Here is a 56,909-nt window from a genome sequence, read left to right on the forward strand (position 1 = left end):
GCCCCCGCCAGTTCTCCCCGCCTTCCAGCGACGGCGTCGACTCGAACACCTCCGCGATCCAGTCGGCAAACACACGCACCTTCTGCGACAGATGCCGGTTGTGCGGATATACGATCGAAATCGGCTTCGGCTTCGGATTGCAGTCCGGCAGCACCTCGACCAGCGAACCGTCGAGCAGGTGCGGCAGCACCATGAACAGCGTCGGCTGGATCATCCCGAACCCTTCGAGCCCGCACGTCACGTAGGCATCCGAATCGTTGACCGTGACGCTCCCGTTCATCCGCACCTCGAACGGCTTGCCGTCGATCATGAACACCCAAGGAATCGCCCGCGCACCGTGGCTCGATCGAAAATTCACCGCGTGGTGTTCGGCGAGATCGGCAATCTCGTGCGGCTCGCCGTGACGCGCGAGGTAATCGGGCGACGCGCAAGTCACGCGCTTGAGCATCCCGATGCGCCGCGCGACCATCGACGAATCCTCCAGCGGCCCGACCCGGATCATGCAGTCGATGCCCTCCTCGACCGGATCGACGTAGCGGTCGGAGAGCCCCAGTTCGAGCGTGATGTCCGGGTAGCGCTGCCGGAAAATCGACAGCGAAGGCAGCACGATGCGCCGCCCGAGCGAACTAGGCATGTGGACGCGCAACACACCGCTCGGCTTGCGGTTGCCGGTCTGGAAACTCGCGTCGGCCTCCGCAATCTCCGAGATGATCTTCATGCAATGCTCGTAGTACGCCGCACCTTCGGGCGTCAACGACAGCCTGCGCGTCGTGCGGTGCATCAGGCGCACGCCGAGCAGCGCCTCGAGGTTCTGGATGATGGTCGTCACCGACGCGCGCGGCATCGCGAGCGTGTCGGCGGCGCGCGTAAAGCTGTTCGCGTCGACCACGCGGGTAAAAACTTCCATTGCCTGGATTCGGTCCATGCTGCTCCCCCTTCGAATCGCCAACGGAACAGAATAGAGCGCGCGACGGGCGCGGCACAAGCCCCACCTATTGTTCTCCGATCCTGAATAGTTTCGGCGTTTCGGACTGGAAAGCGATGGATTTCCGTTCAGTCAAAACGGCAATCGTTCCGGCCCCGATCATGGCCGCATACGGTGCGTTACCGCACGAATCGCTCGCGATACCCCTGCGGCGACACGCCCAGCACGCGCACGAAGCAGCGCCGCAGCGTCTCCTCCGAGCCGAAGCCGCAACGCGCGGCGATCCGCTTGACGGGCCATGCCGTTTCGCCGAGCAGGCGCTGCGCGGCCTCGACGCGGATCTGCTCGACCGCGCGCGCCGGCGTGCGGCCGGTTCCGGCGCGATAGTGGCGCACGAAGCTGCGCTCGCTCATGCGCACGCGCTCGGCCAGCGCGGGCACCGACAGGTCGGCCGCCAGGTGCTCGGCCATCCACGCATGCAGTTCGCCGAATCGATCGTCGGTGCGCTGCATCGACAGCATCGTGCTGAACTGCGCCTGCCCGCCCGGACGCTTCAGGAACACGACGAGCTCGCGCGCGACGTCGAGCGCGGTCGCCCGCCCGAGATCCTCCTCGACCAGCGCGAGCGCGAGATCGATGCCGGCCGTCACGCCGGCCGAAGTCCACAATGCGCCTTCGCGGATGAAGATCGGATCGGATTCGACGCGCACGTTCGGATAGCGCGCCGCGAATTCGTCGCAGCGCGCCCAGTGCGTGACCGCACGCCGCCCGTCGAGCAGGCCGGCCTCGGCAAGCAGGAACGCGCCGGTGCAGACCGATGCCACGCGCCGTGTGCGTGCCGCCTGCTGCCGCACCCAGCGCACCAGCCGCGCATCCTTCGACGCCGCATGCACGCCCTTGCCGCCGGCGACGATCAGCGTGTCGGGATGGCGCGCAGCCGAGCGCAGCGATTCCGCCATCACGACCAGGCCCGACGACGTCTCGACGGGGCCCGCCTCGGCCGCGATGACGCGCGGCGCATAGGGCGCAGGCTGGCCGCGCTCCAGCGCGAGTTCGTTGACGGACGCAAACACCTGCAGCGGCCCCGACACGTCGAGCAACTGGGCACGAGGGAACGCGAGGACCAGGATCGAACGCGGGGCAGCGGGCATGGCGATTGGCTGAAAACGTGGGTGATATGGCAATTTCGCCAAACACTACGCGCCTAGAATCGAACTGTCCATCCCGTGCCGGCCACGGTACGTTCCCTTCCCAGCGGAGTCCTCGCATGTCCCTGCATATCGGCTTTCTCGTGTTTCCGGGCGTCCAGCAACTCGATCTCACCGGCCCGCACGACGTGCTCGCGTCGCTGCCCGACGCAACCGTCCATCTGGCCTGGAAGTCGCGCGACATCGTCGCGTCGAGCAGCGGGCTCGCGCTCGCGCCGACCTGCACGTTCGACGACTGCCCGCCGCTCGACGTGATCTGCATTCCGGGCGGGATCGGGATCAACGCGCTGCTGCTCGATGCCGAAACGATCGCGTTCGTGCAGCAGCGCGCGGCCGCGGCGCGCTACGTGACGTCGGTGTGCACGGGTGCGCTGCTGCTGGGCGTGGCCGGCCTGCTGCGCGGGCGGCGGGCGACGACGCACTGGGCATTCCACTCGCTGCTCGAACCGCTCGGCGCGGTGCCGGTGCGCGAGCGCGTGGTGCGCGACGGCAACCTGATCACGGGCGGCGGCGTCACGGCCGGCATCGACTTCGCATTGACGATCGCCGCGGAACTGGCCGGCGAAGAAGCAGCGCAGGCGATCCAGTTGCAACTCGAATACGCGCCCGCGCCGCCGTTCGACGCCGGTTCGCCCGATACCGCGCCGGCAGCGGTCGTGAAGCGCGTCACCGAACGTTCGGCGGCCGGCTTCGCGACGCGCAAGGCGACGATCGAACAGGCGCTGCGCGCGATGTCGCGCTGACCGCGGACGCCGGGATACCCACTTGAAGATTCGAAGACTGGAAGACGACGCGCATCCGCGCCGGGGAACCCATCGATGAACATCATCCGCAGCGCCACGTTCACCGCGGACCGCGCGTGGGGCGCGCTCGACATCGCGAACCTGAACGGCATCACTGTCCGCCTGCACTGGACCGACCAGCCGTATCGGTGGCACGTGAACGACGGCGAGGAAGTGTTCGCAGTGCTCGACGGTCGCGTCGAGATGCGCTATCGCGAAGCAGGCGTCGAGCGCGCGACGGTGCTTGAAACGGGTGACGTGTTCCACGCATCGGCCGGCACCGAGCACGTCGCGCATCCGCTCGGGGAAGCACGCATCCTCGTGATCGAAACCGAAGGCAGCGCCTGACGGCCGGCGGCCGGGTGTCGATGCCGCGCGGATGGCAGCCGCCTCCGCGCGGCGGGGTTCATCCGGTGATCGTCCCGGTGGCCTGCGACGCGATCAGCTTCGGCTGCGGCGTGCACAGGCACTGGCACAGGTCGTGTTCGAGCGCGACGACCTTGCCCATCACGGTCATCGTCCGCTCGCCGCCGTCGGACACGATCACGCCCGGCGACTTGCAGGCGGCGCAGAACACCGCTGCGCCGAGATACGCGAGTTCGCGTCCGTCGAACGACGAATTGGCGATCCCTTCGAGCACGACGCCGCCGTGGTCGGTCGTGTCGCCCTTCAGAATGAATTTGCGGCTCATGTTGTCGGTTCTTCCCTCGGAGATGCCGCGCAACACGGCAGCATGGCCGCGCACGGGCAATCGGAATCCGCCCGTCGGTCGCGGGCGTTCCGCGAGCATATCACCGCTCGTCGCGGCCGCCTCCGTCAGAACTTGTGCCGCAGACCCACGCGCGCCTGGAACTGCCGGTCGTTCGCCGATGCGCCGGGCCCGTTGATCGCGGCGACCGCCGGGCGTCCGGTCGAGTCGGTACCCGACGCACGCTGGTAGACGGCGGTCAGGTACACGTCGGTGCGCTTCGACAGGAAGTAGTCGAGCCCCGCCGCGACCTGATGGTACGTCGCGCCGTCGCGGCCGTTCACACCGCCGCCGCGCGTGTAGTCGTACGCGACGCCGCCGAACAGGTAGGGCATGAACGTGTAGCGCAGGCTGGCCTCGACGTTGTTGAACACCGCATTGCCGGACACACCGCCGGGATTCGGCCCGGACGACAGGTCGCCGAGCCGGCGGAACGACGTGTTCGTATACATCGCGCCGAGCGTGACCGCGCCGATCGCATAGGTGCCGCCCGCCGCCGCGACCTGCAGCGTGTGCGCAGATGCATAGCCTGAATACACCGGCGACAGCATGTTGTTGCCCGGCACGCCGCCCGTGACCGGTGCCGGGCTGCCCGTCGTGCCGAAGAACGACACGTTCGGGTTGCGCGCGTTCAGGTAGCCGGCCGCGACCACGAGCGGCCCGCGCGTATAGCCGGCCGTCGCCGACCACACCTGGTTGCGCGTCGCCGCGCCCGCGATGCCGCCCACGCCCACCATCGCCGCGAAGCGGAACCCGCCGTAGTCGTTGCTCGTGAACTTGATCGCGTTGTTGGTCGAGTTCGCGTTGTTCACGTTGTCGAGGTCGCCGGGGTGCGCAACCATGTAGCCGCCGAACAGCGCGGCTGCCTCGAGCGGCCCGAGGAAGTCGACGTTGGTGTCGTACTGGCGCCCGAGCGTGACGGTGCCGAACGGCCCGGACAGTCCGACGAACGCCTTCTTGCCGAAGATCAGCCCACCCTGCCCGAGCTTGCCCGTGCTCGGGTCGAAGCCGTTCTCCAGCGTGAAGATGGCCGTCATCCCGCCGCCGAGATCCTCGACGCCGCGCAGCCCCCAGCGGCTCGCCTGCTGCACGCCGCCCAGCATCCGCCACGCTTGCTTGCCGCTCACCGTGCCGTTCGGGCCGGCCGCCGCGAGGTTGCTCGTGTAGGTCAACCCCTCGTCGATAATGCCGTACAGCGTCACGCTGCTCTGTGCGTGCGCCGCACCCGCGATCAGCGCGACGCCCGCGCCTGCCAACAGCCGTTGTTTCATCGGAAGGTCTCCATTGCGCGGGTCGAATGGCAAAACGCAGGCATGCGCGTCCCCCGCAGGCGCGCGGCCTGCTCCGGTGCGAACCGGAACCGGTTGGATGTAAGGCGGGAAAGGCGGTCAGCGCATCGCGTCGGCGACGACGGCTGGCGGCACCCAGCGGCGGCCGGCCGCGACTTCGTATGCGTGGCCGAACTGCAGCACGCCCCAGTCGTCGCGGTAGCGGCCGACAATCTGCATGCCGATCGGCAGGCCGGCTGCGCCGAAGCCGCACGGCACCGACAGGATCGGCGCCTCGGTCGACGACAGGTACCAGCACACGCGCATCCAGTCGATGTACGAGGTGCTGGCGGCACCCGGCACGTGCGCGGGCGAGCGCAGGTCGACATCGAACGGCATCACCTGCGTGGTCGGCAGCACATAGAACGCGTAGCGCTGCATGAACGCGCGCATCCGCTCGAACAGGCGCGTCTTGCGCACGAACATGCGGCCGAGATCGGCGGCCGTCAGCGAGCGATGCAGCCGGTATTCGTCGTGAATCTCGGGCTTCAGCACCGCGCGCTGCGCGTCGTCCAGCCCGTCGACCAGCGTGCCGATCATCCACGCACGTTCGATGCGGAACACGTCCTCGGCTTCCGACAGATCGGGATCGTCGAATTCGACTGCGCAGCCCAACGCCGCGAACACGCGCGCCTGCGCGTCCACCGCACGCGCGATCTCCGGATCGATTGGCACGCCGGGCAGGCCGCGCGACATCGCGATGCGCGTGCCGCGGAAATCGCGTTCGAGCGGCTGCGCGAAGCGTGCGCCCGGTTCAGCGAGTTCGGTCGCGGTCTCGCCGCTCGGCCCGGCGATTGCGGACAGCAGCAGCGCAGTGTCGGCCACGTCACGCGCCATCGGCCCGTCGACACCGAGTGTCGTCCAGCCATTCAGGTCCGGTGCGCGCGGCACGCGTCCCGGCGACGGCCGCAATCCGACGACGTTGTTCCATGCGGCCGGATTGCGCAGCGAGCCGCCCATGTCGCTGCCGCACGCAAGCGGGTTCATCCCGCACGCGAGCGAGGCGGCCGCACCGCCGCTGCTGCCGCCCGCGGAACGTGTCAGGTCCCACGGGTTGCGCGTCGCGCCGAACACGTCGTTGAACGTATGCGACCCGGCGCCGAACTCGGGCGTGTTCGACTTGCCGATCATCAGCGCACCGGCGCTCGCGCAACGGCGCACGACGAGCGCGTCGTGCTGCGGCAAGTGATCGGCGAACAAACGCGAGCCGTACGTGGTGCGCACGCCGCGCGTCGCGGTGAGATCCTTCTGCGAAATCGGCAGCCCGTGCAACGGCCCCTGCCATTCACCGCGCATCCAGCGTGCATCGATGTCGCGCGCACGGGTGCGCAGCAGGTCGGGATCGACGACGGTCACGAGCGCGTTCACGCGCGGGTTGACCGTCGCGATCCGCGCGAGATGCGCGTCGAACAGGTCGCATGCGCCGATCTCCCGCTTCTTCAGCAGGTCGAGCATCGTGCAGGCGGACAAGTCGCACAGGTCGCCGGCCATGACGTCGACGGACTGGGACGAAAACGAAAGCGAAGCGGTGGCAGTCATACGGTTCCGGAAGCAAGCAGAAAGGAAGGACGCGGTATCGGGCGCAGTCGGTCACGCATCGCGATCGCTGCGATCCGACGCGAACGCAAGCGCGACGAGCGACAGCACGCCGCAGACGATCACGTACCACGCGGGCGCCGCCGGATTGCCGGTCGCGCCGATCATCCACGTGACGATGAACTGCGCGAAGCCGCCGAAGATCGACACGCCGCCCGCATACGCGATCGACAGCGCAGTCGCACGCGTGCTCTTCGGAAACAGCTCGGCGAGGATCACGCCGTTCGCGCCGGCGTTGATCGAGTGCAGCGCGGCGAGCAGCATCACGACCGCATACATCGTCGCGATCGATGGCACCGCGCGCATCAGCCAGAAGCCCGGCAGGATCAGCACGGTCAGCGCAATGCGCGACCACAGCGCGACACGTTTGCTGCCGGTGCGGTCCGACAGACGCCCGCCGATCGGCGCGGCGACGAACATCACGGCGCCGGACAGGATCCCGCACCACAGCGCGGTATCCATCGGCAGGTGCAGCACCTTGATCGCATACGTCGACATGTAATACAGCACGATGAAATGCGCGGCCGTGCCGCCGATCACGAGGCCGAGCGCGGTCAGCACGGCCGCGCCGTCGCGCCGCAGCACGGTGCCGAGTACGGCCGACGAACGCCGCGCGGCCGCGGCCGGCGCGTGCTGTTCGATCCCGTTGAAGCGCGCGCGCAGGTAAAGGCCGACCGGCGCGATCAGCACACCGAGCAGGAACGGCACGCGCCAGCCCCACGATTCGAGCGAGGCCGAGTCGAGGAAATGCGACAGCAGGAAGCCCACGAGCGAACCGGCAAGTGCCGCGGCGCCCTGGCTCGCGAATTGCCAGCTCGTGTAGTAGCCGCGCTCGCCGGCCGGCGCGCGCTCCGCGAGCAGCGACGTCGATACGCCCACCTCGCCGCCGGCCGAAAAGCCCTGCAGCAGCCGCGCGACGACCACGAGCACGGGGGCCATCATGCCGATCTGCGCATAGGTCGGCATCACGCCGATCATTCCGGTGCCGATCGCCATCGTGACGAGCGTGAGGTTCATCGCGGGCACGCGGCCGAAGCGGTCGGCAACGAGCCCGATCACGACGCCGCCAACCGGCCGCGCGATGAAACCGACACCGAAGGTCGCGACCGACATCAGCAATTGCTGCTGCGCGGATACCGCCGGAAAGAACAGTTTGCCGAGCAGCACCGCGAAGAAGCTGAACACGGTGAGATCGAAGAATTCAAGACCGTTGCCGATCGTGATCGCGACAATCAACTGACGATTGGACGGGGATGCGGCAATGTTGCCGACATGCCCGCAGACCATGCTGTCCGCTCGGGGCGCCTTCATGAAGGTGTGTCTCCGTACTGGTTGTGCGTGTCGTGTGCGCGGGCCGTTCGACGGCCTGCGCATGCAGTCTAGGCATTCAAAAACTGCAGCCCGGAGCGACATTTTTCGATCGTGATAACGCATGGTTATCGCGTGCTTTGGATGCGGCGGCGCGGTGTAGGATGGGAACGTCGCCACTGCCGCCGCGCCCCGCCACGCCGTGAAACACCACCAGCTCCGGGCGCTCGCCGCCATCGCCGAACACGGCAGCCTGCGCGCGGCCGCACGCGCGATCCACCTGTCGCAGCCCGCACTGACGAAGGCGATCCGCGAACTCGAACTCGATCTCGGCGTGCCGCTCGTCACGCGCAACGCGCGCGGTGCGCAGCTCACGCGTTGCGGGCAGGCCGTCTATGCGCGAGCGCGGCTGATCCTCGCGGAAATGCAGCACGCGCGCGACGACGTGATCCAGTTGTCGGGAGGCAAGGAAGGCGCGCTCGCCTGCGCGCTGACGCCGCTGATGTCGCTCGGTTTCCTGCCCGCCGCGCTCGACGCATTCCGGCAGCGGATGCCGACGATCCGCCTCGACGTACGCGAAGGCTTTCTCGATACCGCGCTGCCGCGCCTGCGCGACGGCTCGCTCGACTTCGTGATCGCGATCGTCGACGCGACGCGGCTATCGCCGGAATTCGCGTTCCGGCCGCTGCTTGAGTCGGAGCTGATCCTGATGACCCGCGCGAGCAATCCGCTGCGTCACTGCACCTCGCTTGCGCAGTTGCAGGACGCGCAATGGGTGCTCAACACGTCGCCGGAAAGCATCGGCCGGCTGCTGCAGGACGTGTTCGTCGCGCACGGCTATCCGGCGCCGCAGCCGATCGTCGAATGCACGTCGTTCAGTGCGGCGTTTTCGCTGTCGGTGCATACCGACACCGTGTCCTGCGTGCCGCAGAGCTTCCTGGAGGTCGACTGGATTCGCGAGCGGATGGTCGCGATCGACATCGAGGAGACGATTCCGGCCGTGTCGGTCGGCGTGCTCACGCGCCGCGATGCGCTGAACACGCTTGCATGCGATTACCTGATCCACTGTTTCGTCGAGGCCGTACGCCGGCATGATCGCGCGACGCTGCTGTGGCGATAGCGGCACGGCTCGCGAGGCGCGGCGCCGCTCAGACGAACAGCGCGAGACACAGCGCGGCGCCGCACAGATACGTGCCGAGCGCGCCGACGAAACGCACGGGATTCGGATTGGCCATCGTCGGCCACGCGAGCAGGCCGATCACGATCAGACAGCGGCACGCAGTCGCCGCGACGATCAGCGCCAGGATCGCGCGCGATGGCGCGTGTGTGCCGAAGTAGAGAAACAGCACCGCGAGAAACGGCGCATATTCGGCCGTGTTGCCGTGCGCGCGCACGATCTTGTGCAACCCGTTCGCCGGATCGGGCGCACACCCGGCGCTGGTGGTGCATCGGAAGCGCGTCACGGACACGACGAGCCCTAGCCCGAACAGCAACAGCCCGAGGATGGCCGTGCAAACGAGCGCGACGGGATGGATCGGCATGGGACTCCCGGCAAAAGCGGAAATGCGCCGCACAGCCGATGATCGTACCCGTGACCGACACGCGCGACCATCACGGAAACCCGCAGCATCGCCGTGCGCCCGACACAATTTTACGGTCGGGTTCCGATCCCAATTGTCGCTCCGCCGCACCGCACGAAACCGGTGCATTACCCCGCCTGTCCGGCCGGCCGGGCCTGCCCGCCGCCACACCCCGCCACACGGACGCCGTCGGCACGAGACGCGCAAACGTTACGCTGCGACGGCATGCACCACCGCAATGCAACGCGGGTTACAGCGCGTCGCAGGCACGCGCGTTGCGTCGACGCATCTCGGTAGTGAACGCCCTTGGCAGCCCGCTGCGGAGGACTACACTAATCCTTAATGGGGTGCGGCCGGAGCCCGCGCCATCAGGGAGACGCCGCCATGAATCGGCCGCTGAATCGTATCCTGCCGCGCGTGACCGGTCCCGCATCGGTCTGGACGTGGGTCAAGTGGTCTTTGCTGGCCGCGCTGCTGATCGCCGTGGCGATCGTCGCGCGACTCGTGCAGAGCGAGATCGAAACGTCCCGGCTGCAGGCGCACTACCTGTCCGAGCTCACCCGCGATGTCGGCTACACGGTCGAGACGGGCCCGAGCGATCACATTCGCTTCCCCGCGAACGGCCCATACGACCAGCGCCTGGGCTACTCGATGATTCCGGCGTTTCAGGAGCGGCTGCTCGCGCGCGGCTTCGTCGTCGGCAAGCAGGCGCGCGATTCGCAGCGGATGCTGTCACTCGGTGATCGCGGGCTGTTCCTCCCGTTCGAGGAGAAAGACCAGGCGGGCCTGATGCTGTTCGACTCGACCGGCGCGCCGCTGTTCTCGACCGTGTTCCCGCAGCGCGTCTACGCCGACTTCGACCTGGTGCCGCGCGTGGTGGTCGATTCGCTGCTGTTCATCGAGGATCGCTACCTGCTCGACGCAAACCAACCGAACCGCAACCCGGCGATCGACTGGGGGCGCTTCAGCCGCGCGGTCGCCGACCAGGCGCTGCACGTCGTCAACCGCCATCAGGCGCGCCCGGGCGGCAGCACGCTCGCGACGCAGATCGAGAAGTTCCGCCACTCGCCCGAGGGCCGCACCGCGACACCGCCCGAGAAGCTGCGGCAGATTGCGTCGGCGTCGGTGCGTGCGTACCTGAACGGCCCGCAGACGATGCTCGCGCGCCGCACCATCGTCGTGCGCTACCTGAACTCGGTGCCGCTCGCCGCGCGGCCGCACATCGGCGAAATCACCGGTATCGGCGACGGTCTCGCCGCGTGGTACGGCCGCGACTTCAACGACGTGAACCGGATCCTGTCCGCGCCGACGACCGGCGACAACGTCGACGAACAGGGCAAGACGTTCCGCGAGGTGCTGTCGCTGATCATCGCGCAGCGCGCGCCGTCGTACTTCCTCAACCGCGGCTACCCGGCGCTGCAGAAGCTGACCGACAGCTACCTGCGGCTGCTGTCTAACGGCGGCGTGATCTCGCCCGCGCTGCGCGACGCCGCGCTGAACGCGCAGATCGAACGCAGCGCGCCGCCGGCTGCCGCGCGCGTGCAGTCGTTCGTGTCGCGCAAGGCCGTGACGTCCGCGCGCGCGTCGTTGCTGTCGGCGCTCGGCATCAGCGACCTGTACCAGCTCGACCAGTTCGACCTGCAGGCGACCAGCACGCTCGACAACGGCGTGCAGCAGGCCGTCGCCGAACGGCTCGCGCAGGCATCGACGCGCGACGGGGCGCAGAAGGCCGGCCTGTACGGTTTCGAGATGCTCGCGCCGAAGGACGACCCGTCGCACCTCACGTACAGCTTCACGCTGTACGAGCACCGCAACGGCGCGAACCTGCTGCGCGTGCAGACCGACAGCGTGAACGAGCCGTTCGACGTGAATCGCGGCGGCCGCATCAACCTCGGCTCGACCGCGAAACTGCGTACGCTGATCACCTACCTGCAGATCGTGTCCGACCTGCATGCGCGCTACGCGAACCTGTCGAACGCGGAGCTGGCGCGCGTGAAGCCCGACCCGATGGACGGGCTGTCGCACTGGGCGCTCGACTACCTGTCGCATACGCGCGACCGCTCGCTGCAGGCGATGCTCGACGCTGCCGTCGAACGCAAGTATTCGGCGAGCCCCGACGTGTTCTACACGGGCGGCGGCGCGCAGGTGTTCTCGAACTTCGAGAAATCGGACAACGGCCGCATCCTGACGCTGCACACGGCGTTCGAGCATTCGGTCAACCTCGTGTTCGTGCGGCTGATGCGCGACATCGTCCACTACGAGACGCTGCAGGCGGCCGGCCCGTCATCGTCATGGCTCGGCGACACCGAGCAGCGGCGGCATTACCTGCAGCAGTTCGTCGACGGCGAAAGCCAGGTCTACGTGAAGCGCTACTACACGCGCTATGCGGGCAAGGCGCCCGACGACGCGCTCGCGCTGATGCTGAAGGACGTGCGCAAATCGCCGCCGAAAATCGCGACGGTGTTGCGCAGCGTCGCGCCGAACGAATCGCTCGCGTGGTTCGACGCGCAGATGCGCATGCAACTGAAGGGCACGCCGGCCGCAACGCTGTCCGACGACGATCTCGCCAGACTCTACGCGAAATACGCGATCGACCGCTTCAACCTCAACGACCGCGGCTATATCGCGAGTGTGCATCCGCTCGCGCTGTGGACGCTCAACTACCTGCGCGCGCATCCTGCGGCGTCGCTCGCCGACGTCCAGCACGACAGCCGCGATGCGCGTTTCTACACGTACTCGTGGCTGTACAAGACGCGCTACCACGCGACCCAGGACCGCCGCATCCGCCGCATGGTCGAGCTGCGCGCGTACGCGGAAATCACGAAGTCGTGGCGCGCGCTCGGCTACCCGTTCGCGGAAGTCACGCCGTCGTACGCGGCCGCGATCGGCGCATCGGGCGACCAGCCCGACGCACTCGCGAAACTGATCGGCCTGATCGCGAACGGCGGCCAGAAGGCGCCGACGGAAACGATCACGCGGCTCGACTTCGCGAAGGGCACGCCATACGAAACGCGCTTCGTGCGCGCGGTCGCCCGGCCGCAGCCGATGCTGTCGCCGGAGATCGTCAACGTGGCGCACACGCTGCTGCGCGACGTCGTGCTCAACGGCACCGCGCGCCGCCTCGCGGGCGGCTTCACGCTGCCCGACGGCAAGACGCTCGACGTGTACGGCAAGACGGGTACGGGCGACCAGCGCTTCAACGTCTATGCGCGCGGCGCGCGGCTGATCGAGTCGCGCAAGGTGAACCGCAGCGGCACCTTCGTGTTCGTGCTCGGCGACCGGTTCTTCGGGGTGCTGACCGCAACGGCGCACGAGCCGTATGCGGCGCGCTACGACTTCACGAGCGCGATGGCCGTGCAGTTGCTGAAGTCGATGGCGCCGGCGCTTGCGCCGCTGATCGAGCGCCCGGCCGGCACGCGCACCGCGGGCCCCGCCCCGCAGGCGGAAACACCCGCGCCGGGCGCCGCGATCGCGCAACCGTCCTGACACCCGCGCGTCGGTTCATGCGCCGGCGCGCCGCTCAGTGCGAGCGGCCGTCGTAGTGCGTGACCGGCAGCGCATCGATATCGACATCCTCGAGACAGCGCACGTTGATCGCGGCCATCGCGGTGCCGTTCGGGTGGACGCCCTCGCCGAACGTATGAATCCCGCAGCGCTTGCAGAAGCGGTGCTGGATCACGTGCTTGTTGAACATGTAGGTGGCGAGATGTTCGTCGGGCGTGAGGAGCGTCATGTGGTCGCGCGGCACGAACCACATCAGCGCGCCCTTGCGCTGGCAGATCGAGCAGTTGCACGCCATCACGCCCTGCAGGTCGCCTTCCGCCTCGAACTTCACGTCGCCGCAGTGACAGCTTCCGCGATAAAGCATGGTCGTCTCCCGGTACGGCCCGTGCGCATCGACGGCGCCCCGGCGGAACACCGTTGGCCGGGCCGATCCAAGCGGGTACAGTAGCGCGCACATGCGCCACACGCAATGTCCGTGCGGCGCCCGTCCCGACCCTGTCCAAACCAAGGAAGACCGTCATGCTCGAACTGCGCCCCGGCTGCGAATGCTGCGACAAGGACCTGCCGCCCGATTCGGCCGATGCACGCATCTGTACGTTCGAATGCACGTTCTGCGCGACCTGCGCCGACGACGTGCTGAAGGGCCGCTGCCCGAACTGCGGCGGCGACCTGGTCGCGCGCCCGCGGCGGCCGGCGAGCCTGCTCGCGAAGTACCCGGCGTCCACCGAACGCATCCACAAGCCGGGCGGCTGCGCGAACGCCTGACGGCGCCGCACGGCCCGCCCCTCCCGTCACGACATCTCGATCCGTGCGCGCGTCACCGCGAGCAGCGCGGCCATCGCGCGGCGCGCACCGTCCTCGTCGCGCACGCGGATCGCATCGCTGACGGCCGTATGCTCGGCGAGCGACGCGTTGAACACGTCCGCGCGGCGCGCGTTCAGATGCAGCTGCGCCTCGAGCGTCCGATCGATCAACGTGCCGAGCGGCACCAGCAGTTCGTTGCCGCCGGCCTCGAGCACGCTCAGGTGAAAGCGCAGGTCGGCGCGCACCCATTCGTCGACGTTGCGCGCGGCGGCCATCGCGCGCGCCGCGCCGTCGATCGCGTCGAACGTCTCCGGCGTATGCATGCGCGCGGCGAGCGCGGCCGCATACGGCTCGACCATCTCGCGCATTTCCTGCAGCTTCAGCGCAAACGCGATCGGCGGCGCGACTCGCGCGTACCAGTCGAGCAGGTCGGCGTCGAGCAGGTTCCATACGCCGCGCGGCCGCACGCGCGTGCCGATCTTCGGCCGCGACTCGACGAGCCCTTTCGACGTAAGCGTACGCAGCGCCTCGCGCATCACCGTGCGGCTCACGCCGTACATCACCATCAGGTCGGGTTCCCTCGGCAACAGCGACTCGGGCGGGTAATCGCCGCGCAGGATCGCCGTGGCGAGCTGGAAGGCCGTCTGTCCATGCAGGTCGCGTCGAATGATCGTTCTCCGTTATGCCGGTACCCGGGCGTGCCGGCTGCCCACTATCTGCACAATAGTGCTATTAATACTATTTTTTATCGGGCTGCGCTAGGATAACCGCGAAAACATGCGACCGCGCGCCGCGCCCGACTGCCCGCGCCGGTCAACCCTGGAGACTCGCACCGTGAAAATCACCCGCCTCGAAACCTTCGTCGTCCCGCCGCGCTGGCTGTTCCTCAAGATCGAAACCGACGAAGGGATCGTCGGCTGGGGCGAACCGGTCGTCGAGGGTCGCGCGCACACGGTCGAGGCCGCCGTGCACGAACTCGCCGACTATCTGGTCGGGAAGGATCCGCTGCTGATCGAGGATCACTGGCAGGTGATGTACCGCGCCGGCTTCTACCGCGGCGGCCCGATCACGATGAGCGCGATCGCGGGCGTCGACCAGGCGTTGTGGGACATCAAGGGCAAGCATCACGGCGTACCCGTGCACGCACTGCTCGGCGGCCAGGTGCGCGATCGCATCAAGGTGTATTCGTGGATCGGCGGCGACCGGCCGAGCGACGTCGCGAACAATGCGCGCGCGGTGGTCGAGCGTGGCTTCAAGGCCGTGAAGATGAACGGCTCCGAGGAGCTGCAGATCGTCGACACCTACGACAAGGTCGAACAGGTGATCGCGAACGTCGCGGCGGTGCGCGACGCGGTCGGCCCGCACGTCGGGATCGGCGTCGACTTTCACGGCCGCGTGCACAAGCCGATGGCGAAGGTGCTCGCGAAGGAGCTCGACCCGTACAAGCTGATGTTCATCGAGGAGCCGGTGCTGTCGGAGAACGCCGAGGCGCTGCGCGACATCGTCAACCAGACCAACACGCCGATCGCGCTCGGCGAGCGGCTCTACTCGCGCTGGGATTTCAAGCACATCCTCGCGGGCGGCTACGTCGACATCATCCAGCCCGACGCGTCGCACGCGGGCGGCATCACCGAGTGCCGCAAGATCGCGACGCTCGCGGAGAGCTACGACGTCGCGCTCGCGCTGCACTGCCCGCTTGGGCCCATCGCGCTCGCCGCGTGCCTGCAGCTCGACGCGGTCAGCTACAACGCGTTCATCCAGGAACAGAGCCTCGGCATCCACTACAACCAGGGCAACGACCTGCTCGACTACCTGCGCAACCCCGAGGTGTTCCGCTACGAGGACGGCTTCGTCGCGATCCCGCAGGGCCCGGGGCTCGGCATCGACGTGAACGAGGAGAAAGTGCGCGAGATGGCGAAGACGGGGCACCGCTGGCGCAACCCGGTGTGGCGTCACGAGGACGGCAGCGTCGCCGAGTGGTGAACGCGATGCGCGGCGTGCCGCTTCGGCCCGCGCGGTAGATATCGAATCGAGAACGGCTGCCCGACAGGCAGCCGTTCTTGCGTGCGCAGTGCGGTGTCCGGCATGTGCCGGGGGCGCGACGGCGGCCTTGCGCCGCGCGGGCCCTGCCGTCAGCCGAGTGCCGCGAACCCCGGCACGCTGAACGACAGCACGGCGGCCGCGACGAACACGCCGATCATCGTCAGTGCTTCGAGATGCAGGATGTTGCGGAACGTGTGCGCATCCTCGGTCGATGCGGTGCGGCGCAGGCGCGGCAGCGCCGCGAAGCGGTTCAGGCCGCCGAGCACGAGCACGAGCGCGACGAGCAGCAGCTTCAGCAGCAACACGCGCCCCCACGTGCTGCCGTCGAGCGGTGCGAGCGAACCACCGAGCCCGCGGATCGCATTGAGCGCCCCGGTACCGAGCACGAAGACGACCGCGATGATCGACGTGCGCGAAAGATGCTGGCCGATGCGGATCAGCGCACCACGCGCGACCGACGACCCAAGCGCGGGCAGCACCGCGAGCCCGCCCGCGAGCACGAGGCCACCCCACACGGCCGTTGCGAGCAGGTGCAGCGTCTGCACGCCGACCGCCGCGGACAGCGCACCCGTATCGGCCGCATGGCCGAGCGAAGCCTTGCCGGCCGCGACCACGATCACCGCGAGCCACAGCACCGCGTGTGCGACCGGGCCCTCCGGCTTCGCCAGCGCGACGATCGCGAGCACCACGGCGCCGGCGAACGCGACGCTCCATGCGAAGCCCGTGTGCGTCTGCGTCAGCATCACCGGAATCGCGGCGAACGCGCCGCCGAGCCCCGTCCCGCTCATCGTCGCGGCTTCGTAGACGAGCCAGCCGAGATCCGCGAGCACCAGCGCCAACGCCGCCGCGACCAGCGAATGTTGCGCGCGCAGCCACGCGGGATGCGACGGCGCGACGACCGGACGCGCACCGTCCTTGCCGAGCCATGCCTTGAGCAGCGCCGAACCGACCGCCATCGCGAACGCCGCGTCCATCAGCGCCGCGAGCGCGACCTGACCGATCCACAAGCTGTCGAACTTCATCGCGCACACCCTCCCGAAAGCGGCAGGCCGACGAAGTGGCAGCAACGGGATGGACAGCGTGAGGAAGGCAACGGCACGGTAGAAAACGTCATCGATGAATCCGGAAACGGGAGAAATGACTGGACCTGCGGCGGAGGCGGCGCCGCGCGACCCGCGAGTGTACGGTCTTCGATGGTGAAAACGCACGCCGGTTCACACTGACGCGTCGCAATGCGCGTCAAATTGTCGCAAGTCGCAAACGGACAGGAACCGATGTCCTTTTGCCAAATAGCCGTCATTACCCATCGATGATAGAATGCCGCGTCGCAGCAGCCCGGCTGCCTTGCCGTCATGCGCCGAGCCGATCGTAGCCCGGACAACAGGTCCCCGTCGAATAAACATGGAGTCTCGTGTGTCTTCAAGACGCCTCTTCCGTCCGCTGCTCGCCGTTCTGATGTTCGGCAGCGCGGGCCTTATGAGCGCTGCCCAAGCGCAGACCAAGCCCACGGAGCAAGCGCACGCCCAGCAGGCGCCGCTCAAGGCACCCGATACCATGGCCGAGCGCGTGCGCGGCTGTACGGCTTGCCATGGCGTCCATGGCCAGGGCACGGACAACGACTACTTCCCGCGTCTTGCCGGCAAGCCGGCCGAGTACCTGTACAACCAGCTCGTCAACTTCCGCGACGGCAGGCGCAAGTACCCGCCGATGAACTACCTGCTGACGTACCTGAACGACGACTACCTGCGTGAAATGGCCGAGCACTTCTCGGCCGAACGCCCGCCGTACCCGGCGCCGGCGAAGCCGACGCTGCCGGCCGCGACGCTCGCGCGCGGCAAGCAGCTCGTCACGCAAGGCGACCCGTCCCGCAAGCTGCCGGCCTGCGTGGCCTGCCACGGCGCGACGCTGACCGGCATGCAGCCGGCGATCCCGGGCCTGGTCGGCCTGCACGCCGACTACCTGAGCGCGCAGATCGGTGCATGGCGTTCCGGCAACCGTCACGCGAAGGCGCCTGACTGCATGCATGAAGTCGCTTCGAAGCTTTCCGACGAAGACGTGACGGCCGTGACCGCATGGCTTGCCGCGCAACCGGCGCCCGCCAACCCCGTGCCGGCTCCGGCGCGTTCGATGAAGACTCCGCTCGCCTGCGGCAGCGAACCGCAATAAGGCAAGGGAGACAGACACAATGAAACGCAAGTCCCTGTTTGCACTCTCGGCCGTCGCGATCATCGCGGCCGCCGCCCTCGTGCCGGTCCTGTGGCCGGGCAACGACACGCTGCACGGCGCCTCCGCCGTCGCGGCCACGCCGGCCGACCAGGCCGCGCTGATCAAGAAGGGCGAGTATCTCGCGCGCGTCGGCGACTGTATCGCGTGCCACACCGTGCGCGGCGGCAAGTCGTTCGCGGGCGGCCTGCCGATGGCGACGCCGTTCGGCACGATGTACACGCCGAACATCACGCCGGACGACAAGGACGGCATCGGCAAGTGGACGTCGGACGACTTCTACCGCGCGATGCACACCGGTCGTTCGAAGGACGGTAGCCTGCTCTACCCGGGCTTCCCGTTCGCCAGCTACACGAAGGTCACGCGTGCGGATTCGGACGCGATCTACGCGTACCTGCGCTCGGTCGCGCCGGTGTCGGTGCCGAGCCGTCCGCATGAACTGAAGTTCCCGTTCAACAACCGCAACCTGCTGATCGGCTGGCGTACGCTGTTCTTCAAGGAAGGCGAATACAAGCCGGATCCGACCAAGTCGGTCGAATGGAACCGCGGCGCGTACCTCGTCGAAGGCCTCGGCCACTGCTCGATGTGCCACACGTCGATCAACATGATGGGCGGCCCGGTGACCTCGTCGGCGTTCGCAGGCGGCCTGATCCCGCTGCAGAACTGGTATGCGCCGTCGCTGACGAACGACAAGGAACTCGGCCTCGGCGACTGGCACGTGCAGGAGCTGTCCGACCTGCTGCAGGCCGGCGTGTCGCATAAGGGTGCGGTATTCGGCCCGATGGCGGACGTGGTCCACAACAGCCTGCAGTACATGACCGACGAAGATACGCGCGCGATGTCGACGTACCTGAAGTCGATCCCGCAGAAGGCTGAAGCGCCGAAGAACATGCAGTACGAGCCGTCGAAGCAGTTCGGCAACGCGCTGTTCGAGCAGGGCAAGAAGATCTACGCGGACAACTGCGCGACCTGCCACGCCGAAAACGGCGCAGGCAAGCCGCCGGCGTATCCGCCGCTCGCGGGCAACCACTCGATCATGATGGAATCGGCAGTCAACCCGATCCGCATGGTGCTGAACGGTGGCTATCCGCCGAGCACGTTCAAGAATCCGCGTCCGTACGGGATGCCGCCGTTCGCACAGTCGCTGTCGAACCAGGAGGTTGCGGCGGTCGTCACGTATATCCGGGTGTCGTGGGGTAACAACGGTACACCGATCTCGCCGCAACAGGTGAGCGACCTGCGTTCCGCGCCGCTCGACTAAGAAGCGGCTGACACAAACGGGGCGCGGCTGCGGGAAACCGCGGCCGCGCCCTTTTGCATTTTGCGATGTCACCTCCCGCGCGGGCCGCGCGAGACGTCGCCGATCATAAAACTGAAGAGTGGTATCTATGTCTTTCGAATCTCTCGGCTTGGCCGAACCGCTGGTCAAGGCGGTCAACGAACTCGGCTACACGTCGCCGACCCCGATCCAGCAACAGGCGATCCCGGCCGTCCTCGGCGGCGGCGACCTGCTCGCCGGCGCGCAGACGGGCACCGGCAAGACCGCCGGCTTCACGCTGCCGATCCTGCAACGCCTGCATACGTTCTACGCGGAACATCGCGGCGCGAAGCGCGCCGTGCGCGCGCTGATCCTCACGCCGACGCGCGAACTCGCCGCCCAGGTCGAGGAAAGCGTCCGTGCGTACAGCAAGTACGTGAAGCTGCGCTCGACCGTGATGTTCGGCGGCGTCAGCATCAATCCGCAGATCGATGCGCTCAAGCGCGGCGTCGACATCGTCGTCGCGACACCGGGCCGCCTGCTCGATCACATGCAGCAGAAGACGATCGACCTGTCGGACCTCGACATCCTCGTGCTCGACGAAGCCGACCGGATGCTCGACATGGGCTTCATCCACGACATCAAGCGCGTGCTCGCGAAGCTGCCGCCGCAGCGCCAGAACCTGCTGTTCTCGGCCACCTTCTCCGACGAGATCAAGGCGCTCGCCGACAGCCTGCTCGACTCGCCCGCGCTGATCGAGGTCGCACGCCGCAACACGACCGCCGAAAGCGTCGCGCAGAAGATCCACCCGGTCGACCGCGACCGCAAGCGCGAACTGCTCACGCACCTGATCCGCGAACACAACTGGTTCCAGGTGCTCGTGTTCACGCGCACGAAGCACGGCGCGAACCGGCTCGCCGAGCAACTGACGAAGGACGGCATCAGCGCGATGGCGATCCACGGCAACAAGAGCCAGTCGGCCCGCACGCGCGCGCTGGCGGAGTTCAAGAACAGCACGCTGCAGGTGCTCGTCGCGACCGATATCGCCGCGCGCGGGATCGACATCGACCAGTTGCCGCACGTCGTCAACTTCGACCTGCCGAACGTGCCGGAAGACTACGTGCACCGGATCGGCCGCACGGGCCGTGCGGGTGCGACCGGCGAAGCCGTGTCGCTCGTGTGCGTCGACGAGAAGCAGCTGCTGCGCGACATCGAGCGGCTGATCAAGCGCGAGATTCCGCAGGAAGTGATCGCGGGCTTCGAACCCGATCCGAACGCGAAGCCGGAGCCGATCCAGCAGCGTCGCGGGCAGCAGCAACCGCGCGGGGGTGGCGGCGGCAATCGCCAGCCGCGCGCAGGCGGCTCAGGCCAGCCGGCCGCGAAACGCGACGGCAATGCGCAACCGAAGGCTTCCCAGCAGAAGGCCGCGAAGCCTCGCACGCAAGGGCAAGGCGGCGCCGGCGGCAACGGCGGGCGTCCGGCCGGTGGCGGCAACAGCGCACGCCCGGCGAACGGCAATGCCGCGCATGCGAACCGCAACCGCTCGTCGCGCAGCGGCCAGCGCGGTCACTGAAGCCGTGCGGCTGCGCGCCGCAGGTGCTCGACCTGGCGTTGCCAGCGCGCGAGCACCTCGGTGCGCTCCCCTTCCAGCGTGAACGTGACACCTGTCGCGAGACGCGCATAGCCGACCCGCTGCGCATCGCCGTGCGCGATCGTCGCAGCGAATCCGGCCAGTCCACCGAAGTCTCCCTCGAGCGGCGCCATCCTCAATTGCGCCTGAAAGAACGCGCCGTCCGCGACGAGCGTCAACGCAGCCGACCGCCGTTGCGTGATCGCGCGCGCCGCACGCGATTGCGGCCAGAGCGCCAGCAGCAGCGTGCGCGCATCGTGTGCATAGATTTCGCCGACGCCGAGCAGCGTCGTGCGCAATTGGCCATCGTCGGTCGCGACGATCAGCGAGGCGGCGAAGTCGGCATGACGCTCGAGCGCGGTACCGTCGAACAACGAGACGACGGCCGGCGGCCACGCGTCGAACGTCCATTGTTCGAGCGCGTGGCGATGGGTGTCGGTCATGATGGCGTGGCCCCGGTAGATGAGCGGATGAAGAGCCGCAGCATACGCGCGTCGGGCCGCGCTGCGGCGATCAGCGCAGGAACACGTGCCGCGTGATTTTCGTGAGCGGATAGTGAACGCCCGGCTGGATCTTCGCGGGCAGGTCGAGCGGCTTGAGCAGCATCTTCACGCACATGTCGGCCGACAGGTTGCGCCGCACGAGCGTGCTGATGCGCGCGGCGCGTTCGCGGTTGTACTGGCTGTCGCCGACACGATCCGGATAGCGGACCGCGAACACATGGCGCAGCGCGATCTCCGAATCCTCGTTCTTGATTTCCATCACGCGGCGCGCCAGTGCGCCCAGCACCGCAAGGCGGCCATTGCCTTCGACCTGGTTGTACTTCTTGAAGAACTTGAAGAAGTGCTTGTAGTGGCGCACTTCGTCGGTGCGGATGTTGTCCGTGATTTCCTTCAGCACGGGCTCGTCCGAGCACTCGTTGATCGCGCGATAGAGCGTGGCCGTGCCCGTCTCGACGACGCAGCGCGCGACCATCTCGAGCGCGCGGGTCTTCTCGAACGCCTCGACCTTGCAGGTCTGCGAATACTCGGCGAAGAAGTTCGCGAACGCGGTATCCCAGTCGAACTCCGGCCACACGTGCGCGATGTACGCCTTCAGCGCGCGCCCGTGCTGCAATTCTTCGTGCTCCCATGCATTGTTGAGCCATGCGGAGACTTCCGGATCGTCGTTGAAGAACTGGCTCAGATTGCTCGTGTAGAGATCCGAGCCGCTTTCGATGAACGACGACGCGCACAGCAGCAGCAGCAGATCCTCGTTCGCGGCGGCACGTTGACGATCGATCCGGTTCAGGTCGATGTCCTCGATTCGCCACGGCATCACATGCGTCGTTTTGGTGTCCATGGTGGTGCGCTCCCAGTCGTCGCGCGGGGGCCGGCCCATGCCTTCGGCACAGGCGCCGACCCTCCCGCAGGCGGCGTTTTACTTGCGTTTATAGTGGATTGGTCCGGCCGAACCATGCTGGCATCTTAGCCGGACTTTGATGTTCGTGCTCCAAAGCACTGACCATGCCCGACAAGCGCAGTTCCACGGCGTCTGTTGCCGTTCGTTAGACGACTCCTTCAAACCGCTTGCGCCCGCTCGGCGATACGGGCTGCCGCAAACGAAACGGGCGGCCGTTCGGCCGCCCGCGAAGCGCACGACATGCCGGCGAAGCCGGCGGCAATCCGTCAGAAGCCGGCCGCCAGGCCGTCGCGCCGGCTGTCGCTCGCGGCCACGTAGCCGCGCTCGCGATCGTCACGGTCGAGACGCCAGATGAACTGCCCCGAACCGAAATCCATGTAAGGATCGTCGATCGACTTGATCGTATGGCCGCGTGCGGCCAGCGCATCGACCGTCGCGCGATTCATCGTTGCCTCGACGTCGAGCGTGAAGTCGCGGTTGACCTTCCAGCGCGGCGCATCGCAGGCCGCCTGCGGTTGCTGCCCATAGCGGAGCATCCGCACGACAGTCTGCAGGTGCCCTTGCGGCTGCATGTCGCCGCCCATCACGCCGAAGCTCATCACGGCCTCGGTCCGACCATCGACCTCCTCGGTGACGAACGCCGGGATGATCGTGTGGAACGGCCGCTTGCCGCCCGCGACGACATTCGGCGAAGCCGGGTCCATCGAGAAGCCGTGCCCGCGATTCTGCAGCGCGATGCCGGTGCCGGGCACGACGAGCCCCGAGCCGAAGCCCATGTAGTTCGACTGGATGAAGCTCACCATCATCCCGCGTTCGTCGGCCGCCGACAGGTAGATCGTGCCGCCCGAATGCGGCCGGCCGGCGGCGAAGTGCGTCGCGCGCGCGGGATCGATCAGTTTCGCGCGTTCGGCGAGATACTCGTCGTCGAGCATCTGTTCGGGTGTGAGCTCCATCGCGCGCGGATCGGCGACGTAGCGATAGACATCGGCGAACGCAAGCTTCATCGCCTCGATCTGCAGATGCTGCGAGTCGGCCGAATCGACTGGCCATTCGGTCACGCCCGCATGCTCGGCGATCCCGAGCGCGATCAGCGCCGCGATGCCCTGCCCGTTCGGCGGAATCTCGTGGATCGTGTGACGGCCGAAGCGCTTGCCGATCGGCTCGACCCATTCGGGCCGGTAAGCATGCAGGTCGGCTGCGGTCAGCGCGCCACCGCCTTCGCGGGAGAACGCGGCGATGCGTTCGGCGAGCGCCCCCTCGTAGAACGCACGCGCACCTTCCTTCTGCAACGTGCGCAACGTCTGCGCATGGCCCGGCAGGCGTACGCGCTCGCCCACCAGCGGTGCGCGGCCGTGCGGCATGAAGGTGTCCGCGAAACCGGGCAGCCCCTTGAGTTCCGGCACCGCGGCCGCCCACTTGTGCGCGACGATCGGCGGCACCGCATAGCCGCGCTCCGCGATTTCGATCGCCGGTTCGAGCAGGTCCGCGAACGGCAGCGAACCGAACTTCGCATGCAGCGCTTCCCAGCCCGCGATCACGCCCGGCACGGTGACGGTATCCCAGCCGCGCGTCGGCTTGTTCGCGATGCCGTTGCCCGCCTCGCCGTGGCGCTTGCGGAAATAGTCGACGTTCCATGCGGCCGGCGCGACGCCCGACGCGTTCAGCCCGGACAGCCGCTCGCCGTCCCACACGAGCGCGAACGCGTCGCCGCCGAGCCCGCACGACACGGGCTCGACGACCGTGATCGCGGCCGCGGCAGCGAGCGCCGCGTCGACCGCGTTGCCGCCCTTCCACAGCATCCGCAGCCCGGCCTGCGCGGCGAGCGGGTGCGACGTCGACACGACGTTGCGCGCGAACACCGGGATGCGGGTCGTCGGATACGGGTTGTGCCAGTTGAAGCCAGTCATCGGTTCCACCTCGTCGAAAGCTGAATGATCGCGCCGGACGCGCCCCGCGGGCGCGGGCAATCCGCCATTGCAGCGCGATCAACGCGATCGCGCAAATTCATTTGTCACATGAATCCATGCAATTTCTACATGAATATCAGCCAAGCATGCAGGCCGGGCCGGCCTAACCCCGTTGCCGCCCTTACAATACCCGCTCCGTCTCACGACACGACCATCGAGCCATGACCCGAGATCCCCGCCTCACCCTCAACGCGCGCCAGCAGGAATTGCTCGAATGGGTGCAGCGCGACGGCTTCGTGACCGTCGACGATCTCGCCGCGCACTTCGCGGTGACGCCGCAGACGATTCGCCGCGACGTGAACTGGCTGGCCGACCTGAACCTGCTGCGCCGCTATCACGGCGGCGCGAGCCTGCCGACCAGCTCGGAGAACGTGTCGTACACCGCGCGCCAGCGGATGTTCCACGACGAGAAGCGCCGCATCGCGGCGCTCGCGGCGTCACACATTCCCGACCAGGCTTCGTTGTTCATCAACCTCGGCACGACCACCGAGGAAGTCGCACGCGCGCTGAACCGCCACCACGGGCTTCACGTGATCACGAACAACCTCAACGTCGCGTCGATGATGAGCGGCTACCCCGACTGCGAGGTGCTGATCACGGGCGGCATCGTGCGGCCGTGGGACAAGGGGATCGTCGGCGAACTCGCGATCGACTTCATCCGCCAGTTCAAGGTCGACTACGCGATCATCGGCACGTCGGCGATCGAGGCCGACGGCACGCTGCGCGACTTCGACACACGTGAGGTGCGCGTGGCCGAGGCGATCATGCAGCATGCGCGCACCGTCTATCTCGTGACCGATCATTCGAAGGTCGGCCGTCCCGCGCTGGTGCGCCAGGGCCACCTGAGCCAGGTGCACGCGCTCTTCACGGACAAGCCGCTGCCGCCCGAGATGGCCGATACCGTGGCGGCCGCCGGCACCCAGGTGTACGTCGCCGAGTGACGGTTCCGATGCTGCACCGCACCCGAAACTTCAAGTGAAATCAAGAAGTTGGCGTCGCGAGCAAACCGCTTGCGCACGGTCCGGCTGTCAAAGGAAAAATTAACGGGGACTGATTTGTCGTTTGCCTGCGCGCTCGACTAGACTCCAGTTCCCCGGCCCATTTCGACCGTTCCGCCTGTGCCAGGGCGCGGACGAATGGCATGGCCGGCGAATACAGCTTTCCCCCCAAGCCATACCCCGATGGGTATCGCGCGTCGGCCCGTGCGCCGGCCGCGCGGGCTGACTGGTCGCCATGGAGAGAACGATGCTGAGTCCGCATGAATTCGCCACGCTATTGCTTGTGAAGGATGCTCCCGATCAAACCAACATGGATCGGGACGAAATCGACGCACTGCTCGAACAGCAGCTCGTCCGTCTGGAAGGACTCGGTTCGGGGCGCAAATACTGCGTGACCGAAACCGGCGATGCCGCGCTGCGATCCATCAAGTACCGCTATTCGTAAAACCACACCGTTCCTGACCTGACCGCGCCGCCCGGATGCCGGGCCGCGCGGCCGTTTCCGCTTCCCTCTCGCCGCCCCGCCGCACCAGCTTCAGCCGCCGCGCAGCGTCGGATCGACCGCCGCCCGCCAACTGATGGCCTGCGCGCGCGCACCGTTGAAATACGCGATCCAGTCGGCACGCGCCGCCGCATCGGGTGCTGCATAGTGCGTCGAAAGTTCGTTTACGAACGCACAATAGTTCGCTTCCGTCAGCCCGCGATACCGTTTCGCCACGTACGCGTCATACAGCGTCGAATAGACCGGCTGCGCGTCCGTGCCCCAGTCCCGTGCCGTGCCGCCGCACGACGTCTGCAGGTCGACGAACGATGGCGTGCGCCAGTTGCCGACGAGCGGCGGCATCCCGGCAGTGCACCCCGCCAGAAGGACGGCGCACACGCCGGCCCACATCCCAATACGCATGATTCACCTCGTGAAACGGTCGATTCCGCCAGTATCGTCCGGTATCTCGCCGCGCGCTACTGGCCCCGCTTTATCGAACTTTACTTTTTCGATTTCGTTCGTTAAATTTCGAATTCGAACATTTTCTGTTCACCCATTTCCCTCAGACGATAAGGACAGCAGGTGACCCAACCGAATCGCTACGATCTGCTCGTCGTCGGCGGCGGCATCAACGGCGCGGGCATCGCGCGCGATGCGGCCGGCCGCGGCCTGTCGGTCATGCTCTGCGAGCAGGACGATCTCGCGTCGCACACGTCGTCGTCCAGCACGAAGCTGATTCACGGCGGCCTGCGCTACCTCGAGTACAACGAGTTCGGGCTCGTGCGCAAGGCGCTGCAGGAACGCGAGACGCTGCTGCGCGCGGCGCCGCACATCATGTGGCCGCTGCGCTTCGTGATGCCGCACATGCCGAACCTGCGTCCGGCCTGGCTGATCCGCATCGGGCTGTTCCTCTACGATCACCTCGCGAAACGCGAGCTGCTGCCCGGCTCGCGCGGCATCGACATGCGCCGCCATGCGGCCGGCGCGCCGCTGATCGATTCGATCAAGCGCGGCTTCGTCTATTCGGACGGCTGGGTCGACGACGCGCGCCTCGTCGTGCTGAACGCGATGGATGCGAAGGAGCGCGGCGCCCAGATTCTGACGCGCACGAAGCTGGTGTCCGCCGAACGCCGCGGCGACGAATGGGAAGCGCGGCTGCAGCACGCCGACGGCTCGACCCGCGTCGTGCATGCGCGCGCGATCGCGAACGCGGCCGGCCCGTGGGTCGGCGAAGTGCTGAAAGGCGCGCTCGGCCGCGGCGCGCACCACAGCGTGCGGCTCGTGAAGGGCAGCCACATCATCACGCGCCGCCTGTTCGATCACGATCACGCGTACATCTTCCAGAACCCGGACAAGCGGATCATCTTCGCGATTCCGTACGAGCACGATTTCACGCTGATCGGCACCACCGACGTCGAATACACGAACGATCCCGCGAAGGTCGCGATCGATCGCGACGAGACGCAGTACCTGTGCGATTCGATCAACCGCTACTTCAAGCGCAAGATCTCGCCGGCCGACGTGCACTGGACCTACTCGGGCGTGCGCCCGCTGCTGGAAGACGAGAACGCCGCGAACGCGTCGGCCGTCACGCGCGACTACCGCCTCGAGCTGGACGACGGTGCGGGCGCCCCGCTGCTGTCGGTGTTCGGCGGCAAGATCACGACGTTCCGCAAGCTCGCGGAAGAAGCCGGCGACATGCTGTGCAACGCGCTCGGCCGCGACGCGAAGACCTGGACGGCCGGCGTCGCACTGCCGGGCGGCGACATCGCGAACGCGAAGTTCGACGCATTCGCCGATACGTTCGCCAAACGCCATGCGTGGCTGCCCGCCGCGCTCGCCCGCCGCTATGCGCGTGCATACGGCACGCGCGCGGAGCGCCTGATCGACGGCGCGAAGTCGCTCGCCGATCTCGGCACCGAAATCGCACCGGGCATCTACGACGCCGAACTGCGCTACCTGCGCGACGCCGAATGGGCGACCTGCGCGCAGGACGTGCTGTGGCGCCGCTCGAAGCTCGGCCTGCACGTCGCGCCCGGCACGCTCGACGCGGTGACCGCCGCGGTCGACGCGTGGTTCGCCGCCGCGCACGCGCCGCACGCCTGACCGGAATGCAGTTGCAGTTGCCGTACCGACGTTGACTCACCGACGCGCCGCCCCACATGCGGCGCGCATCACAACTAAGCCAAATCCACGGATGGAGATGAGAGACATGCAGGATCAGTACATCCTCGCGCTTGACCAGGGCACCACGAGTTCCCGCGCGATGCTGTTCGATCGCCAGGGCAATATCGTATCGATCGCCCAGAAGGAATTCGAGCAGATCTACCCGCAACCCGGCTGGGTCGAGCACGACCCGCAGGAAATCTGGTCGACGCAAGCCGGCGTCGCCGCCGAAGCCGTCACGCGCACGGGCCTGAACGGCACGTCGATCGCCGCGATCGGCATCACCAACCAGCGTGAAACCACGATCGTCTGGGATCGCGAAACGGGCCAGCCCGTCTACAACGCGATCGTCTGGCAGGATCGCCGCACGGCCGACTTCTGCGATTCGCTGAAGGCGCAGGGCTTCGAGGCGAAGGTGCGCGCGAAGACCGGCCTGCCGATCGATTCGTACTTCTCGGGAACCAAGATTCGCTGGATTCTCGACAACGTGCCGGGCGCACGCGAGAAAGCCAAGCAGGGCAAGCTCGCGTTCGGCACCGTCGACAGCTGGCTCGTGTGGAACTTCACGAAGCACGAACTGCACGTGACCGACGTGACCAACGCGTCGCGCACGATGCTGTTCAACATCCACACGCGCGAGTGGGACAACGAACTGCTCGACATGCTCGACATCCCGCGCAGCATGCTGCCGGAAGTGAAGGCATCGTCGGAAATCTACGGCCACACGAAGACCACCGTGTTCGCGTCGAAGATCCCGCTCGCGGGTATCGCAGGCGACCAGCAGGCGGCGCTGTTCGGCCAGATGTGCACGCAGTCCGGCATGGTGAAGAACACCTACGGCACCGGCTGCTTCCTGATGATGAATACCGGCGACAAGCCGATCGAATCGAAGAACAACCTCGTCACGACGATCGCCTGGCAGATCGGCGACAACGTGCAGTACGCGCTCGAAGGCAGCATCTTCATCGCGGGCGCGGTGGTGCAGTGGCTGCGCGACGGCGTCGGCATCATCAAGTCGGCCGCTGAAATCGAAGCGCTCGCCGCGAGCGTGCCGCACACCGACGGCGTCTACCTGGTACCTGCGTTCGCCGGCCTCGGCGCACCGCACTGGAACGCACGGGCGCGCGGCTCGGTATTCGGCGTCACGCGCGGCACGACCTCCGCGCACCTCGCACGCGCGGCGCTCGATTCGATCGCATACCAGTCGCTCGACGTGCTGGCCGCGATGGAAGCCGACTCGGGTATCAGCATCGGCGAGCTGCGCGTGGACGGCGGCGCGAGCGCGAACAACCTGCTGATGCAGTTCCAGGCTGACCTGCTCGGTGTCGACGCAGTGCGTCCGCAGATCACCGAGACGACCGCCCTCGGCGCAGCCTACCTCGCGGGCCTCGCGATCGGCTACTGGAAGAACCTCGACGAAGTGCGCGACCAGTGGCAGCTCGATCGCCGCTTCTCGCCGTCGATGCCGAAGGAGCAGGTCGAACGCTGCATGTCGGGCTGGCAGCGCGCGGTGCGTGCCGCCAAGGCATGGGCCGACGACGCACAGTAACCGTCAGGCATCCGGACGAAATACAACAACACCGGCGGACCGCGCAATGCGCGAGTCCGCCGTGACTCAAGAGAGACAACAATGTCACCTTATATTGCGGAATTCATCGGCACGGCGATCCTCGTGCTGCTCGGCAACGGCGCGGTCGCAAACGTGCTGCTTGCAAAGACCAAGGGCAAAGGCGCGGACCTGATCGTGATCGTGATGGGCTGGGCGATGGCCGTATTCGTCGCCGTCTACGTGACCGCGTCGTTCAGCGGCGCGCACCTGAACCCGATCGTCACCATCAGCCTCGCGCTCGCGGGCAAGTTCGCATGGTCGAAAGTCGGCGGCTACGTCCTCGCGCAGATGCTCGGCGGGATGGCGGGCGCGCTGCTCGTGTGGCTCGCCTATCGCCAGCACTTCGCGAAGGAAGCCGATGCGGACCTGAAGCTCGCGGTGTTCTGCACGGCGCCCGCGATCCGCAGCGTCACGCACAACGTGCTGACCGAAGCGATCTGCACGTTCGTGCTGATCCTCGGCGTGCTGTACCTCGCGTCGCCGCAAGTCGGCCTCGGCGCGCTCGACGCACTGCCCGTCGGCCTGCTCGTGCTCGGCATCGGCATCTCGCTCGGCGGCCCGACCGGCTACGCGATGAGCCCCGCGCGCGACCTGTCGCCGCGCATCATGCATGCGCTGCTGCCGATCCCCGGCAAGCGCGACAGCGACTGGCGCTATGCATGGGTGCCCGTCGTCGGTCCGCTGCTCGGCGGCGCCGCAGCAGCCGGCCTGTACCTGCATCTGCACGCGATGGCCTGAACGCGGGCCTGTAACGAAGCGCGTGGCCATCGACCAACGCGCGCTTCGGGAACAGGCTCGTTCGCCTGACCGCCGGCACGCCGGCATAGCGGCGCGGGTATCGCACCCGTGCCGCTTCCCCCGCCTTCGTACTCGCTCCCATGGCCGTGGCTCGCGCCGGTCGCGCATTGCGCATCGCTTCGCTACCTGCCGCCCGCCTCTCCGATCAGCGATTTCAGCTTCACGTTCACGTCCGCCACGGCGGCCGGCGTCACGTCCGCCCCGCGCTCGACCAGCATTCTCGCCACCCGCATGTCCTTGACGAACCCCGACGCGCGACCGAACCCGCTTGCGGCGACGAGCCGCGCACCGGCGTCGAAATGGAAATGGATTTCCGCGTCGTCGCCAAGCACGCGCGCGACCGCTCGCTCGCCGAGTGCCGGCTCGCCGGCCACCTGCAACTGCGCGTCGAATTGATCCGACCAGAACCACGGCGTCTCGCGATACGGTTCGCCGGCGCCGAGCATGTTGCGCGCAGCGACGCGCGCCTGGGTCTCGGCGCCGTGCCACGTCTCCTGCCGGACGAGTCGCCCTGACAGCACACTCGGAAACACCGCGACGTCGCCGGCCGCGTAGATGCCGCGCGCCGACGTCTCGAGCCGCTCGTTCACGACGATGCCGCGCTCGACGGTGAGGCCCGCCTCACGCGCCAGCTCGTCAGCCGGCTCGATACCGATGCCGGCGACGACCGTGTCGGCGATCAGCGTGTCGCCGTCGTCGAGCACGACGGCCAGCGCGCCGCCCGCCGTTCGCTCGATCGCAACCGGCTTCCGCTTCACGCGAATGGCCACGCCCTGCCGTTCGTGAAGCGCGTGCACGCGCGCCGCGATCGCCTCCGGCACCGCGCGCCCGAGAAGGCGCGACGCCGCATCGAGCACCGTCACGCTACACCCGCGCAGTCGCGCCGACGCCGCGACTTCAAGGCCGATGAAGCCGCCGCCGATCAGCACGACCCGTGCATCGGGCACGAGCCGCGTGCCGAGCGCCGCCGCGTCGTCGAGTGTGCGCAACGCAAACACGCCGTCTAACGTCGCGCCCGGAATCGCGAGGCGACGCGCCCGGCCGCCGGTCGCGAGCAGCAGTGCGTCGTAGCCGAACACGCCACCATCTGACACACGCACTTCGCGTGCGCCCGGATCGATACGCTCGACCGTCGCGACGACCGGCTCGATGCGATCGGCCGCCCACGCTTCCGGATCGCGCAACCGGCACTGCGCCGCGCTGCGTTCGCCGGTCAGCACGCCCTTCGACAACGGCGGCCGCTCGTACGGCAGGTGCGCCTCCGCGCCGATCAGCACGATCCGCCCGCCCCAGCCGGATTCACGCAGCACCTGCGCCGCGCGGCCGCCAGCGTGGCCTGCGCCGACGATCGCCATCACTCGGTCGCCCGTCATCGCGTCACACCTCGATCAGGATGCGGCCATCTTCGATCTTCGCGCGGTACGTGCGCAGCTTCTCGCAGGCGGGTGCGGACAGCGGCCGGCCGTCGCGCACGTCGAAGCGCCCGTTGTGCTTCGGGCATTCGATCACGTGGTCGATCACGAGCCCGTCCGCGAGATGTACTTGCTCATGCGTGCACAGGCCATCGCTCGCATAGACTTCGCCGGCGATCCGGTAGATCGCATACGTATGACCGGCATGGTCGAAGCGTGCGACGTCTTCGTCGTCGATGTCGTCGAGCGCGCCGGTGTCGATCCATTGCGTCATGTTGCGTGTCTCCTGGGTTGGAAGGGTCGATGCCGGTCAGGCGCGCGCGTGATCCGGCACGGGCCGCACGACGTAGTGGGACGGGTCGCGCGTCTGCCGAACCAGCGCCGGCACGATCTCCTCGTATGCGGCCAGCGTGCTGCGATACGGCGGCGGCATGTCGGCCTTCACGGCCTCGTGCAGCTTCGGCAGCGCGTGGAACGGCACCATCGGGAACATGTGGTGCTCGACGTGATAGTTCATGTTCCAGTACAGGAAGCGAAACACCGGATTCATCATCACGGTCCGGCAGTTGCGCCGGTGATCGAGCACGTTCTCGGGCATGCCCGCGTGCTGCGTGAGGCCGAAATACAGGTACAGCCATGCACCGTAGAGGCTCGGCAGCCCGATATAGAGAAGCGGCAGGATCGTGTGCCAGTAGAGCGAAGCACCGGTCACGAGCGCGTACACCGCGAGATGGATGCGAGACTCGCGCACCACCTTCGGCCGCTCCGATTCGGGCACGTAGGTGCGCTCCTCGTCGTCGAGCCGGCCGGTGAAGGCTGTCGCGATCATCTTGCGCAATTCGCCTGCCACATGCTTCAGCGCGACGATGTTCAGCGCGAGCGAGAACCAGTCGGTCGGCTTCGGCGCGGCGATTTCCGGATCGCGCCCGACGACCAGCGTATCGGTGTGATGGCGTGCATGGCTCCAGCGCCACGCCGTCGCGCGGCGGAATACCTGGAACGACGCGACCTGGTAAAGCACATCGTTCATCCAGCGCGTGCGGAACGCCGTGCCGTGTCCGCATTCGTGCCAGCGCGAGTCGGCCGGGCTGCAGTAGAGCGTGCCGTACACGAAGAACGCGGGAAGCGCCCACGCCGAATGTGCACGCCACGCCAGCCATGCGAGCACCCCGCTGATCGCTATCGCCGCGTACCAGATCAGCGTGTCGCGGATCGCACGCGCGTCGCCGCGCTGCATCAACTGCTTCATCAGCGGCCGCGGCACCGGGCATCGATACCACTCCGCGTTGGCGAGCCCGGCCGCCTGCGCGCGCTCGCCGGCGCCGCCGATCATCCGGTATGCCTGACGGCGCGCCGCCGTGCGGTCGTGCGCCTGGTCGTCGATATGAACCACATGCGTCTCCTTGATTCCTTGTCCGTAGGAAGCGCGCCAAGCGCTCCGGCATGGAATCAAAATTAGGCCCCCGGCCTCCCCCACTCAATCGAAACGTTGACGAAATTTCGTCATCGTTTTAGCGTTCCCCGCATCGCCACGTCTCGATGGCGACACCACGATGGAGACAACCATGGCAGGCGAATCCCGGCCGCGCTGGCGCAAGCGCACCGCACGCTTCAACGAGATCGCAGCGCTCGCCGGCGTCAGCACGACCACCGTCGACCGCGTGCTGAACGAGCGCGGCAGCGTCTCGGCGCAGGCGCGCGAACGCGTGGTGGCGGCCGCGCGGCAGCTCGGCGTGCCGCGCCAGTTGCCCGATACGCGGCACGGGCTGATCCACGTCGACGTGCTGCTGCCGGACACTGACGCGGCATTCTTCCGGCGGCTGCAGCTGGCGCTGCAGCGCTCGCTGCAGATGCTCGACCGGCTCGTGGTCGTACACCGGACGATCCTGCCTGCCGCCGACGACGAGCGGGCCGCCACCCTGATCGAGCGGCCCGCCTACCGGCGCGCGGCGCTGATCGTCACGGCACGCGACACGGCCCGCGTGCGCGACGCGCTGGCCGGCGCGATCGCGCGCGGCGAGACCGTCGTCACGATGGTCACCGACATCGGCGGCATCGACCGCGCGCACTTCGCCGGTATCGACAACTACCGGGCCGGACGCACGGCCGGCTATTACATCGGCCGCCTGGCGGCACGCCCCGGCCGCGTGCTGCTGCTCGGCGGGCGCATGGGCTACCGCGCGCACGCGGACCGGATGGCCGGCTGCCGCGACCAGCTCGCCGAAGCGTTCGCCGCCGTCCGCTGCGACGACGAGCCGGTCGAGACGTTCGACCAGGACGACCGCTGCTACCGCGCCGTGACGAAGGCGCTGCAGGCGCACGACGACGTGGTCGCGATCTACAACAGCGGCGCCGGCTCGGCCGGCATCGAAGCGGCGCTGCGCAAGGCCGGCGCGGCCGGCCGCGTCGTGTGGATCGGCCACGAGATGATCGACCTGCACCGCACTTTCATCGAATCCGGCGCGATGGATCTCGCGATCGACCAGGATCCGGACGGCCAGGTGATTTCCGCACTGCAGCACGTGCTGCATGCGTGCGGGATCGTCGAACAGCCGCCACCGGCCGATCCGGTCGAATTCCGGGTGTTCTGTCCGGCTAACGTGAGGACGAGCGCGTACCTGCCGGCCTGAATTCGAACGCCCGGCAGACCGTCTGTCGCGCCGCATGCGCGTTACGAAAAAATCGACCGCGTCATTGGCGATTTTTCGCCAACGTTTGTCATGCAGCCCGCGTCGCACCTCCGTACATTGGGCAACCAATCCCATGACAACGGCGGACAGGAGACGATGGCTGAACCGATTCTCATCGGCGTGAACCTCGACGGCGTGCTCGAGCACGACGGCTTGCCGTTGCCCGCGCCCACCGAACGTTTCCTGATGGTGGCCGGCGCCGGTGTATTCGACTACGTCGAGAAGAACCCGGCGCGCGGCGAGAACCTGTCGCCGTATTTCGCGCTGGTCGATCGCCATGCGCTGCCGATTCGCGTGATCGGCGGCATCTGGTGCGCGGGCCGTGACGAGGCACACGTCGCCGAGATCGTCGACGCGGGCGCGCGCTTCGGCAGCACGGTGCTCAACTGTCAGTTGCATGCGCATCACGCGGACGGCCATCCGCTGTCTGACCGCGAGGTCGCCGATTTCTACCTGCGGACCTACGAGCGCGGCGAGCCGGCCGGCTGCCTGCCGAGCCTCGAAGTGCACGTCGACATGTGGAGTGAGGATTTCACGCGTGTCGCACGCGTCGCACGGCTTGTCGAGCAGGCCGGCGTGTCATTCCGGATCACGCTCGATCATTCGCACCTGCTGTTCAAGATCGGCAATCGCGCCGAACTCGATGCATCGGGCATCCGCGACGCGGCCGACGGCGGCCGACGGTTGCTCGACCCGGCATCGCCCGACACCCTCTACGCCGACTGGATCGCGCGCGGCTGGGTCCGGCATGCGCATGCGCGCAGCGTGATACCGAACAATCCGGAGAACCCGTGGATGCGCCGCGCCGACGGCAGGCCCGGGCGCGGCATCCAGTATCCGTTCGTCGCCCCCGCACCGGGCGCGTATCACGGTGAATGGCGCGCGGAAGCGCTCGATATGTGGAAGGCTGCACTGCACCAGTTGCTGCAATCGCAGGCGCGCGCGCAGCCGGCACAGCTTGAACAGATCAGCTGCGAATTCATCCCGTTTCCCGACTACGGCGGCGGCGCACGCTACTCGATCTTCGACAACAACGTCGCATGCGCGCATTGGCTGCGCGACACGTGGCATGCCATCGCCGCGCCGCCGATGCCGATGCCGATGCCGATGCCGATGCCGACGCCGACGCCCCGGTCGGCAGCCGACATCGCACGCAACGGCACCTGATTCGCCCTCCCGCTCCTACTCGAGACCCTAGGACAGAAAGATGACGCAAGCCTTCCATTTTTCGCTGAACCGGATGAGCGCACCGCGCTTGCCGTTCGACCGTTACGTCGCGCTGTGCCAGCGCCTCGGCATCGACACGATCGAGATCCGCAACGATCTCGACGGCGTCGAGATTGCCGACGGCACGCCGGCCGCCGCCGTGCGTGCAACGGCCCAAGCCGGCGGCGTGACGATCCTGACGATCAACGCGCTGCAGCGCTTCGAGCAATGGAACGCCGAGCGCGCGGACGAGGCGACCGTGCTGGCCGACTACGCGGCGCAATGCGGCGCGCGTGCGCTGGTGCTATGCCCGACCAACAGCCGAAGCGACACGCGCAGCGCGGACGTGCGCCACGCGGATCTCGTCAAGGCGCTGACGGCACTCAGGCCGATCCTCGACGCGCGCGGCCTGCTCGGCTTCATCGAGCCGCTCGGCTTCGAGGAGTGCGCACTGCGCCGCAAGGCGGATGCGGTGAAAGGCATCTACGACGCGGCGGGCGAGCAGGTGTTCCGGCTCGTGCACGACACGTTCCACCATCACCTGTCGGGCGAGGACATCTTCTTCCCGGACCTGACTGGCCTCGTGCACCTCTCGGGCGTCGAGGAAGACGACCTGCCGGTCGACCGGATGCGCGACGGCCACCGCGTGCTGGTCGGCGGCGCCGACCGGCTCGGCAATATCCGGCAACTGCGCGAATTGCTCGCGCGCGGCTACCGCGGCGCGCTCTCGTTCGAGCCGTTCGCGCACGAAATCGCCGAAGCCGACGACATCGAGGACCGGCTGCGAGCCAGCATCGACTACGTGCGCGGCGAACTGGCGAATCAATGACCACCGCCACGGTGCACATCCACGAAATCAACAGGAGAACGGAATGATCGAATTCGCGTTGTTCGGCGCGGGACGCATCGGCAAGATCCACGCGGCGAATCTCGCGCGCCATCCGGGCGCGAAGCTGAAGTACGTCGTCGACCGACATGCGCCGTCGGCCGAAGCGCTGGCCCACGCGCACGACGCGCAGGTGGCCGATGTCGAGCGCGCACTCGGTGATCCGGCTGTCCGGGCGGTCGTGATCGCATCGAGCACCGACACGCATGCGGACCTGATCGTCGCGGCCGCGAATGCGGGCAAGGCCGTGTTCTGCGAGAAGCCTGTCGACCTGACGGTCGAGCGCTCGCGTGCGTGCGCGGACGTCGTCCGGCGCAGCGGCGTGACCTGCATGATCGGCTTCCAGCGCCGCTTCGACCCGACGTTCGCCGCACTGAAGGCGCGCGTCGAGCGTGGCGAGATCGGCGCGCCGGAAATGCTGGTCGTCACGAGCCGCGATCCGGGCGCGCCGCCCGTCGACTACATCCGCAGTTCGGGTGGCATCTTCAAGGACATGCTGATCCACGATTTCGACGTATTCCGCTGGATTCTCGGCGACGAAGCGCAGACGCTGCACGCGACCGGCAGTTGCCTGACCGATTCGGCCGTGCACGACGCAGGTGACATCGATTCGACCGCCGTGACGATCCGCACGCGGCGCGGACTGCTGTGCCAGATCAACACGTCGCGGCGCGCCGCGTACGGCTACGACCAGCGTTTCGAGCTGCTCGGCAACAACGGGATGCTGCAGGCCGGCAACGTGCGGCCAACCGAGGTGAGCGCGTGGCTCGCGGGCGGCATCGCGACGGACGTGCCGGAGCCGTTCTTCCTCGAACGCTACCGGCACGCGTATGCGGCCGAGATCGCGCACTTCGTCGACGCGCTGCGCGACGGCACACCGGTCCGCACGACGATCGACGACGGGCTCGCCGCGCTCGAACTGGCCGAGGCCGCGATGACATCGTGGAAAACGGGGCGCGTAATCGAGCTGTAACGTCACCGGCGACAAGCGATGACAGGCGGCGGCGAACCGCGAAAGCGGGCCGCCGCCGGCCGATCGGCAACCCACCCGGGCAAGACGCAGTCAGCGCGCGACCGCATCGGGAAAATTTGCCGGAGCGTCGCGCGGCGTGTGCGTGAATGCACGTATGATGGCGAATTGATCCGTGTCGCCGACATCCCGCTTTTTCACCACCATGCTCGATCACCTCATCTGCGACTGCGACGGCGTGCTCGTCGACAGCGAAATCATCGCCGACCGCGTCCTGCTCGATACGCTGTCCGCCACGTTCCCGAATCTCGATTTCGAAGCCGCCGCCAAGTCGGCGTTCGGCCAGCAGACGTCGCGCTTCCTGGCGGGAATCGAATCCCGCTTCGGGATCGAGATGCCGGCCGACTTCATCGAGACCATCGAGCACAACATCGAGAGCGCGCTGGCGCAATCGCTCGCGCCGATCTCCGGCGTGCGCGATGCGCTGCTGAAGGTGAGCCTGCCGGCGGCCGTCGTGTCGAACAGCCGGCTCGCGCGCGTGCGCAGCTCGCTGAAGCGCGCGGCGCTTACCGAGATCTTCGGCGATCGCGTGTTCAGTTCCGAGCAGGTGGCGCGGCCGAAGCCCTACCCCGACGTCTACCTGCATGCGGCGCACACGCTCGGCGTCGCGCCGGAGCGCTGCGTCGTCGTCGAGGACAGCGTGTCGGGGCTGAATGCCGCGCGCGCGGCGGGCATGAAGACGATCGCATTCGTCGGCGCGAGCCACATCCCCGACAACTACGCGGACGCGCTGCGCGCGATGGGCATCACGCGGATCATGCGCGAGATGGACGAACTGCCGGCGTTCGTCGAAGCCGGCGTTCGTGGCGAATTCGGGGACGTACAGTCCTGATGGTCTTGCCGGCCCGATCACGCTGATCAGGCCGAACCGGCGTGCGCCGGTTCACCACGCACGCCGGGCCGCGGGCGCGCGAACGCGCCCGCCTTCCCCTTCCCCGCACTCAGGCCGGTTCGCAGCAGCGCTCGCGCGCGGCGGCCAGCGCCTCGCGGAACTCGACGAGTTCGGCGATCGTCAGCATCGGCAGGCCGTGCCGTTGCGCGAAACGCTCGACATCGTCGCCGCGCGTCATCGTGCCGTCCGGATTCATCAGCTCGCACAGCACGCCGGCCGGCTTCAAGCCGGCGAGGATCGACAGGTCGACCGTGCCTTCGGTGTGACCGCGGCGTGCCAGCACGCCGCCCGGTTGCGCACGCAGCGGAAACACGTGGCCGGGGCGCACGATGTCGTGCGGCTTCGCGCCTTCCGCGATCGCCGCACGGATCGTCGTCACGCGATCGGCCGCCGATACGCCCGTATGCACGCCTTCGCGCGCCTCGATCGACACGGTGAACGCGGTGCCGTTGCGGCTCTCGTTGGTCTGCACCATCGGCGGCAGCTCGAGCGCACGCACGGTGTCGTCGGTCAGGCACAGGCACACGATGCCGCTGCATTCGCGAATCAGCAGCGCCATCGTCTCGGACGTGATGCGCTCGGCGGCAACGATCAGGTCGGCTTCGTTCTCGCGGTCGTGGTCGTCCTGCAGCACGACCGCGCGGCCTGCGCGCATCGCTTCGAGCGCAGCGGCGATGCGCGGCGGCACCGGTTCGGAATCCAGCAACGGGAGATCGGCAAAGGCGTCGGCGGGTGCCGACGAAACGGACATCAAGGACATGTGAAACGCTCCTCGCAAATACGATTTGGGCGAAAAACGTTCCAGGGCATTGCAAACAGACAGAACGACAACCCGCTTCGCACACATGGCGAAGCGGCCCTGACGGACATGACTATCTGCACATCTTCTCTCATCCGGACTGTGACCGTCGGCTCTGGCATTCGACCAGATCTGCTGACCCCGCGCGGATGCGCGGGCGCTCGCGGGCTCGCCGGCTTACGCCAGCCTACCGCCGGTGGGGAATTTCACCCCGCCCTGAAGACGCACTGATTGCCGGATGGGCCAACCCCATCGACGGCGGGCCAAGCATACAACAGCTGCGCGCGCGGCGCAGCGAACACTGCCTAAAACCTTACTGACGACCCCGTCTAACGGCATCGTCCAAACGGCCGACGGACGACCCGCGGTCTCGTCCGAACGACGAGCACGCGGCCCGCTTCCGTGCGGCCTGCGTTGCGCGGTCAGCCGGCCGCGTGCGCGGTATGTGCCGCATGCGCCGCATCGGGTACGAGCCAGCGCGGCGGCACCTCGGGGCTCACCGTCACGCGGAATGCGCGCGCCTCGCTGTCGCCCGGGTTGCGCAGGCTGTACGGCTGGTCGGCATCGAACACGATCGCGTCGCCGGTCGCGAGCAACTGGCGGCGGTCATGCACGCTGACTTCGAGCGTGCCTTCGCTGACGACGAGGTTGACCGTCGTGCCGGGCGCGCGGCGGGCGCCGGGCTCCGTATGCAGCGGCGCGATCCGCAGCTCGTGGAACTCGGCCGCGGCCGGCTCGCCTTCCGGGTACAGCGCACGCGCCGAGAAGCGGCCGTTCGAGCTGACGACCCGCGACGCGCGCTCGGCCGCCAGGTGCTCGAAGCCGTTCACGGCATGGCGGCGCAGGAAGGCGGCGACCGATACCTTCAGCGCCGCGGCGATCTTGCAGAGCACCTTGATCGACGGCACGCTGCGCGCCGACTCGATCTGCGCGAGCATCGCGCGCGACACGCCGGACAGCCGCGCGAGCGCATCAAGCGACAGTTGCCGCTCGGCGCGCAACCGCGCGAGGTTCACACCGACGACCTGTTCCAGAACGTCGAGCGACGCGGACGCCCGCGCATCGGCGGCATTGCCGGACTCGAAGGAAGACACGTCGCGCACGAGCGCCAGGGATGAAGACATAGCATTGCCTCCGGGCCGCTGTGCAGCCCTGCGTATGGGGTAAGCCGGGATCGGAATCGGGTTGCGCCAGCAACGGCGCGTATCGAGACGCTATCACCCGGTCTTGCACCGGCAAACGAAGTTATCTTCACACCGTTATCAGCATCGCGGAGGAATGCGTTCGTCGCGAACCTTTTCCCGCCGCTATCGCGTCGCGCCGGCGCCGCGCGCCGGCCCGCGCGCGTCGAGCCGCATCGCAAACCACGTGACGACGAGCGCCGCGAACGTCACCGCGACGGCCACCCAGGGCAGCGCATCGAGCGCCAGGCCGTGTTCCAGCGCAAGGCCGCCGAGCCACGCGCCGAGCGCATTGCCGACGTTGAACGCGCCGATGTTGAGCGTCGATGCGAGATGCGGCGCGCTCGCGGCCTTCTCGACCACGTGCGCCTGGAGCGGCGGCACCGTCGCGAATGCGGCGATCCCCCATACGAATACGGTGACGGCCGCCGCGACCGGATAGTGGCTCGTCTTGGCGAACACGACCATCACGGCCATCAGCGCAACGAGGATCGCGATCAACGACGGCATCAGCGCGCGGTCGGCGAGCTTGCCGCCGAGCGTGTTGCCGATCGTCAGCCCCGCGCCGAACAGGACGAGGATCAGCGCGACCACGCGCGGCGAATAGCCCGACACGGACTGGAGAATCGGCGCGATGTACGTGAACACGACGAACACGCCGCCGAAGCCGAGCACGGTCATCAGCAGCGCGAGCCACACCTGCGGCTCCTTCAGCACGCGCACTTCGTGGCCGAGGCCGACCGGCCCACTGTCGTGGCGGTTCGGCACCAGCGCGGCGACGCCGCCGAGCGAAAGCACGCCGAGCGCGGCGACGATCCAGAACGACGCGCGCCAGCCGAGCAACTGGCCGACGAAGGTGCCGAACGGCACGCCGAGCACGTTCGACAGCGTGAGCCCCGTGAACATCAGCGCGATCGCGCTCGCACGCTTGTCGGCCGGCACGAGCGACGCGGCGACCACCGCCCCGATCCCGAAGAACGACCCGTGCGCGAACGACGTGACGACGCGCGCGACCATCAGCATCGCGTAGCCGGACGCAGTCGCGCACAGCACGTTGCCGACGATGAAGATCGCCATCAGCAACTGCAGCGCGGCCTTGCGCGGCATGCGGCTCGTCAGCACCGCGAGCAGCGGCGCGCCGGCCGCGACACCGAGCGCGTAGCCCGTGACCAGCAGGCCGGCCGACGGCAGCGACACGGCCAGGTCGCGCGCGACCTCGGGCAACAGGCCCATGATGATGAACTCGGTGGTACCGATGGCGAAGGCGCTGATCGCAAGCGCCAGTAACGGAATGGGCATGGGGTTCTCCGGAAGGCGGCGGACGCGGCGCCCGGTCGGTGCCGCACCGCACAAAAGGCAGGATGTGCGCATTGTCCCGAAGATGCCGATATTTGATAATTGGCGCAGTGTTTGAACCATTTTCAAATATTTCTGGAAAATCGCATGGATCGACTGGGCGATATCCGGCTGTTCGTCGAGGCGGCCGAGCTGGGTAGCCTGTCCGCCGCCGGGCGCAAGCTGAACCTCACGCCGGCCGCCGCGAGCGCGCGCCTCGCGAAGCTCGAGGCGGCGGTCGCCACCCGGCTGTTCGACCGCTCGACCCGGCAGTTGCGGCTCACCGACGAGGGCCGCCTGTACCTGAACGGCTGCCGGCAGGCGTTGCAGGCGCTCGACGACGCGAACGCGCTGTTGCAGGCCGGCCGCAACGTCGTCGGCGGCCGGGTACGGCTGTCGGCGACGTCCGATTTCGGCCGCCGCCGGCTGCTCGACTGGCTCGACGAATTCACCGCGCGCTACCCGAACGTGATGTTCTCGCTGACGGCGTCCGACTCGACGGCGAACCTGTGGCAGGACGAGATCGACCTCGCGATCCGCTTCGCGGCGCCGCCCGACGGCGCGCTGATCGCCCGCCGGCTCGCCGCGGACCGGCGCGTGCCGTGTGCGGCGCCGTCGTTCATCGAACGCCACGGCGTGCCGAGTGACCCGCACGATCTGGCCCGCTTTCCGTGCAACGTGATCACGGTGGCGTCCGGCCCGATGAACACGTGGCGCTTCACGCGCGGCGACGACACACAAACCTGCACGGTGCCGCTCGCCACCGCGTTCGAGACCAACGACGGCGGCCTCGCCCGCGAGTGGGCGCTGCGCGGCCGCGGCATCGTGCTGAACTCGATCTGGGATGTCGCCGACGACATCCGCGCCGGGCGGCTCGAGGTCCTGCTGCCGGAGTGGCGCCACCAGAGCGCGCCGCTGCACGCGATCTATCCGGGCAAGCGCTACATGGCGCCGCGCGTGCGCGTGCTGCTCGACTTTCTCGCCGAACGCTTTGCACGCGAAGAAGCCGCGCACGAAGACCTGCTGAACGCGTGCCGCTGACGGCCGGCGCACCGATGCCAAGGGGTCGGAACCTGGCGGGCGGCGTCGCGCGGCCGCAACCCGCCTCCCGCCCCGGCCAACATGAAAAGCTATAATGAAAGGCTTTCCCGACGGCTTTTCATGCTGGTTGCGCGCCATCCGCGTGCAGCGCACGGCCGTCCCGATTCACCCTCTAGACGACGCCCCCAGGTCAACCACTGCGAACGGCGAACCCCCATGACCAAGAAAGTTTACGTAAAGACCTTCGGCTGCCAGATGAACGAGTACGACTCGGACAAGATGGTGGACGTGCTGAATGCGGCCGAAGGCCTCGAAAAGACCGATACGCCGGAAGACGCGGACATCATCCTGTTCAACACGTGCTCGGTGCGTGAAAAGGCGCAGGAGAAGGTGTTCTCCGATCTCGGCCGCGTGCGCGAGCTGAAGGAAGCGAAGCCCGGCCTGCTGATCGGCGTCGGCGGCTGTGTCGCGAGCCAGGAAGGCGCGTCGATCGTGTCGCGCGCGCCGTACGTCGACCTCGTGTTCGGCCCGCAAACCCTGCACCGCCTGCCGCAGATGATCGACGCGCGCCGCGAGAGCGGCCGTGCGCAGGTCGACATCTCGTTCCCCGAAATCGAGAAGTTCGACCACCTGCCGCCCGCGCGCGTCGAGGGTCCGAGCGCGTTCGTGTCGATCATGGAAGGCTGCTCGAAGTACTGCAGCTACTGCGTGGTGCCGTACACGCGCGGCGATGAAGTGTCGCGCCCGCTCGACGACGTGCTGACCGAAGTGGCCGGCCTCGCCGACCAGGGCGTGCGCGAAGTCACGCTGCTCGGCCAGAACGTGAACGCGTATCGCGGCGCGCTGGCGGCCGGCTCGCCGGAAATCGCCGATTTCGCGACGCTGATCGAATACGTCGCCGACATCCCCGGCATCGAGCGGATCCGCTACACGACGTCGCACCCGAAGGAATTCACGCAGCGCCTGATCGACACCTACGCAAAGGTGCCGAAGCTCGTCAGCCACCTGCACCTGCCCGTCCAGCACGGCTCCGACCGCATCCTGATGGCGATGAAGCGCGGCTACACGGTGCTCGAATACAAGTCGGTGATCCGCAAGCTGCGCGCGATCCGCCCGGACCTGTCGCTGTCGACCGACATGATCGTCGGCTTCCCCGGCGAGACCGAGGACGATTTCGACAAGATGATGGCGCTCGTGCACGAGATGAGCTACGACACCAGCTTCTCGTTCATCTACAGCCCGCGCCCCGGCACGCCGGCCGCGAACCTGCACGACGACACGCCGCGCGAAGCGAAGCTCAAACGCCTGCAACATCTGCAGGCGACCATCGAGGAAAACGTCGCGCGCATCAGCCAGTCGATGGTCGGGAAGGTCGAGCGGATCCTCGTCGAGGGCCCGTCGCGCAAGGACCCGAACGAACTCGCGGGCCGCACCGAGAACAACCGGGTCGTGAATTTCCCGGCGCCGCTCGCGTCGCACCCGCGCCTGATCGGCCAGATGATCGACGTGAAGATCAACCATGCGTACCCGCATTCGCTGCGCGGCGAGCTCGTGCTCGTGAGCGACGACGCGAGCGCGGCCACCCACTGACTGACGCTCAACAGGAGCCCGACGCCACTTTGAAGCCGACCCAAGCACTGGAATTCGTCGCGCCGCGCGACGACAACGCGCGCCTCGCCAACCTCTGCGGCCCGCTCGACGAGAACCTGCGGCAGATCGAACAGGCGCTCGACGTCACGCTGTCGCGACGCGGCCACCGGATCGCGATCCGCGGGCGCGGCGCCAAGCTCGCGCTCACCGCGCTCGAGAACTTCTACAACCGCGCGCGCGATGCGCTGTCGGTCGATGACATCCAGCTCGCGCTGGTCGAAGTGCGCCACACGTCCGGCAACGGCCGCCAGGACACGCTCGACGTGCGCTTTCGCGGCGACCCCGACCATCCGTTCGACGAGCCGGTCGTACAGCTCGACGCCAGCGAGCCGGACGAGGAGCCCGCGCCGAAGCTCTACACGCGGCGCGCCGACCTGCGCGGCCGCACGCCGGCGCAGCGCGAGTACCTGAAGCAGATCCTGCAGCACGACGTGACGTTCGGCATCGGGCCGGCCGGCACCGGCAAGACCTACCTCGCGGTCGCGTGCGCGGTCGACGCGCTCGAGCGCGACCAGGTCAAGCGGATCGTGCTGACGCGCCCGGCCGTCGAGGCCGGCGAGCGGCTCGGCTTCCTGCCGGGCGATCTCGCGCAGAAGGTCGACCCGTACCTGCGCCCGCTGTACGACGCGCTGTACGACCTGCTCGGCTTCGACAAGACGGCGAAGATGTTCGAGCGCCAGATGATCGAGATCGCGCCGCTCGCGTACATGCGCGGCCGCACGCTGAACCACGCGTTCATCATCCTCGACGAGGCGCAGAACACGACGCCCGAGCAGATGAAGATGTTCCTCACGCGGATCGGCTTCGGCTCGAAGGCAGTCGTGACCGGCGACACGAGCCAGGTCGACCTGCCGCGCGGCCACAAGAGCGGCCTCGTCGAGGCGCAGCAGGTGCTCGGCGGCGTGCGCGGCATCGCGCTCACGCGCTTCACGAGCGCCGACGTCGTGCGCCATCCGCTCGTCGCGCGCATCGTCGAGGCGTACGACGAATTCCACGCGCAGCACCAGGACGGCTGACCGGCCGGCGGCACCTGTACGCCGCCCCGGCCTGACAGCCCGGCCCGGCCCGCCAGACGGCGCGCCGGGCTTTTTTTTCGCCTGTGCGAATTCGGGTGCGATCGGCCGTTTGGTGTATCCTCAACGCGTCCTAATCGCCGCACGCGTCATGAAATCCTCCCGTTCCCGCAAGTCCGGGCGCGCCCAGTCCGCCGCGCCCGCCTCCCCCCGCCTTTCGCTGTTCGATGCGAAGGGCAAGGCCCGGACCGTCAACGCACAAGGGTTGCGAATCGACTTCCCGGATGGCCGCAGCCTGATGTTCGACCTGTCGGGCAGTTCGGGAGAAGCCGCCGTCGCGATCGTCGCGCAGCACAACGATCCGGCCATGCGCGCAAAGCTCGCGCTGCAGCCCGAGCACTATGACAGCGTGACGCTGCACGTGGGCGCCGAGCCCGCCCCGCGCGAAGACGACACCGAAGACGCGCTGCGCGAGCCGGAGCTCGACCTGTCCGTGCAATACGGTGACGAAATCACGAGCGACGTGCGCAAGACGCTACCGAAGCGCAAGCTGATCGCCGAGTGGATCGAGCCGGCGCTGTTCGCCAGCGCGCAGCTCACCGTGCGCTTCGTCGGCGAAGAAGAAGGCCGCACGCTGAACGCCGGCTATCGCCACAAGGACTACCCGACCAACGTGCTGACCTTCGCGTACGACGCGGCGCCAGACGGCACCGTGATCGGCGACCTCGTGCTGTGCTGCCCGGTCGTCGAGAAGGAAGCGCACGACCAGGGCAAGCCGCTCACGGCCCATTACGCGCACCTGCTGGTGCACGGCGCGCTGCATGCGCAGGGCTACGACCACGAGACGAGCGACGAGGACGCAGCCGAGATGGAAGCGCTCGAAATCGACATCCTCGCGAAGCTGGGCTTCCCGAACCCGTACCAGTAAGTCCTCCGCACGATGCGCAACGCCGCGACGATCCCGCCCGCCTACCCGCCGTCGATCGGCGACGGGCGCTTGCTGACGGAAGACGAGCTCGCGGCTTCGCTCGCGCACACGATGCGCGACTGGGACGGCCAGCAGGATCTGTGGCTGTTCGGCTATGGCTCGCTGATCTGGAACCCGGGGTTGCCGACCGTCGCCGCCGTGCGCGGCAAGGTGCACGGCTATCACCGCGGACTCTACCTGTGGTCGCGCGTGAACCGCGGCACGCCCGAACGCCCGGGCCTCGTACTCGCGCTCGATCGCGGCGGCTCCTGCTCGGGCATCGCGTTCCGGCTCGCCGGCCCGACCGCGCAACCGCACCTCGAAACGTTGTGGAAGCGCGAAATGCCGATGGGTTCATACCGGCCCGCGTGGCTGCCATGCTCGCTGGAAAGCGGCGAACGCGTGAACGCGCTCGCGTTCGTGATGCGCCGCGACGCGCCCACCTACACGGGCAAGCTGACCGATCCCGTCGTGAAGGAAGTGTTCGGCTGCGCGGCCGGCCGCTACGGCACGACGCTCGACTACGTAAGCCGCACGGTCGACGCGCTGCGCGCGAGCGGCATCCCCGATCGCGCACTCGAAGGGCTGCTCGCGCGATGCCGGTGACGCGGCACGGCGCCCGGCTGGCCGCCACGCACTGCCGCGCCGCGTGCGCATTCGAACGAGGACACGCCCGATGAAACCGTCACGCTGGTCGCATTGCAAGATTGCCGCGCTGATCGTCGCCGCGAGCATCGCGCTGTCCGGCTGCGGAATCCTGGGCTGCGGCGGCGCCGCGACCAACGGCGCGGCCGCCGGCGGCTGCTCGGCCGGCATGCGGTTCTGAACCGCGGCGCGGCGACAAAACCCGCGTGCGTCAGAATGCCGCCCCGGGCCGCCTCCGCAGGGCGTTTTCACGCGTCACGGCGCCCCGCCCCTTCCGCACCTGTTTTTGCCGCCGCTGCCCCGCCGCGCCTTTCTGAGATAGGATGGAACCGAGGACGGCGTCGCGCCCGGCGCGGCCGTCCGCGAGCGGGGCCCGCGCAAGCTGCCCACCCTGGCCGAGCGGCCGGTGTGACACGGTCGCGTCGTGCCCTTGGTGTATCCTTGCCTACTCCGTGACAGCGCGCTCCGGCATGACCCGGGCGCACCACCATGAACGATTCGTATCCCAGTCGTAAGCTAACCGACAAACCGCAAGAAAAGCGCTCGCTGCTCGAGCGCCTGACCGACTTCATCTCGCCCGAGCCCGAATCCCGCGGCGAGCTGCTGGAAATCCTCCAGGACGCCCACGAGCGCAACCTGATCGACGCCGATTCGCTGTCGATGATCGAAGGCGTGTTCCAGGTATCCGACCTGTGCGCACGCGACATCATGGTGCCGCGCGCCCAGATGGACGCGATCAACATCGCCGACAAGCCCGAAGATTTCATCCCGTTCGTCCTCGAGAAGGCGCACTCGCGCTACCCCGTGTACGAGGAGAACCGCGACAACGTCATCGGCGTGCTGCTCGCGAAGGATCTGCTGCGTTTCTATGCCGAAGAGGAATTCGACGTGCGCGGGATGCTGCGCCCGGCCGTGTTCATTCCCGAATCGAAGCGCCTGAACGTGCTGCTGCACGACTTCCGCGTGAACCGCAACCACCTCGCGATCGTCGTCGACGAATACGGCGGCGTCGCGGGCCTGATCACGATCGAGGACGTGCTCGAGCAGATCGTCGGCGACATCGAGGACGAATACGACTTCGACGAGGAAGCCGGCAACATCATCTCGGGGCCCGACGGCCGCTACCGCGTGCGCGCGCTCACCGAGATCGAACAGTTCAACGAGACGTTCGGCACCGATTTCCCCGACGACGAAGTCGATACGATCGGCGGGCTGATCACGCATCATTTCGGTCGCGTCCCGCATCGCGGCGAGAAGCTGCAACTCGGCAACCTCGTGTTCGAGATCCAGCGCGGCGATGCTCGCCAGGTCCACGTACTGCTGGTACGCCGCAATCCGCTCGCCAGCCGTCGCGCCGAAGCCTCGCACGAGGACTGACCGTCGCGCGCCAGCCGCGCGTTCCACAACCGCTCGCCCACTTCCGCTTCACATGGACGATCCGATCCTGTCCCGCCCGGCTGGCGGCCTTCTCGCGCCGACACCCGGCCGCGCGCTGCCGCGCTGGCACTACCCGGCCGCGCTGCTCGCCGGCGCAGCCAATACGCTCAGCTTCGCACCGACGCCGCATGGCGGCTGGCTGCAACTCGTCGTATTCGTCTGGTTTTTCGCGCAGCTCACGCGCACCGCGAACTGGCGCAGCGCCGCGCTCACCGGCGGCGCGTTCGGCTTCGGCAACTTCATCACCGGCGTCTGGTGGCTCTACATCAGCATGCACGTGTACGGCGAGATGGCCGCGCCGCTCGCGGGCGGCGCGCTCGTGCTGTTCTCGCTGTACCTGTCGCTGTACCCGGCGTTCTCCGCCGGGCTGTGGTCGTTCTGCGCGGGCCATGCGTGGCATCGCCGCACACCCGACCCGCGGCCGTTCTCGCCGACCTGGCACGGCGCATTCGCGTTCGCGAGCGCATGGGCACTCGGCGAATGGCTGCGCGGCACCGTCCTCACCGGCTTCCCGTGGCTTGCAAGCGGCTATCCGCAGGTCGACGGCCCGTTCGCGGGGTTCGCGCCGGTCGCCGGCGTGTACGGGATCGCGTGGGTACTCGCGCTGTTCGCCGCGCTGGTCGTGCAGGCGCTCGCCGCCGCCCGGCCGTCGCCGCTTGCCGAACCCCGCGCCGGCGATGCGCGCGTGCGTGTCGCCGCGCCGGCCGGCATCGCGGTCGCGCTGATCGCGGCCGGTCTCGGCCTGTCGCAGGTCACGTGGACCGTGCCCGCGAACAAGCCGCTCACGGTGCGGCTGCTGCAGGGCAACGTGAAGCAGGACATCAAGTTCGAGGAAGCGGGCATCGACGCGGCGATCAAGATGTACACGCAGATGATCATCGAGAAGCCGGCCGACCTGATCGTCACGCCGGAAACCGCGATCGCGGTGATGATCCAGGAGTTGCCCGAGCCGTTCGCCGTCGCGATCCGCAAGTTCAGCGACACGACGGGCTCGGCCGTGCTGTTCGGCGCGGTCGGCGCATCGGTGACCGAGGACGGCCACTACGTCGACTATACGAACAGCCTGTACGGGGTGACGCCGAATTCGCGCGACATCTATCACTACGACAAGCACCACCTCGTGCCCTTCGGCGAATTCATCCCGTGGGGCTTCCGGTGGTTCGTCGACCTGATGAAGATGCCGCTCGGCGACTTCGCGCGCGGCGCGCCCGTGCAGAAGCCGTTCCTCGTGCACAACCAGCCGGTGATGGCCGACATCTGCTACGAGGACTTGTTCGGCGAGGAAATCGCCGCGACGATCCGCGACAACCCGCAGCCGCCGGGCGTGCTCGTCAACGTGACGAACCTCGCGTGGTTCGGCGACACGATCGCACTCGACCAGCACCTGCAGATCGCGCGGATGCGCTCGCTCGAGACGGGCCGTCCGATGCTGCGCTCGACCAACACGGGGATGACGGCCGCGATCGATGCGCGCGGCCGCGTGCTCGGGCAGCTGAAGCCGTTCACGATCGGCTCGCTCGACGTGCGGATCGAAGGCACCAGCGGCTTCACGCCCTACGTGACGAGCGGCAACAACATCGTGCTCGCGGTGTCGTTCGTACTGCTCGCGTTCGGCTTCACGTTCGGCCCCGGGCTGCGCCGACGCAACGGCCGGAAGAACGGCGACGGCCAGCCGGAATGACGACGGGCGGCCGCTGCGCAGTGCGTGGCGGCCACCGAATGCAACATGCAGCAGCGGCCCATTCCTGCTGACTTGCCGGCCGCTCAGGCCCGCCGGGCCGACTCTGCCGACTCTGCCGACTCTGCCGATTGAGCCGATTGAGCCGATTGAGCCTGTCAGCCCGGCTGCGCGGCCAGGCGCCGCAGGTCGCGGCTCACCTCGTCCATCACCGGCGCCCACGCGCCGAACACCGGTTGCCGGTACAGCGTCGCGGTCGGGTACCACGGGCTGTCCTTGCGTTCGAGCAGCCACGGCCAGTGCGGATTCACGTCGAGCAGCACCCAGGTGCGCGCGCCGAGCGCACCCGCCAGGTGCGCGACCGACGTGCACACGGTGATCACGAGATCCAGCGCACCGATGAACGCGGCCGTATCGTCGAAGCTCGTCAGTTCCGCCGTGACATCCTCGATCGCGAAGCCGGCCGCGCGCGCCGCCTCGACATCCGCGTTCGCGCCCGGCTGCAGCGAATGGAACGCGACGCCGTCGATTCCGCGGAACGCGTCGGCATAGCGCTCGAGCCCGACCCGCCGGAACGGATTGCGCTGATGCCCCGCGCTGCCCGTCCACACGAGCCCGACCTTCAGCCGGGAGTCGCCCGCGAGCCGCGCGCGCCACGCATCGCGCGCATGCGGATCGGCACGCAGATACGGCACCGACGACGCGAGCGTCGACGCTTCCATGCCGAGCATCAGCGGCAGGCCGATCAGCGGGACTTCGTAATCGAAGGCCGGCAGCAATTCGATGCCGCCGCCCGCGCTGAATGCGTCCGCATGCGCGCCGAGGCTGCGCTGCATCAGCGTGCCCACCAGCGGGAACGTATTCCAGATGAGCCGGCCGCCCTCGCGATGCACGCGCTCGGCGAGCGGCGCGACGAAGCGGCAGAACTGCAGTACGTCGCCGAGCCCCTGCTCGCCCCACACGAGCAGCGTCTTGCCGGCGAGCGGCTCGCCCCGCCAGCGCGGGCCCGGCAGCACCGGCCGGCGGCCGCGCAACTCGCCCGCGCCGTCCCAGCGCGCCTCGTGGCCGCGCCAGCCGGCCGCGTAGTTGCCGCGCACGAGCTGGACGATCGCCAGGTTGAAGCGGTACGACGCATCGTCGGGCGCCAGCTCGCACGCGCGCGCCGCGTAGCGCTCGGCGTCGGCCCAGCGCTGCGCCTCCTTCATCGCCAGTGCGACGTTGTTCATCGCGAGCGCGTTGTCGGGCGCGAGCTCGACGAGCCGCTCCGCGCACGCAAGCGCGGCGTCCAGATCGTGCGTCGCGAACCGCGCGACGACGAGATTGATCCACGCTTGCACGTCGCGTGGATCGAAGCGCACCGCCGCTTCGAGCAGCGCTATCTCCTCCGCGCGGCTGCTACCCGACATCCGCAGCGCGATCGCGAGATTGTTGCGCAGCGATGGCCGGTCGGCGTCGAGCGCCAGCGCGGCGCGATACGGCGCCACGGCGTCCGCGTGCCGGCCCGCCATCTGCAGCGCGTAGCCGTGATTGAAGTATGCGGTCGCGCCCGGCTGCACGCGGGCCGCGCATTCGGCGAGCGCGATCGCATCGGCCGTGCGCTGCCGCGAGACGAGCGCGCCGGTGAGTTGCGCAAGCGCATCGGCGTCGACCGCATGCAGATGCCCGGCGGCGGCCAGCCACAGATCGTGCGCGGCGTGCTCGCCGCGCGCCTGCGCATCGGCGGCCTGCCCGAGCAGCGCGAGGAAGGGCGGGAGCAGCGGGATGAGGATATCGGTCGGATCGTCCATGCAGTCGGAGTCGGCTAGCGGTGGCGCGGCACGCGTCGCGCGCACCGCAATACGCGCATCTTAACGCCCGCGCAAAGCCGCGCGGCACCTACGTCGCAACGTGCCGCGCGATCACCCGGCACGCGCCGGTCACGCCCCGCGCAGGCCGCTCGCACGGAGCCGACGGCGTGCTCGCCCGCGTTCCGGCCGCATCCGCTCGCCGATCCGGTAAAATTACGCGTTTCAGCACACTAACAAGCCGCGCCGCCGCGCGAGCCGACCCTCCGGGCCCCGCCCGGAGCGCCGCCCGCAACGGAGCGCCAGCGCCACGAAGGCTCTTCATGCTTACGTTTCAGCAAATCATCCTGACGCTGCAGTCCTACTGGGACAAGCAGGGTTGCGCCCTGCTCCAGCCCATCGACATGGAAGTCGGCGCGGGCACGTCGCACGTCCACACGTTCCTGCGCGCGGTCGGCCCCGAGCCGTGGCGCGCCGCGTACGTGCAGCCGTCGCGCCGCCCGAAGGACGGCCGTTACGGCGAGAACCCGAACCGCCTGCAGCACTACTACCAGTACCAGGTCGTGCTCAAGCCGGCGCCGGAAAACATCCTCGACCTGTACCTCGGCTCGCTCGAGGCGCTCGGCTTCGACCTGCAGCAGAACGACGTGCGTTTCGTCGAGGACGACTGGGAAAACCCGACGCTCGGCGCGTGGGGCCTCGGCTGGGAAGTGTGGCTGAACGGGATGGAAGTCACGCAGTTCACGTATTTCCAGCAGGTCGGCGGCCTCGACTGCAAGCCGGTGCTCGGCGAGATCACGTACGGCCTCGAGCGCCTCGCAATGTACCTGCAGAAGGTCGAGAACGTGTACGACCTCGTGTGGACCGAGTGGGAAGAGCAAGGCCCGAACGGCCCCGAGCTGCGCCGCCTGTCGTACGGCGACGTCTACCACCAGAACGAGGTCGAGCAATCGACCTACAACTTCGAGCACGCGAACGTCGACCTGCTGTTCACGTTCTTCAACAGCTACGAAGCGGAAGCGAAGAAGATGATCGACGCGCAGCTCGCGCTGCCCGCGTACGAGCTCGTGCTGAAGGCCGGCCACACGTTCAACCTGCTCGATGCGCGCGGCGCGATCTCGGTCACCGAGCGCGCGGCGTACATCGGCCGCATCCGCGCGCTGTCGCGTCTCGTCGCGCAGGCTTACTACGACTCGCGCGAGAAGCTCGGCTTCCCGATGCTCGGCAACCCGCCGGGCGTGCCGGGCCTCACCACCGACGCCCAGGACGCCGCACAGCCGGCGTGGGCGCCGCCGCTCAAGGTCGAACGCAAGATCGATCAGGACTGACGAGACGAGATTCATTCCAACCATGACGCACAATCATCCCGCCCCCCTGCTCGTCGAACTGTTGACCGAAGAGCTGCCGCCGAAGGCCCTCGCGCGCCTCGGCGACGCATTCGCCGAAGGTCTCGCGCAACGCCTCGCGGCGCGCGACCTCATCGAAGGCGAACTCGTGTTCGAACGCTACGCCACGCCGCGCCGCCTCGCCGTCGTCGTGCAAAACGTGCGCGCCGTCGCCCCTGAAAAGCAGGTCCGCGAAAAGGTCCTGCCCGTGTCGGTCGCACTCGACGCCGAAGGCAAGCCGACGGCCCCGCTCGCGAAGAAGCTCGCGGCGCTCGGCCACCCGAACCTGTCGATCGCCGATCTCGAGCGCGCGCAGGACGGCAAGGCCGAAGCGTTCTTCATCAACTATTCGGCAGCCGGCGCCACGCTCGCCGACGGCCTGCAGGCCGCGCTCGACGAGACGCTCGAGAAGCTGCCGATCCCGAAGGTGATGACCTACCAGCGCCCGGACGGTTCCGACGTGAAGTTCGTGCGCCCGGTGCATCGCCTGACGGTGCTGCACGACGATCGCATCGTGCCCGTCACCGCATTCGGCGTCGACGCCGGCGACACGACGCTCGGCCACCGCTTCCTGTCCGACGGCCTCGTCGCGATCCAGCATGCGCGCGCCTACGCCGACACGTTGCGCGACAAGGGCCGTGTGATCGCGCACTTCGCCGATCGCCGCGAAACGATCCGCACGCAGCTGAACGAACACGCGAACGGCGATACCGTCGTGATGCCCGAGTCGCTGCTCGACGAAGTGACATCGCTGGTCGAATGGCCGGTCGTCTACCCGTGCCGCTTCGAGGACGAATTCCTGCAGGTCCCGCAGGAATGCCTGATCCTCACGATGCAAACCAACCAGAAGTATTTCGCGCTGACCGACGTCGCCGGCAAGCTGCGCTCGCGCTTCCTGATCGTGTCGAACATCGAGACGAAGACGCCGGGCGAGATCATCGAAGGCAACGAGCGCGTCGTGCGCCCGCGCCTCGCCGATGCGAAGTTCTTCTTCGAGCAGGACAAGAAGAAGCCGCTCGCCGACCGCGTGCCGCAGCTCGCGAACGTCGTGTATCACAACAAGCTCGGTTCGGCGCTCGCACGCGTCGAGCGCCTCGAGGCGCTGGCCGGCGAGATCGCACCCGCGATCGGCGCCGACGCCACGCACGCGAAGCGCGCCGCACGTCTCGCGAAGGCCGACCTGCTGACCGACATGGTCGGCGAGTTCCCGGAACTGCAGGGCACGATGGGCACGTACTACGCGCGCCACGACGGCGAAGCCGACGACGTCGCGCTCGCCTGCGCCGAGCACTACCAGCCGCGCTTCTCCGGCGACGCACTGCCGACCACGCCCGTGTCGACCGCCGTCGCGCTCGCCGACAAGCTTGAGACGATCGTCGGCATCTGGGGCATCGGCCTCGCGCCGACCGGCGAGAAGGATCCGTTCGCGCTGCGCCGCCACGCGCTCGGCGTGCTGCGCCTGCTGCTCGAGAAGCAACTGCCGCTCGATCTCGTGTCGCTGCTGCGCACGGCCCATGCACGCTTCGAAGGCGTGCCGGGCGTGGCCGAATCGACCGATGCGATCCTCGCGTTCTTCATGGATCGCCTGCGCGGCCTGCTGCGCGAGCGCGGCTATTCGGCCGGTGAAATCGATGCGGTGCTGAGCCTGAACCCGACGCGCGTCGACGATCTCGTCGCGCGCCTCGACGCGGTGCGCGAATTCACGCGCCTCGCGGAAGCCGAAGCGCTCGCGGCCGCGAACAAGCGGATCTCGAACATCCTGAAGAAGTCGGAAGGCGGCGCGAACGGCACGGTGCAGCCGACGCTGCTCGTCGAGGCCGCCGAGAAGGCGCTGCACGAACAGCTCGCGGCCGTGACGCCGCACGTGCAGTCGCAGCTCGAGGCGCGTGCGTACACGGGCGCGCTGTCGGCGCTCGCCGCGCTGCGCGCACCGGTCGACACGTTCTTCAACGACGTGATGGTCAACGCGGAAGATCCGGCACTGCGCGCGAACCGTCTCGCGCTGCTGTCCGCGCTGCACCAGCAGATGAACTGCGTCGCCGACATCTCGAAGCTCGCCGCATAAGGGCCGCACGATGCCGACCAGCCCCAACCGAAAGCTCGTCGTCCTCGACCGGGACGGCGTGGTCAACGTCGATTCGGATGCGTTCATCAAGACGCCCGACGAATGGATCGCGCTGCCCGGCGCCCTCGAGGCGATCGCCCGGCTCAACCACGCGGGTTATCGCGTGGTCGTCGCGACCAACCAGTCCGGCATCGGTCGCGGGCTGTTCGACATGGCCGCGCTCAACGAGATGCATCTGAAGATGCATCGTGCGGCGGCCGCGGTCGGCGCACGTATCGACGCGGTGTTCTTCTGCCCGCACACGGCCGAGGATCACTGCGACTGCCGCAAGCCGAAACCCGGCATGATGCAGATGATCGCCGAGCGCTTCGAGATCGATCCCGGTCACACGCCGGTCGTCGGCGATTCGCTGCGCGACCTGCAGGCCGGCGTCGCGGTCGGCTTCCAGCCGCACCTCGTGCTCACCGGCAAGGGCAAGAAGACGCTCGCCGCCGGCAACCTGCCGCCCGGCACGAAGGTCCACGACGACCTGCGTGCGTTCGCGCTCGATTTCCTTTCACACGAACACGAGTGATGCAGCCGCCGCGCGCATCCTCCCTAACGCCAGACTTACGCCGATGCGCTTCGTCCGCTCCCTGCTGCTGCTGATCTACTTCGTCCTGTACACGGTGCCGTACGCCACCGCGTGCTTCATCGCCTTTCCGTTCATGCGCTCCGACGCGCGCTACTGGATGGCGGCCGGCTGGTGCAAGTCGACGCTGTGGGTCGTGCGCTGGCTGAACGGCATCCGCTACCGGATCGAAGGGTACGAGAACCTGCCCGACGGCCCGGCGGTGCTGCTGTCGAAGCACCAGTCCGCGTGGGAGACGCTCGCGTTTCCGGCGCTGATGCCGAGGCCGCTTTGCTACGTGTTCAAGCGCGAGCTGCTGTACGTGCCATTCTTCGGCTGGGCGCTCGGGATGCTGCACATGGTCAACATCAACCGCAAGGAAGGCAAGAACGCGTTCACGTCGGTGATCCGCCAGGGCAAGAAGCGCCTGTCGGAAGGCGCATGGATGATCATGTTCCCGGAAGGCACGCGCACGCCGGTCGGCAAGCAGGGCAAGTACAAGACGGGCGGCGCGCGCTTCGCGATCGAAACCGGCGCACCTGTCGTGCCGATCGCGCACAATGCAGGTCGGGTGTGGCCGCGCAACTCGTTCACGAAATTCCCGGGCGTCGTCACCGTGTCGATCGGCAAGCCGATTCCCAGCGAGGGGCTGACGCCCGATGCATTGAACTCGCAGGTCGAAGCATGGATCGAAGCGGAAATGCGCCGGATCGATCCGGATTCGTATCGCCAGGCGGGTAATGCCGGCACGCGCGATGCCGCGCGTGTCTGACGCCCCCAGGTTGCAGCCGTTGCGTACGACAAAAAGAAGCGAACTGATGAAACAGCGTCCGCGGCCACGGC

General features: G+C 67.9%; 53 protein-coding genes and 1 riboswitch (1 of these 54 running past the window's edge). Of the genes, 32 read left to right on the plus strand and 21 right to left on the minus strand.

All coding sequences use genetic code 11. From position 1 onward, the window contains the following. Both C5O79_RS33040 and C5O79_RS33045 read right to left on the minus strand, forming a co-directional pair. The coding region (locus C5O79_RS33040) for a LysR family transcriptional regulator (protein WP_131932101.1) at positions 1–925 on the minus strand (925 nt) is incomplete at its 3' end. Positions 926–1,104: 179 nt separating this feature from the next. After that, entirely contained in the window at positions 1,105–2,076 is a 972-nt protein-coding gene (locus C5O79_RS33045) for a GlxA family transcriptional regulator (RefSeq protein WP_047852181.1), read from the minus strand. A 116-nt stretch (positions 2,077–2,192) separates the two neighbouring features. Here C5O79_RS33045 and C5O79_RS33050 point away from each other — a divergent pair, with 116 nt between their 5' ends. After that, positions 2,193–2,876: a DJ-1/PfpI family protein gene (locus C5O79_RS33050; protein WP_046544492.1), complete on the plus strand. Its 684-nt coding sequence runs from the start codon at positions 2,193–2,195 to the stop codon at positions 2,874–2,876. A gap of 75 nt (positions 2,877–2,951) precedes the next feature. Then, positions 2,952–3,263: a cupin domain-containing protein gene (locus tag C5O79_RS33055; RefSeq protein ID WP_046544491.1), complete on the plus strand. Its 312-nt coding sequence runs from the start codon at positions 2,952–2,954 to the stop codon at positions 3,261–3,263. 58 nt (positions 3,264–3,321) lie between these two features. On the opposite strand, the gene C5O79_RS33060 is transcribed toward C5O79_RS33055, so the two are convergent. The 4 genes from C5O79_RS33060 to C5O79_RS33075 all read right to left on the minus strand — a co-directional run bounded on the left by C5O79_RS33060 (position 3,322) and on the right by C5O79_RS33075 (position 7,898). After that, positions 3,322–3,606, minus strand: coding sequence for a PAAR domain-containing protein (locus tag C5O79_RS33060; protein WP_039359956.1), 285 nt, complete (start codon positions 3,604–3,606; stop codon positions 3,322–3,324). A 125-nt stretch (positions 3,607–3,731) separates the two neighbouring features. After that, entirely contained in the window at positions 3,732–4,934 is a 1,203-nt protein-coding gene (locus tag C5O79_RS33065) for a porin (protein WP_122474301.1), read from the minus strand. 117 nt (positions 4,935–5,051) lie between these two features. Then, positions 5,052–6,530, minus strand: coding sequence for an amidase (locus tag C5O79_RS33070; protein WP_131932103.1), 1,479 nt, complete (start codon positions 6,528–6,530; stop codon positions 5,052–5,054). A 51-nt stretch (positions 6,531–6,581) separates the two neighbouring features. Then, entirely contained in the window at positions 6,582–7,898 is a 1,317-nt protein-coding gene (locus C5O79_RS33075) for an MFS transporter (RefSeq protein WP_122474303.1), read from the minus strand. 199 nt (positions 7,899–8,097) lie between these two features. On the opposite strand from C5O79_RS33075, the gene C5O79_RS33080 reads away from it, so the two are divergent. Next, positions 8,098–9,015, plus strand: a complete 918-nt coding sequence (locus C5O79_RS33080) for a LysR substrate-binding domain-containing protein (protein WP_046544488.1) — start codon at positions 8,098–8,100, stop codon at positions 9,013–9,015. Between the two features lie 28 nt (positions 9,016–9,043). Here C5O79_RS33080 and C5O79_RS33085 read toward each other — a convergent pair whose 3' ends face one another. After that, positions 9,044–9,436: an MAPEG family protein gene (locus tag C5O79_RS33085; protein WP_046544487.1), complete on the minus strand. Its 393-nt coding sequence runs from the start codon at positions 9,434–9,436 to the stop codon at positions 9,044–9,046. Positions 9,437–9,859: 423 nt separating this feature from the next. On the opposite strand from C5O79_RS33085, the gene C5O79_RS33090 reads away from it, so the two are divergent. Beyond that, positions 9,860–12,961, plus strand: a complete 3,102-nt coding sequence (locus C5O79_RS33090) for a transglycosylase domain-containing protein (RefSeq protein WP_122474304.1) — start codon at positions 9,860–9,862, stop codon at positions 12,959–12,961. Positions 12,962–12,995: 34 nt separating this feature from the next. Here C5O79_RS33090 and C5O79_RS33095 read toward each other — a convergent pair whose 3' ends face one another. Further along, complete coding sequence (locus C5O79_RS33095) at positions 12,996–13,343, minus strand: GFA family protein (RefSeq protein WP_046544485.1); 348 nt, start codon at positions 13,341–13,343, stop codon at positions 12,996–12,998. Positions 13,344–13,498: 155 nt separating this feature from the next. Here C5O79_RS33095 and C5O79_RS33100 point away from each other — a divergent pair, with 155 nt between their 5' ends. After that, the gene (locus C5O79_RS33100) at positions 13,499–13,744 is read left to right on the plus strand and encodes a DUF1272 domain-containing protein (protein WP_039359973.1); all 246 of its coding nucleotides are present in this window, start codon (positions 13,499–13,501) and stop codon (positions 13,742–13,744) included. Between the two features lie 26 nt (positions 13,745–13,770). Here the strand turns inward: C5O79_RS33100 and C5O79_RS33105 are convergent, their stop codons facing one another. Then, on the minus strand, positions 13,771–14,454 hold the full coding sequence (locus C5O79_RS33105; RefSeq protein ID WP_122474305.1) for an FCD domain-containing protein: 684 nt from the start codon (positions 14,452–14,454) through the stop codon (positions 13,771–13,773). 163 nt (positions 14,455–14,617) lie between these two features. Here C5O79_RS33105 and dgoD point away from each other — a divergent pair, with 163 nt between their 5' ends. Continuing rightward, on the plus strand, positions 14,618–15,766 hold the full coding sequence (dgoD, locus tag C5O79_RS33110) for a galactonate dehydratase (protein WP_046544483.1): 1,149 nt from the start codon (positions 14,618–14,620) through the stop codon (positions 15,764–15,766). Between the two features lie 149 nt (positions 15,767–15,915). Here the strand turns inward: dgoD and C5O79_RS33115 are convergent, their stop codons facing one another. Continuing rightward, the gene (locus C5O79_RS33115; protein WP_046544482.1) at positions 15,916–16,848 is read right to left on the minus strand and encodes a CopD family protein; all 933 of its coding nucleotides are present in this window, start codon (positions 16,846–16,848) and stop codon (positions 15,916–15,918) included. Between the two features lie 379 nt (positions 16,849–17,227). Here C5O79_RS33115 and C5O79_RS33120 point away from each other — a divergent pair, with 379 nt between their 5' ends. From C5O79_RS33120 to C5O79_RS33130, 3 genes are all read left to right on the plus strand, one after another. Further along, entirely contained in the window at positions 17,228–17,992 is a 765-nt protein-coding gene (locus C5O79_RS33120; RefSeq protein WP_046544481.1) for a c-type cytochrome, read from the plus strand. A 19-nt stretch (positions 17,993–18,011) separates the two neighbouring features. After that, on the plus strand, positions 18,012–19,310 hold the full coding sequence (locus tag C5O79_RS33125) for a cytochrome c (protein ID WP_046544480.1): 1,299 nt from the start codon (positions 18,012–18,014) through the stop codon (positions 19,308–19,310). A gap of 127 nt (positions 19,311–19,437) precedes the next feature. Further along, positions 19,438–20,880: a DEAD/DEAH box helicase gene (locus C5O79_RS33130; protein WP_071335039.1), complete on the plus strand. Its 1,443-nt coding sequence runs from the start codon at positions 19,438–19,440 to the stop codon at positions 20,878–20,880. Here C5O79_RS33130 and C5O79_RS33135 read toward each other — a convergent pair. The 3 genes from C5O79_RS33135 to C5O79_RS33145 all read right to left on the minus strand — a co-directional run bounded on the left by C5O79_RS33135 (position 20,874) and on the right by C5O79_RS33145 (position 24,245). Continuing rightward, entirely contained in the window at positions 20,874–21,380 is a 507-nt protein-coding gene (locus C5O79_RS33135) for a hypothetical protein (protein ID WP_047852188.1), read from the minus strand. The two genes, C5O79_RS33130 and C5O79_RS33135, sit on opposite strands and share 7 nt — an antisense overlap. A 70-nt stretch (positions 21,381–21,450) precedes the next feature. Further along, positions 21,451–22,278 carry a ferritin-like domain-containing protein gene (locus C5O79_RS33140; RefSeq protein ID WP_039360322.1) on the minus strand — a complete coding sequence of 276 codons (828 nt, stop codon included), beginning with the start codon at positions 22,276–22,278 and terminating at the stop codon, positions 21,451–21,453. A gap of 326 nt (positions 22,279–22,604) precedes the next feature. Beyond that, the gene (locus C5O79_RS33145; protein ID WP_122474306.1) at positions 22,605–24,245 is read right to left on the minus strand and encodes a gamma-glutamyltransferase family protein; all 1,641 of its coding nucleotides are present in this window, start codon (positions 24,243–24,245) and stop codon (positions 22,605–22,607) included. A gap of 221 nt (positions 24,246–24,466) precedes the next feature. On the opposite strand from C5O79_RS33145, the gene C5O79_RS33150 reads away from it, so the two are divergent. Continuing rightward, positions 24,467–25,246, plus strand: a complete 780-nt coding sequence (locus tag C5O79_RS33150; protein ID WP_006493999.1) for a DeoR/GlpR family DNA-binding transcription regulator — start codon at positions 24,467–24,469, stop codon at positions 25,244–25,246. Between the two features lie 304 nt (positions 25,247–25,550). After that, positions 25,551–25,748, plus strand: coding sequence for a hypothetical protein (locus C5O79_RS33160; RefSeq protein WP_006751304.1), 198 nt, complete (start codon positions 25,551–25,553; stop codon positions 25,746–25,748). A 90-nt stretch (positions 25,749–25,838) separates the two neighbouring features. Here the strand turns inward: C5O79_RS33160 and C5O79_RS33165 are convergent, their stop codons facing one another. Continuing rightward, entirely contained in the window at positions 25,839–26,207 is a 369-nt protein-coding gene (locus C5O79_RS33165) for a hypothetical protein (protein WP_122474307.1), read from the minus strand. Between the two features lie 162 nt (positions 26,208–26,369). On the opposite strand from C5O79_RS33165, the gene glpD reads away from it, so the two are divergent. From glpD to C5O79_RS33180, 3 genes are all read left to right on the plus strand, one after another. Then, complete coding sequence (glpD, locus tag C5O79_RS33170) at positions 26,370–27,893, plus strand: glycerol-3-phosphate dehydrogenase (protein ID WP_046544477.1); 1,524 nt, start codon at positions 26,370–26,372, stop codon at positions 27,891–27,893. 106 nt (positions 27,894–27,999) lie between these two features. Further along, positions 28,000–29,502, plus strand: coding sequence for a glycerol kinase GlpK (glpK, locus tag C5O79_RS33175; RefSeq protein WP_046544476.1), 1,503 nt, complete (start codon positions 28,000–28,002; stop codon positions 29,500–29,502). A gap of 81 nt (positions 29,503–29,583) precedes the next feature. After that, a complete protein-coding gene (locus C5O79_RS33180) occupies positions 29,584–30,300 on the plus strand; it encodes an MIP/aquaporin family protein (protein ID WP_039360010.1) in 717 nt (238 codons plus the stop codon). A gap of 182 nt (positions 30,301–30,482) precedes the next feature. Here C5O79_RS33180 and C5O79_RS33185 read toward each other — a convergent pair whose 3' ends face one another. From C5O79_RS33185 to C5O79_RS33195, 3 genes are read right to left on the minus strand one after another with little or no spacing between them, the layout of a single operon-like run. Further along, positions 30,483–31,733 (minus strand): FAD-dependent oxidoreductase, encoded by a 1,251-nt coding sequence (locus tag C5O79_RS33185; RefSeq protein ID WP_047852189.1) that lies wholly within the window; start codon positions 31,731–31,733, stop codon positions 30,483–30,485. Positions 31,734–31,737: 4 nt separating this feature from the next. Then, entirely contained in the window at positions 31,738–32,046 is a 309-nt protein-coding gene (locus tag C5O79_RS33190) for a non-heme iron oxygenase ferredoxin subunit (protein WP_046544474.1), read from the minus strand. Between the two features lie 36 nt (positions 32,047–32,082). Beyond that, positions 32,083–33,165: a fatty acid desaturase family protein gene (locus tag C5O79_RS33195; RefSeq protein WP_122474308.1), complete on the minus strand. Its 1,083-nt coding sequence runs from the start codon at positions 33,163–33,165 to the stop codon at positions 32,083–32,085. Between the two features lie 172 nt (positions 33,166–33,337). On the opposite strand from C5O79_RS33195, the gene C5O79_RS33200 reads away from it, so the two are divergent. The 5 genes from C5O79_RS33200 (at position 33,338) to C5O79_RS33220 (ending at position 38,416) form a co-directional block, all read left to right on the plus strand. Then, positions 33,338–34,402 carry a LacI family DNA-binding transcriptional regulator gene (locus tag C5O79_RS33200; RefSeq protein ID WP_047852190.1) on the plus strand — a complete coding sequence of 355 codons (1,065 nt, stop codon included), beginning with the start codon at positions 33,338–33,340 and terminating at the stop codon, positions 34,400–34,402. A gap of 156 nt (positions 34,403–34,558) precedes the next feature. Continuing rightward, entirely contained in the window at positions 34,559–35,629 is a 1,071-nt protein-coding gene (locus C5O79_RS33205) for a xylose isomerase (protein ID WP_240687933.1), read from the plus strand. Between the two features lie 40 nt (positions 35,630–35,669). Further along, a complete protein-coding gene (locus C5O79_RS33210; protein ID WP_122474309.1) occupies positions 35,670–36,497 on the plus strand; it encodes a TIM barrel protein in 828 nt (275 codons plus the stop codon). A gap of 43 nt (positions 36,498–36,540) precedes the next feature. After that, positions 36,541–37,527, plus strand: coding sequence for an inositol 2-dehydrogenase (gene iolG / locus C5O79_RS33215; protein ID WP_122474310.1), 987 nt, complete (start codon positions 36,541–36,543; stop codon positions 37,525–37,527). 202 nt (positions 37,528–37,729) lie between these two features. Further along, positions 37,730–38,416 carry an HAD-IA family hydrolase gene (locus C5O79_RS33220; RefSeq protein ID WP_122474311.1) on the plus strand — a complete coding sequence of 229 codons (687 nt, stop codon included), beginning with the start codon at positions 37,730–37,732 and terminating at the stop codon, positions 38,414–38,416. A 109-nt stretch (positions 38,417–38,525) separates the two neighbouring features. On the opposite strand, the gene ribB is transcribed toward C5O79_RS33220, so the two are convergent. The 3 genes from ribB to C5O79_RS33235 all read right to left on the minus strand — a co-directional run bounded on the left by ribB (position 38,526) and on the right by C5O79_RS33235 (position 41,755). Next, on the minus strand, positions 38,526–39,236 hold the full coding sequence (gene ribB, locus C5O79_RS33225) for a 3,4-dihydroxy-2-butanone-4-phosphate synthase (protein WP_047852195.1): 711 nt from the start codon (positions 39,234–39,236) through the stop codon (positions 38,526–38,528). Positions 39,237–39,354: 118 nt separating this feature from the next. Further along, positions 39,355–39,503, minus strand: a riboswitch (FMN riboswitch). Between the two features lie 194 nt (positions 39,504–39,697). After that, positions 39,698–40,399 carry an XRE family transcriptional regulator gene (locus tag C5O79_RS33230; RefSeq protein WP_046544467.1) on the minus strand — a complete coding sequence of 234 codons (702 nt, stop codon included), beginning with the start codon at positions 40,397–40,399 and terminating at the stop codon, positions 39,698–39,700. Positions 40,400–40,582: 183 nt separating this feature from the next. Then, positions 40,583–41,755, minus strand: coding sequence for an MFS transporter (locus C5O79_RS33235; RefSeq protein ID WP_122474312.1), 1,173 nt, complete (start codon positions 41,753–41,755; stop codon positions 40,583–40,585). Between the two features lie 144 nt (positions 41,756–41,899). Between C5O79_RS33235 and C5O79_RS33240 the strand changes: the two genes are divergently transcribed. The 8 genes from C5O79_RS33240 (at position 41,900) to lnt (ending at position 50,225) form a co-directional block, all read left to right on the plus strand. Continuing rightward, on the plus strand, positions 41,900–42,832 hold the full coding sequence (locus C5O79_RS33240) for a LysR family transcriptional regulator (RefSeq protein WP_122474313.1): 933 nt from the start codon (positions 41,900–41,902) through the stop codon (positions 42,830–42,832). Positions 42,833–43,048: 216 nt separating this feature from the next. Continuing rightward, positions 43,049–44,422 carry a tRNA (N6-isopentenyl adenosine(37)-C2)-methylthiotransferase MiaB gene (gene miaB, locus C5O79_RS33245; RefSeq protein ID WP_122474314.1) on the plus strand — a complete coding sequence of 458 codons (1,374 nt, stop codon included), beginning with the start codon at positions 43,049–43,051 and terminating at the stop codon, positions 44,420–44,422. A gap of 29 nt (positions 44,423–44,451) precedes the next feature. Next, entirely contained in the window at positions 44,452–45,498 is a 1,047-nt protein-coding gene (locus C5O79_RS33250; RefSeq protein WP_046544463.1) for a PhoH family protein, read from the plus strand. Between the two features lie 148 nt (positions 45,499–45,646). Continuing rightward, positions 45,647–46,423 carry an rRNA maturation RNase YbeY gene (ybeY, locus tag C5O79_RS33255; protein WP_122474315.1) on the plus strand — a complete coding sequence of 259 codons (777 nt, stop codon included), beginning with the start codon at positions 45,647–45,649 and terminating at the stop codon, positions 46,421–46,423. A 12-nt stretch (positions 46,424–46,435) separates the two neighbouring features. Next, on the plus strand, positions 46,436–47,068 hold the full coding sequence (locus tag C5O79_RS33260) for a gamma-glutamylcyclotransferase (protein WP_046544462.1): 633 nt from the start codon (positions 46,436–46,438) through the stop codon (positions 47,066–47,068). A gap of 70 nt (positions 47,069–47,138) precedes the next feature. Beyond that, complete coding sequence (locus C5O79_RS38295) at positions 47,139–47,288, plus strand: hypothetical protein (RefSeq protein WP_163008984.1); 150 nt, start codon at positions 47,139–47,141, stop codon at positions 47,286–47,288. A gap of 308 nt (positions 47,289–47,596) precedes the next feature. Then, positions 47,597–48,484, plus strand: coding sequence for a transporter associated domain-containing protein (locus C5O79_RS33265; RefSeq protein ID WP_039360042.1), 888 nt, complete (start codon positions 47,597–47,599; stop codon positions 48,482–48,484). Between the two features lie 52 nt (positions 48,485–48,536). Then, positions 48,537–50,225 (plus strand): apolipoprotein N-acyltransferase, encoded by a 1,689-nt coding sequence (lnt, locus tag C5O79_RS33270; RefSeq protein ID WP_122474316.1) that lies wholly within the window; start codon positions 48,537–48,539, stop codon positions 50,223–50,225. Positions 50,226–50,380: 155 nt separating this feature from the next. Here lnt and C5O79_RS33275 read toward each other — a convergent pair whose 3' ends face one another. Beyond that, complete coding sequence (locus C5O79_RS33275; RefSeq protein WP_122474317.1) at positions 50,381–52,009, minus strand: hypothetical protein; 1,629 nt, start codon at positions 52,007–52,009, stop codon at positions 50,381–50,383. 320 nt (positions 52,010–52,329) lie between these two features. Between C5O79_RS33275 and glyQ the strand changes: the two genes are divergently transcribed. The 5 genes in view from glyQ to C5O79_RS33300 are tightly spaced (at most 46 nt apart) and all read left to right on the plus strand, a layout consistent with a single transcriptional unit that may run on beyond the window. Further along, a complete protein-coding gene (gene glyQ, locus C5O79_RS33280; protein ID WP_011885965.1) occupies positions 52,330–53,334 on the plus strand; it encodes a glycine--tRNA ligase subunit alpha in 1,005 nt (334 codons plus the stop codon). 22 nt (positions 53,335–53,356) lie between these two features. Continuing rightward, on the plus strand, positions 53,357–55,456 hold the full coding sequence (gene glyS / locus C5O79_RS33285; RefSeq protein WP_047852198.1) for a glycine--tRNA ligase subunit beta: 2,100 nt from the start codon (positions 53,357–53,359) through the stop codon (positions 55,454–55,456). 10 nt (positions 55,457–55,466) lie between these two features. Continuing rightward, positions 55,467–56,030 carry a D-glycero-beta-D-manno-heptose 1,7-bisphosphate 7-phosphatase gene (gmhB, locus tag C5O79_RS33290; protein ID WP_046544458.1) on the plus strand — a complete coding sequence of 188 codons (564 nt, stop codon included), beginning with the start codon at positions 55,467–55,469 and terminating at the stop codon, positions 56,028–56,030. Between the two features lie 43 nt (positions 56,031–56,073). Then, positions 56,074–56,838, plus strand: coding sequence for a lysophospholipid acyltransferase family protein (locus C5O79_RS33295; protein WP_039360052.1), 765 nt, complete (start codon positions 56,074–56,076; stop codon positions 56,836–56,838). Positions 56,839–56,884: 46 nt separating this feature from the next. Next, on the plus strand, positions 56,885–56,909 hold the 5' end (the start) of the coding sequence (locus C5O79_RS33300) for a SprT family zinc-dependent metalloprotease (protein ID WP_039360059.1). Its footprint extends 863 nt past the window's final position; only the first 25 of its 888 coding nucleotides appear in the window; its start codon is at positions 56,885–56,887; its stop codon lies off the right edge, out of view.

The sequence above is a fragment of the Burkholderia sp. SRS-25 genome (assembly GCF_004343765.1).
Taxonomy (GTDB): Bacteria; Pseudomonadota; Gammaproteobacteria; order Burkholderiales; family Burkholderiaceae; genus Burkholderia; species Burkholderia contaminans.

Excerpts from the sequence above, each read along its gene's own strand:
- C5O79_RS33135 (WP_047852188.1), bottom strand. The coding sequence starts at position 21,380 with ATGACCGACACCCATCGCCACGCGCTCGAACAATGGACGTTCGACGCG.
- C5O79_RS33115 (WP_046544482.1), bottom strand. The coding sequence starts at position 16,848 with ATGAAGTTCGACAGCTTGTGGATCGGTCAGGTCGCGCTCGCGGCGCTG.
- C5O79_RS33145 (WP_122474306.1), bottom strand. The coding sequence starts at position 24,245 with ATGACTGGCTTCAACTGGCACAACCCGTATCCGACGACCCGCATCCCG.
- C5O79_RS33275 (WP_122474317.1), bottom strand. The coding sequence starts at position 52,009 with ATGGACGATCCGACCGATATCCTCATCCCGCTGCTCCCGCCCTTCCTC.
- C5O79_RS33200 (WP_047852190.1), top strand. The coding sequence starts at position 33,338 with ATGGCAGGCGAATCCCGGCCGCGCTGGCGCAAGCGCACCGCACGCTTC.
- C5O79_RS33130 (WP_071335039.1), top strand. The coding sequence starts at position 19,438 with ATGTCTTTCGAATCTCTCGGCTTGGCCGAACCGCTGGTCAAGGCGGTC.
- iolG (WP_122474310.1), top strand. The coding sequence starts at position 36,541 with ATGATCGAATTCGCGTTGTTCGGCGCGGGACGCATCGGCAAGATCCAC.
- C5O79_RS33055 (WP_046544491.1), top strand. The coding sequence starts at position 2,952 with ATGAACATCATCCGCAGCGCCACGTTCACCGCGGACCGCGCGTGGGGC.
- C5O79_RS33240 (WP_122474313.1), top strand. The coding sequence starts at position 41,900 with ATGGATCGACTGGGCGATATCCGGCTGTTCGTCGAGGCGGCCGAGCTG.
- C5O79_RS33085 (WP_046544487.1), bottom strand. The coding sequence starts at position 9,436 with ATGCCGATCCATCCCGTCGCGCTCGTTTGCACGGCCATCCTCGGGCTG.
- C5O79_RS33125 (WP_046544480.1), top strand. The coding sequence starts at position 18,012 with ATGAAACGCAAGTCCCTGTTTGCACTCTCGGCCGTCGCGATCATCGCG.
- C5O79_RS33295 (WP_039360052.1), top strand. The coding sequence starts at position 56,074 with ATGCGCTTCGTCCGCTCCCTGCTGCTGCTGATCTACTTCGTCCTGTAC.
- C5O79_RS33070 (WP_131932103.1), bottom strand. The coding sequence starts at position 6,530 with ATGACTGCCACCGCTTCGCTTTCGTTTTCGTCCCAGTCCGTCGACGTC.
- C5O79_RS33065 (WP_122474301.1), bottom strand. The coding sequence starts at position 4,934 with ATGAAACAACGGCTGTTGGCAGGCGCGGGCGTCGCGCTGATCGCGGGT.
- C5O79_RS33190 (WP_046544474.1), bottom strand. The coding sequence starts at position 32,046 with ATGACGCAATGGATCGACACCGGCGCGCTCGACGACATCGACGACGAA.
- lnt (WP_122474316.1), top strand. The coding sequence starts at position 48,537 with ATGGACGATCCGATCCTGTCCCGCCCGGCTGGCGGCCTTCTCGCGCCG.
- C5O79_RS33210 (WP_122474309.1), top strand. The coding sequence starts at position 35,670 with ATGACGCAAGCCTTCCATTTTTCGCTGAACCGGATGAGCGCACCGCGC.
- C5O79_RS33090 (WP_122474304.1), top strand. The coding sequence starts at position 9,860 with ATGAATCGGCCGCTGAATCGTATCCTGCCGCGCGTGACCGGTCCCGCA.
- C5O79_RS38295 (WP_163008984.1), top strand. The coding sequence starts at position 47,139 with ATGAAACCGTCACGCTGGTCGCATTGCAAGATTGCCGCGCTGATCGTC.
- C5O79_RS33230 (WP_046544467.1), bottom strand. The coding sequence starts at position 40,399 with ATGTCTTCATCCCTGGCGCTCGTGCGCGACGTGTCTTCCTTCGAGTCC.
- C5O79_RS33075 (WP_122474303.1), bottom strand. The coding sequence starts at position 7,898 with ATGAAGGCGCCCCGAGCGGACAGCATGGTCTGCGGGCATGTCGGCAAC.
- C5O79_RS33260 (WP_046544462.1), top strand. The coding sequence starts at position 46,436 with ATGCGCAACGCCGCGACGATCCCGCCCGCCTACCCGCCGTCGATCGGC.
- C5O79_RS33205 (WP_240687933.1), top strand. The coding sequence starts at position 34,559 with ATGGCTGAACCGATTCTCATCGGCGTGAACCTCGACGGCGTGCTCGAG.
- C5O79_RS33150 (WP_006493999.1), top strand. The coding sequence starts at position 24,467 with ATGACCCGAGATCCCCGCCTCACCCTCAACGCGCGCCAGCAGGAATTG.
- C5O79_RS33265 (WP_039360042.1), top strand. The coding sequence starts at position 47,597 with ATGAACGATTCGTATCCCAGTCGTAAGCTAACCGACAAACCGCAAGAA.
- ybeY (WP_122474315.1), top strand. The coding sequence starts at position 45,647 with ATGAAATCCTCCCGTTCCCGCAAGTCCGGGCGCGCCCAGTCCGCCGCG.
- C5O79_RS33185 (WP_047852189.1), bottom strand. The coding sequence starts at position 31,733 with ATGACGGGCGACCGAGTGATGGCGATCGTCGGCGCAGGCCACGCTGGC.
- C5O79_RS33095 (WP_046544485.1), bottom strand. The coding sequence starts at position 13,343 with ATGCTTTATCGCGGAAGCTGTCACTGCGGCGACGTGAAGTTCGAGGCG.
- C5O79_RS33160 (WP_006751304.1), top strand. The coding sequence starts at position 25,551 with ATGCTGAGTCCGCATGAATTCGCCACGCTATTGCTTGTGAAGGATGCT.
- gmhB (WP_046544458.1), top strand. The coding sequence starts at position 55,467 with ATGCCGACCAGCCCCAACCGAAAGCTCGTCGTCCTCGACCGGGACGGC.
- miaB (WP_122474314.1), top strand. The coding sequence starts at position 43,049 with ATGACCAAGAAAGTTTACGTAAAGACCTTCGGCTGCCAGATGAACGAG.
- C5O79_RS33180 (WP_039360010.1), top strand. The coding sequence starts at position 29,584 with ATGTCACCTTATATTGCGGAATTCATCGGCACGGCGATCCTCGTGCTG.
- glyQ (WP_011885965.1), top strand. The coding sequence starts at position 52,330 with ATGCTTACGTTTCAGCAAATCATCCTGACGCTGCAGTCCTACTGGGAC.
- ribB (WP_047852195.1), bottom strand. The coding sequence starts at position 39,236 with ATGTCCTTGATGTCCGTTTCGTCGGCACCCGCCGACGCCTTTGCCGAT.
- C5O79_RS33050 (WP_046544492.1), top strand. The coding sequence starts at position 2,193 with ATGTCCCTGCATATCGGCTTTCTCGTGTTTCCGGGCGTCCAGCAACTC.
- C5O79_RS33165 (WP_122474307.1), bottom strand. The coding sequence starts at position 26,207 with ATGCGTATTGGGATGTGGGCCGGCGTGTGCGCCGTCCTTCTGGCGGGG.
- C5O79_RS33060 (WP_039359956.1), bottom strand. The coding sequence starts at position 3,606 with ATGAGCCGCAAATTCATTCTGAAGGGCGACACGACCGACCACGGCGGC.
- C5O79_RS33120 (WP_046544481.1), top strand. The coding sequence starts at position 17,228 with ATGGAGTCTCGTGTGTCTTCAAGACGCCTCTTCCGTCCGCTGCTCGCC.
- glpK (WP_046544476.1), top strand. The coding sequence starts at position 28,000 with ATGCAGGATCAGTACATCCTCGCGCTTGACCAGGGCACCACGAGTTCC.
- glyS (WP_047852198.1), top strand. The coding sequence starts at position 53,357 with ATGACGCACAATCATCCCGCCCCCCTGCTCGTCGAACTGTTGACCGAA.
- C5O79_RS33235 (WP_122474312.1), bottom strand. The coding sequence starts at position 41,755 with ATGCCCATTCCGTTACTGGCGCTTGCGATCAGCGCCTTCGCCATCGGT.
- C5O79_RS33140 (WP_039360322.1), bottom strand. The coding sequence starts at position 22,278 with ATGGACACCAAAACGACGCATGTGATGCCGTGGCGAATCGAGGACATC.
- C5O79_RS33045 (WP_047852181.1), bottom strand. The coding sequence starts at position 2,076 with ATGCCCGCTGCCCCGCGTTCGATCCTGGTCCTCGCGTTCCCTCGTGCC.
- C5O79_RS33220 (WP_122474311.1), top strand. The coding sequence starts at position 37,730 with ATGCTCGATCACCTCATCTGCGACTGCGACGGCGTGCTCGTCGACAGC.
- C5O79_RS33100 (WP_039359973.1), top strand. The coding sequence starts at position 13,499 with ATGCTCGAACTGCGCCCCGGCTGCGAATGCTGCGACAAGGACCTGCCG.